This window comes from Pseudomonas sp. Pseusp15, from assembly GCF_059492165.1.
Genome location: NZ_CP168523.1, coordinates 4933960 through 4991630 on the forward strand (window position 1 = coordinate 4933960; position 57671 = coordinate 4991630).

52 protein-coding genes and 1 pseudogene (2 of these 53 only partly in view) are annotated in these 57671 nt (G+C 60.6%); 23 read left to right on the forward strand and 30 right to left on the reverse strand.

Translation table 11 applies throughout. From position 1 onward, the window contains the following. From ACEN8R_RS22215 to ACEN8R_RS22260, 10 genes are all read left to right on the forward strand, one after another. Window positions 1–551 carry the final stretch of a primosomal protein N' gene (locus ACEN8R_RS22215; RefSeq protein WP_018929148.1) on the forward strand. The gene continues 1669 nt to the left of window position 1, outside the view, so the window shows 551 of its 2220 coding nt (coding positions 1670–2220); the start codon falls outside the window, past its left edge; it ends in the stop codon at window positions 549–551. Between the two features lie 166 nt (window positions 552–717). Beyond that, window positions 718–2454, forward strand: a complete 1737-nt coding sequence (gene argS / locus ACEN8R_RS22220) for an arginine--tRNA ligase (protein ID WP_018929149.1) — start codon at window positions 718–720, stop codon at window positions 2452–2454. Window position 2455: 1 nt separating this feature from the next. Next, complete coding sequence (locus tag ACEN8R_RS22225; protein WP_007936813.1) at window positions 2456–3166, forward strand: SPOR domain-containing protein; 711 nt, start codon at window positions 2456–2458, stop codon at window positions 3164–3166. 231 nt (window positions 3167–3397) lie between these two features. After that, window positions 3398–3928 carry an ATP-dependent protease subunit HslV gene (gene hslV, locus ACEN8R_RS22230; RefSeq protein WP_007936812.1) on the forward strand — a complete coding sequence of 177 codons (531 nt, stop codon included), beginning with the start codon at window positions 3398–3400 and terminating at the stop codon, window positions 3926–3928. Window positions 3929–3982: 54 nt separating this feature from the next. Continuing rightward, window positions 3983–5323, forward strand: coding sequence for an ATP-dependent protease ATPase subunit HslU (hslU, locus tag ACEN8R_RS22235; protein ID WP_019581849.1), 1341 nt, complete (start codon window positions 3983–3985; stop codon window positions 5321–5323). 204 nt (window positions 5324–5527) lie between these two features. Continuing rightward, window positions 5528–5908: a gamma-butyrobetaine hydroxylase family protein gene (locus tag ACEN8R_RS22240; RefSeq protein ID WP_018929151.1), complete on the forward strand. Its 381-nt coding sequence runs from the start codon at window positions 5528–5530 to the stop codon at window positions 5906–5908. A 243-nt stretch (window positions 5909–6151) separates the two neighbouring features. Continuing rightward, the gene (gene phaC / locus ACEN8R_RS22245; protein WP_026286647.1) at window positions 6152–7831 is read left to right on the forward strand and encodes a class II poly(R)-hydroxyalkanoic acid synthase; all 1680 of its coding nucleotides are present in this window, start codon (window positions 6152–6154) and stop codon (window positions 7829–7831) included. Between the two features lie 134 nt (window positions 7832–7965). Further along, on the forward strand, window positions 7966–8820 hold the full coding sequence (phaZ, locus tag ACEN8R_RS22250) for a poly(3-hydroxyalkanoate) depolymerase (RefSeq protein ID WP_018929153.1): 855 nt from the start codon (window positions 7966–7968) through the stop codon (window positions 8818–8820). A 129-nt stretch (window positions 8821–8949) separates the two neighbouring features. Then, window positions 8950–10632 (forward strand): class II poly(R)-hydroxyalkanoic acid synthase, encoded by a 1683-nt coding sequence (gene phaC / locus ACEN8R_RS22255; RefSeq protein ID WP_018929154.1) that lies wholly within the window; start codon window positions 8950–8952, stop codon window positions 10630–10632. A 59-nt stretch (window positions 10633–10691) separates the two neighbouring features. Then, entirely contained in the window at window positions 10692–11312 is a 621-nt protein-coding gene (locus ACEN8R_RS22260; protein WP_018929155.1) for a TetR/AcrR family transcriptional regulator, read from the forward strand. 89 nt (window positions 11313–11401) lie between these two features. Here ACEN8R_RS22260 and ACEN8R_RS22265 read toward each other — a convergent pair whose 3' ends face one another. From ACEN8R_RS22265 to ACEN8R_RS22275, 3 genes are all read right to left on the reverse strand, one after another. Further along, a complete protein-coding gene (locus ACEN8R_RS22265) occupies window positions 11402–12235 on the reverse strand; it encodes a phasin family protein (protein ID WP_064615917.1) in 834 nt (277 codons plus the stop codon). 10 nt (window positions 12236–12245) lie between these two features. Next, a complete protein-coding gene (locus ACEN8R_RS22270; RefSeq protein WP_018929157.1) occupies window positions 12246–12668 on the reverse strand; it encodes a phasin family protein in 423 nt (140 codons plus the stop codon). A gap of 227 nt (window positions 12669–12895) precedes the next feature. Next, entirely contained in the window at window positions 12896–13171 is a 276-nt protein-coding gene (locus ACEN8R_RS22275; RefSeq protein WP_018929158.1) for a polyhydroxyalkanoic acid system family protein, read from the reverse strand. A 154-nt stretch (window positions 13172–13325) separates the two neighbouring features. On the opposite strand from ACEN8R_RS22275, the gene ubiE reads away from it, so the two are divergent. The 10 genes from ubiE (at window position 13326) to ACEN8R_RS22325 (ending at window position 21401) form a co-directional block, all read left to right on the forward strand. Next, on the forward strand, window positions 13326–14096 hold the full coding sequence (ubiE, locus tag ACEN8R_RS22280; RefSeq protein WP_007936800.1) for a bifunctional demethylmenaquinone methyltransferase/2-methoxy-6-polyprenyl-1,4-benzoquinol methylase UbiE: 771 nt from the start codon (window positions 13326–13328) through the stop codon (window positions 14094–14096). Beyond that, window positions 14096–14719 carry a ubiquinone biosynthesis accessory factor UbiJ gene (locus tag ACEN8R_RS22285; RefSeq protein ID WP_018929159.1) on the forward strand — a complete coding sequence of 208 codons (624 nt, stop codon included), beginning with the start codon at window positions 14096–14098 and terminating at the stop codon, window positions 14717–14719. The genes ubiE and ACEN8R_RS22285 overlap by 1 nt, the downstream gene beginning before the upstream one ends. Continuing rightward, window positions 14716–16320 carry a ubiquinone biosynthesis regulatory protein kinase UbiB gene (ubiB, locus tag ACEN8R_RS22290; RefSeq protein ID WP_018929160.1) on the forward strand — a complete coding sequence of 535 codons (1605 nt, stop codon included), beginning with the start codon at window positions 14716–14718 and terminating at the stop codon, window positions 16318–16320. The genes ACEN8R_RS22285 and ubiB overlap by 4 nt, the downstream gene beginning before the upstream one ends. A gap of 91 nt (window positions 16321–16411) precedes the next feature. Continuing rightward, a complete protein-coding gene (gene hisI, locus ACEN8R_RS22295; protein WP_018929161.1) occupies window positions 16412–16813 on the forward strand; it encodes a phosphoribosyl-AMP cyclohydrolase in 402 nt (133 codons plus the stop codon). Beyond that, window positions 16806–17138, forward strand: coding sequence for a phosphoribosyl-ATP diphosphatase (locus tag ACEN8R_RS22300; protein ID WP_018929162.1), 333 nt, complete (start codon window positions 16806–16808; stop codon window positions 17136–17138). The genes hisI and ACEN8R_RS22300 overlap by 8 nt, the downstream gene beginning before the upstream one ends. 24 nt (window positions 17139–17162) lie before the next feature. Beyond that, complete coding sequence (locus tag ACEN8R_RS22305; RefSeq protein ID WP_018929163.1) at window positions 17163–17441, forward strand: twin-arginine translocase TatA/TatE family subunit; 279 nt, start codon at window positions 17163–17165, stop codon at window positions 17439–17441. Between the two features lie 10 nt (window positions 17442–17451). Next, complete coding sequence (tatB, locus tag ACEN8R_RS22310) at window positions 17452–17883, forward strand: Sec-independent protein translocase protein TatB (protein ID WP_018929164.1); 432 nt, start codon at window positions 17452–17454, stop codon at window positions 17881–17883. Next, on the forward strand, window positions 17880–18674 hold the full coding sequence (tatC, locus tag ACEN8R_RS22315; protein ID WP_018929165.1) for a twin-arginine translocase subunit TatC: 795 nt from the start codon (window positions 17880–17882) through the stop codon (window positions 18672–18674). The genes tatB and tatC overlap by 4 nt, the downstream gene beginning before the upstream one ends. After that, complete coding sequence (locus ACEN8R_RS22320; RefSeq protein ID WP_018929166.1) at window positions 18671–19378, forward strand: 16S rRNA (uracil(1498)-N(3))-methyltransferase; 708 nt, start codon at window positions 18671–18673, stop codon at window positions 19376–19378. The genes tatC and ACEN8R_RS22320 overlap by 4 nt, the downstream gene beginning before the upstream one ends. Before the next feature lie 106 nt (window positions 19379–19484). Continuing rightward, complete coding sequence (locus ACEN8R_RS22325; protein WP_018929167.1) at window positions 19485–21401, forward strand: methyl-accepting chemotaxis protein; 1917 nt, start codon at window positions 19485–19487, stop codon at window positions 21399–21401. A gap of 110 nt (window positions 21402–21511) precedes the next feature. Here ACEN8R_RS22325 and ACEN8R_RS22330 read toward each other — a convergent pair whose 3' ends face one another. The 20 genes from ACEN8R_RS22330 to hutC form a co-directional block, all read right to left on the reverse strand. Next, a complete protein-coding gene (locus tag ACEN8R_RS22330) occupies window positions 21512–22246 on the reverse strand; it encodes an amino acid ABC transporter ATP-binding protein (protein WP_007936789.1) in 735 nt (244 codons plus the stop codon). Then, window positions 22239–23198 (reverse strand): amino acid ABC transporter permease, encoded by a 960-nt coding sequence (locus tag ACEN8R_RS22335; protein WP_018929168.1) that lies wholly within the window; start codon window positions 23196–23198, stop codon window positions 22239–22241. Before ACEN8R_RS22335 ends, ACEN8R_RS22330 begins: the two co-directional genes overlap by 8 nt. 181 nt (window positions 23199–23379) lie before the next feature. Continuing rightward, window positions 23380–24177 (reverse strand): transporter substrate-binding domain-containing protein, encoded by a 798-nt coding sequence (locus ACEN8R_RS22340; RefSeq protein ID WP_026286648.1) that lies wholly within the window; start codon window positions 24175–24177, stop codon window positions 23380–23382. 229 nt (window positions 24178–24406) lie between these two features. Then, window positions 24407–26977, reverse strand: a complete 2571-nt coding sequence (gene mdoH / locus ACEN8R_RS22345; protein WP_111453930.1) for a glucans biosynthesis glucosyltransferase MdoH — start codon at window positions 26975–26977, stop codon at window positions 24407–24409. Beyond that, a complete protein-coding gene (locus tag ACEN8R_RS22350; protein WP_495624368.1) occupies window positions 26970–28775 on the reverse strand; it encodes a glucan biosynthesis protein G in 1806 nt (601 codons plus the stop codon). Before ACEN8R_RS22350 ends, mdoH begins: the two co-directional genes overlap by 8 nt. 320 nt (window positions 28776–29095) lie before the next feature. Next, entirely contained in the window at window positions 29096–29533 is a 438-nt protein-coding gene (gene dtd / locus ACEN8R_RS22355; protein ID WP_018929172.1) for a D-aminoacyl-tRNA deacylase, read from the reverse strand. After that, window positions 29530–30501 carry a prolyl aminopeptidase gene (gene pip, locus ACEN8R_RS22360; protein ID WP_018929173.1) on the reverse strand — a complete coding sequence of 324 codons (972 nt, stop codon included), beginning with the start codon at window positions 30499–30501 and terminating at the stop codon, window positions 29530–29532. Before pip ends, dtd begins: the two co-directional genes overlap by 4 nt. A 115-nt stretch (window positions 30502–30616) precedes the next feature. Then, a complete protein-coding gene (locus ACEN8R_RS22365) occupies window positions 30617–31537 on the reverse strand; it encodes an alpha/beta hydrolase (RefSeq protein WP_018929174.1) in 921 nt (306 codons plus the stop codon). Then, window positions 31537–32484: a choline ABC transporter substrate-binding protein gene (locus ACEN8R_RS22370; protein WP_019581830.1), complete on the reverse strand. Its 948-nt coding sequence runs from the start codon at window positions 32482–32484 to the stop codon at window positions 31537–31539. Before ACEN8R_RS22370 ends, ACEN8R_RS22365 begins: the two co-directional genes overlap by 1 nt. 327 nt (window positions 32485–32811) lie before the next feature. Continuing rightward, the gene (hutG, locus tag ACEN8R_RS22375; protein ID WP_018929176.1) at window positions 32812–33615 is read right to left on the reverse strand and encodes an N-formylglutamate deformylase; all 804 of its coding nucleotides are present in this window, start codon (window positions 33613–33615) and stop codon (window positions 32812–32814) included. 10 nt (window positions 33616–33625) lie between these two features. After that, a complete protein-coding gene (gene hutI / locus ACEN8R_RS22380) occupies window positions 33626–34831 on the reverse strand; it encodes an imidazolonepropionase (RefSeq protein ID WP_018929177.1) in 1206 nt (401 codons plus the stop codon). 17 nt (window positions 34832–34848) lie between these two features. After that, complete coding sequence (locus tag ACEN8R_RS22385; protein ID WP_018929178.1) at window positions 34849–36258, reverse strand: amino acid permease; 1410 nt, start codon at window positions 36256–36258, stop codon at window positions 34849–34851. Between the two features lie 82 nt (window positions 36259–36340). Beyond that, window positions 36341–37879: a histidine ammonia-lyase gene (gene hutH, locus ACEN8R_RS22390; protein ID WP_018929179.1), complete on the reverse strand. Its 1539-nt coding sequence runs from the start codon at window positions 37877–37879 to the stop codon at window positions 36341–36343. 113 nt (window positions 37880–37992) lie between these two features. After that, window positions 37993–39516, reverse strand: a complete 1524-nt coding sequence (hutH, locus tag ACEN8R_RS22395) for a histidine ammonia-lyase (protein WP_018929180.1) — start codon at window positions 39514–39516, stop codon at window positions 37993–37995. Window positions 39517–39660: 144 nt separating this feature from the next. Continuing rightward, window positions 39661–40491: a quaternary amine ABC transporter ATP-binding protein gene (locus ACEN8R_RS22400; protein WP_018929181.1), complete on the reverse strand. Its 831-nt coding sequence runs from the start codon at window positions 40489–40491 to the stop codon at window positions 39661–39663. Then, window positions 40488–41339: an ABC transporter permease gene (locus ACEN8R_RS22405; RefSeq protein ID WP_018929182.1), complete on the reverse strand. Its 852-nt coding sequence runs from the start codon at window positions 41337–41339 to the stop codon at window positions 40488–40490. The genes ACEN8R_RS22400 and ACEN8R_RS22405 overlap by 4 nt, the downstream gene beginning before the upstream one ends. Before the next feature lie 70 nt (window positions 41340–41409). Next, the gene (locus tag ACEN8R_RS22410; protein ID WP_018929183.1) at window positions 41410–42378 is read right to left on the reverse strand and encodes an ABC transporter substrate-binding protein; all 969 of its coding nucleotides are present in this window, start codon (window positions 42376–42378) and stop codon (window positions 41410–41412) included. A gap of 170 nt (window positions 42379–42548) precedes the next feature. Continuing rightward, the gene (gene hutU / locus ACEN8R_RS22415; RefSeq protein WP_018929184.1) at window positions 42549–44231 is read right to left on the reverse strand and encodes a urocanate hydratase; all 1683 of its coding nucleotides are present in this window, start codon (window positions 44229–44231) and stop codon (window positions 42549–42551) included. A gap of 450 nt (window positions 44232–44681) precedes the next feature. Next, a complete protein-coding gene (locus ACEN8R_RS22420; protein WP_258612977.1) occupies window positions 44682–45251 on the reverse strand; it encodes a HutD/Ves family protein in 570 nt (189 codons plus the stop codon). A gap of 12 nt (window positions 45252–45263) precedes the next feature. Further along, window positions 45264–45974, reverse strand: coding sequence for a histidine utilization transcriptional repressor HutC (hutC, locus tag ACEN8R_RS22425; RefSeq protein ID WP_161793960.1), 711 nt, complete (start codon window positions 45972–45974; stop codon window positions 45264–45266). Window positions 45975–46120: 146 nt separating this feature from the next. Here hutC and ACEN8R_RS22430 point away from each other — a divergent pair, with 146 nt between their 5' ends. Continuing rightward, entirely contained in the window at window positions 46121–47485 is a 1365-nt protein-coding gene (locus ACEN8R_RS22430; protein WP_018929187.1) for a formimidoylglutamate deiminase, read from the forward strand. Window positions 47486–47546: 61 nt separating this feature from the next. On the opposite strand, the gene ACEN8R_RS22435 is transcribed toward ACEN8R_RS22430, so the two are convergent. Both ACEN8R_RS22435 and bamE read right to left on the reverse strand, forming a co-directional pair. Beyond that, entirely contained in the window at window positions 47547–48116 is a 570-nt protein-coding gene (locus ACEN8R_RS22435) for a lipocalin family protein (RefSeq protein WP_018929188.1), read from the reverse strand. A gap of 33 nt (window positions 48117–48149) precedes the next feature. Continuing rightward, window positions 48150–48404, reverse strand: coding sequence for an outer membrane protein assembly factor BamE domain-containing protein (gene bamE / locus ACEN8R_RS22440; RefSeq protein ID WP_018929189.1), 255 nt, complete (start codon window positions 48402–48404; stop codon window positions 48150–48152). A 296-nt stretch (window positions 48405–48700) separates the two neighbouring features. On the opposite strand from bamE, the pseudogene ACEN8R_RS22445 reads away from it, so the two are divergent. Continuing rightward, window positions 48701–49723 (forward strand): annotated as a pseudogene (locus ACEN8R_RS22445) (HAMP domain-containing protein); the annotation flags it as partial. 93 nt (window positions 49724–49816) lie between these two features. Continuing rightward, entirely contained in the window at window positions 49817–50581 is a 765-nt protein-coding gene (locus ACEN8R_RS22450; protein WP_370695245.1) for a methyl-accepting chemotaxis protein, read from the forward strand. Window positions 50582–50643: 62 nt separating this feature from the next. On the opposite strand, the gene ACEN8R_RS22455 is transcribed toward ACEN8R_RS22450, so the two are convergent. The 5 genes from ACEN8R_RS22455 to ACEN8R_RS22475 form a co-directional block, all read right to left on the reverse strand. Then, entirely contained in the window at window positions 50644–51246 is a 603-nt protein-coding gene (locus ACEN8R_RS22455) for a DUF924 family protein (RefSeq protein ID WP_018929191.1), read from the reverse strand. Window positions 51247–51249: 3 nt separating this feature from the next. Then, on the reverse strand, window positions 51250–52260 hold the full coding sequence (locus ACEN8R_RS22460) for a class 1 fructose-bisphosphatase (RefSeq protein WP_007933966.1): 1011 nt from the start codon (window positions 52258–52260) through the stop codon (window positions 51250–51252). Between the two features lie 244 nt (window positions 52261–52504). Next, on the reverse strand, window positions 52505–53872 hold the full coding sequence (locus tag ACEN8R_RS22465; RefSeq protein ID WP_018929192.1) for a DUF3999 domain-containing protein: 1368 nt from the start codon (window positions 53870–53872) through the stop codon (window positions 52505–52507). Beyond that, a complete protein-coding gene (locus tag ACEN8R_RS22470; protein WP_026286652.1) occupies window positions 53869–57456 on the reverse strand; it encodes a DUF2339 domain-containing protein in 3588 nt (1195 codons plus the stop codon). The genes ACEN8R_RS22465 and ACEN8R_RS22470 overlap by 4 nt, the downstream gene beginning before the upstream one ends. A gap of 194 nt (window positions 57457–57650) precedes the next feature. Next, a protein-coding gene (locus tag ACEN8R_RS22475) for a glycogen/starch/alpha-glucan phosphorylase (RefSeq protein ID WP_018929194.1) crosses the window boundary here: on the reverse strand, window positions 57651–57671 show its end. Its footprint extends 2430 nt past the window's final position; only the last 21 of its 2451 coding nucleotides appear in the window; its start codon lies beyond the right edge, outside the window; the stop codon is at window positions 57651–57653.

The window sequence follows — 57671 nt, forward strand, 5'->3', positions numbered from 1 at the left end:
TGGTGTCGATTCTCGATGCCGACGGCGGGTTGTTCTCCGGCGACTTCCGCGCCAGCGAGCGCATGGCGCAGTTGATCGTCCAGGTCGCCGGACGCGCGGGGCGGGCCGAAGAACCGGGCAAAGTGATTATCCAGACGCACCTGGCGGACCACCCGCTGCTGGTGCAACTGACCGAACAGGGCTACTTCGCCTTCGCCGAACAGGCGCTGAGCGAGCGCCGCTCCGCCGGGTTGCCGCCATTTGCGCATCTCGCGCTGCTGCGGGCCGAAGCGCACAAACCGGGGCAGGCCGAAGGGTTCCTCGATGAAGCGTGCAGTGAGGCCGAACGACTGCTGACCGAACAGCATCTGACCGGTATCGAGTTGCTGGGACCGGTTCCGGCACCGATGGAGCGCCGAGCCGGGCGCTATCGCGCACAGTTATTGCTGCAAGCCACGGCCCGGGCGCCACTGCATCGATTGTTGAGCAGTTGGTTGCTGGCTTTGGAGCAGATGCCCAGTGGGCGGGCAGTGCGTTGGTCTTTGGATGTCGACCCTGTGGATTTGTATTGATTGGAAGGTTGCTTTCGCGAGCAAGCCCGCGATAGCGGTCGAATAGTCACCACATATCCATAACCTGCCCGCTATAGTTGGCAAGCCCGTCTTCGCAACGGATAATACCCAGTTTTTCCACTAGCGCACTGAAGCGCCGCCGCGCCTGCGGTCGAAAGAGAAGACCATGAAAGACACCATTCGCCAGCTGATCCAACAAGCCATCACCCAACTCGTCAACGAAGGTGTGTTGCCTGAAGGCCTGTCGCCGGCGATCCAGGTGGAAAACTCCCGTGACAAGACTCACGGCGACTTCGCCAGCAACATCGCGATGATGCTGGCCAAACCGGCCGGCATGAAGCCCCGTGACCTGGCCGAGAAAATCATCGCCGCGCTGCCGGCTGACGAAAACGTCTCCAAAGCCGAAATTGCCGGTCCTGGCTTCCTGAACTTCTTCCAGAACACCCAAGCCCTGGCGACCCGCCTGGACGCGGCCCTGGCCGACGACCACATTGGCGTACGCAAGGCCGGCCCGGTGCAGCGCACCGTGGTTGACCTGTCGGCCCCGAACCTGGCCAAAGAGATGCACGTCGGCCACTTGCGCTCGACCATCATCGGCGACGGCGTGGCCCGGGTGCTGGAGTTCCTCGGCGACACCGTGATCCGTCAGAACCATGTCGGCGACTGGGGCACCCAGTTCGGCATGCTGATGGCTTATCTGCAGGAAAACCCGATCACCAGCGACGAGCTGTCGGACCTGGAAAACTTCTACCGCGCCGCCAAGCAGCGCTTCGACGAATCCGAAGAGTTCGCCGACCGTGCCCGCGGCCTGGTGGTCAAGCTGCAAGCCGGCGACCCGGACTGCCTGGCCCTGTGGACCAAGTTCAAGGACATCTCGCTGTCCCACTGCCAGAAAATCTACGAGCTGCTGAACGTCAAACTGACAATGGCCGACGTGATGGGTGAAAGCGCCTACAACGACGACCTGATCAACGTGGTCAACGACCTCAAGGCCAAAGGCATGCTGGTCGAGAGCAACGGCGCCCAGTGCGTGTTCCTCGACGAGTTCAAGAACGCCGAGGGCGAACCGCTGCCAGTGATCATCGTCAAGGCCGATGGCGGCTACCTCTATGCCACCACCGACCTGGCGGCCGTGCGCTACCGCAGCGGCGTGCTGAAAGCCGATCGCGCGCTGTACTTCGTTGACCAGCGCCAGGCCCTGCACTTCCAGCAGGTGTTCGCCGTCGCCCGCAAGGCCGGCTTCGTGACCCATCCGATGGAAATGGAACACATGGGCTTCGGCACCATGAACGGCGCCGACGGCCGTCCGTTCAAGACCCGTGACGGCGGCACCGTGAAGCTGATCGACCTGCTGACCGAAGCCCAGGAGCGTGCCTACACGCTGGTGAAGGAGAAGAACCCGGAGTTGGCCGAAGACGAGCTGCGCAACATCGCCAAGGTCGTGGGCATTGGCGCGGTGAAGTACGCCGACCTGTCCAAGCACCGCACCAGCGACTACAGCTTCAACTTCGACCTGATGCTGAACTTCGAAGGCAACACCGCACCGTACCTGCTGTACGCCTACACCCGAGTGGCCGGCGTGTTCCGCAAGCTTGGCAAGGATTTCAGCGAAGTCGAAGGGCAAATCGTCCTCGAAGCGCCGCACGAACATGAGCTGGCGGCGAAACTGGCGCAGTTCGGCGAAATCCTGAATAACGTGTCCGACAAAGGCACGCCGCACATTCTCTGCACCTACCTGTACGATGTTGCCGGCCTGTTCTCCAGTTTCTACGAGAACTGCCCGATCCTCGGCGCCGATACCCCGGCGCAAATGCAGAGCCGTTTGCGCCTTGCTGCGTTGACCGGCCGCACTCTCAAGCAAGGCCTGGAACTCTTGGGTCTGGAAACTCTGGAGCGTATGTAAGTTGGCTGCCAAGAAAAAACCTGCACCCAAGCGTGGCGCCAGCCGTTACCAAGCTCCTGCAAAGCAACCGATCCCGGGCTGGCTGTGGATGGCCATCGGCCTGACGGTCGGCGCGTTCATTGTGTTCCTGATGAAGCTGGAGCCGGGCAAGGGCAGTGACAGCGTCAAGCGCGAGAAGGTCGAGCAACAGCAGAAAGCTACCAAGATCGCCGAAGCCAACAAGACCCCGCCGAGCCCGACGCAACCGGTGAAGCCGAAGTACGACTTCTACACCTTGCTGCCGGAATCGGAAGTGATCGTGCCGCCGGATGCGGTACCGGAGAAAACCCTGCCGACGCCACAAGTGCCGGCCGTGCCGACCACGCCGGTGACGCCTGCGGAAGCGGCGAAGATCGACACCGCCCGGGCTCAGGCGGCATTGGCCGGCATCACTCCGCCGCCAGCGCCACCGGTGGCTAAAGCGGCGCCAGTGACCAAGTTCTTCCTGCAGGCCGGTTCGTTCCGCAAGCAAGCCGATGCCGACAAGGTTCGGGCGCAGATCATCCTGCTGGGTCAGGCCGTGGCGGTTGAATCCGGCACGGTGAAGGACGAGACCTGGTACCGGGTGCTGGTCGGCCCGTTCAGCAACCGTGAACAACTGACCACCGCCCAGAAACAATTGGCGGGCAGTGGCTTCAGTAACCTGTTGTTACAACAACGCCAGAGCCGCTAATTTCGTCAAGGACACTGCGTCATCGTTCTTCGCGGGCAAGCCTCGCTCCTACAGGATCACGTAAATCTCTGTAGGAGAGAGGCTTGCCCGCGAAGGCGTCAGAACAGACAACACATTCATCTCTGCCCACCACCGCTCGTCCCCCGCCGCGTCCTACAGTTGAAAAACGCTCCACCACCCCCATATGAGTTGGCATAAGGCATTTTCGCCCCGCCGCGTGGAGACTCTCCCTTGACCACCATCGTTTCAGTTCGCCGCCACGGCAAAGTCGTCATGGGCGGCGACGGCCAGGTTTCGCTCGGCAATACCGTGATGAAAGGCAACGCGAAGAAAGTTCGCCGCCTGTACCACGGTCAGGTTATCGCCGGTTTTGCCGGGGCTACCGCTGACGCCTTCACCCTCTTCGAACGTTTCGAAGGCCAACTCGAAAAACATCAGGGCCACCTGGTTCGCGCCGCTGTCGAACTCGCCAAAGAATGGCGCACCGACCGCTCCCTCAGCCGCCTCGAAGCCATGCTCGCGGTCGCCAACAAGGATGCCTCCCTGATCATCACCGGCAACGGTGACGTGGTTGAGCCTGAAGAAGGCCTGATCGCCATGGGTTCCGGCGGCGGCTACGCCCAGGCTGCGGCCAGCGCGCTGTTGAAAAAGACCGACCTGTCGGCCCGGGAAATCGTCGAAACCGCTTTGGGCATCGCTGGCGACATCTGCGTGTTCACCAACCACAACATCACCATCGAGGAGCAGGATCTCGCTGAGTAAGCCTGTCTTGGCCTAGCGCCACGGCTCACTTTTGCTTGAGGACCGCCAATTACTATGCCCATGACCCCCCGTGAAATCGTCCACGAACTCAATCGCCATATCATCGGCCAGGACGATGCCAAACGCGCCGTCGCCATTGCCTTGCGCAACCGCTGGCGCCGGATGCAGCTGCCCGAAGAGCTGCGCGTCGAAGTCACCCCCAAGAACATTCTGATGATCGGCCCGACCGGCGTCGGTAAAACCGAGATCGCCCGTCGCCTGGCCAAACTCGCCAACGCTCCGTTCATCAAAGTCGAAGCGACCAAATTCACCGAAGTGGGCTATGTCGGCCGCGACGTCGAATCGATCATTCGTGATCTGGCGGACGCGGCGATCAAGCTGCTGCGCGAACAGGAAATGACCAAGGTTCGCCACCGCGCCGAAGACGCCGCCGAAGAGCGCATCCTCGACGCCTTGCTGCCACCGGCACGCATGGGTTTCAGCAACGAAGACGCCGCCCCGGCCCAGGATTCCAACACCCGCCAGCTGTTCCGCAAACGCCTGCGTGAAGGTCAGCTGGACGACAAGGAGATCGAAATCGAAGTCGCCGAAATCACCGGCGTCGATATCTCCGCGCCACCGGGCATGGAAGAAATGACCAACCAGTTGCAGAGCCTGTTCGCCAACATGGGCAAGGGCAAGCGCAAGAGCCGCAAGCTCAAGGTCAAGGAAGCGCTGAAACTGGTTCGCGACGAAGAAGCCGGTCGCCTGGTCAACGAAGAAGAGTTGAAGGCCAAGGCGCTGGAAGCTGTCGAACAGCACGGCATCGTGTTCATCGACGAAATCGACAAGGTCGCCAAGCGCGGCAATACCGGTGGCGTCGATGTATCCCGTGAAGGCGTACAGCGCGACTTGCTGCCGCTGATCGAAGGCTGCACCGTCAACACCAAACTGGGCATGGTCAAGACCGACCACATCCTGTTCATCGCCTCTGGCGCATTCCACCTGAGCAAGCCGAGTGATCTGGTGCCGGAGCTGCAAGGTCGCCTGCCGATTCGGGTCGAACTCAAGGCCCTGAGCCCGGAAGATTTCGAGCGTATCCTCAGCGAACCGCATGCCTCTCTCACCGAGCAGTATTGCGCGCTGCTGAAAACCGAAGGGCTGCTCATCGAGTTCCAGCCGGACGGCATCAAGCGTATTGCCGAGATTGCCTGGCAGGTCAACGAGAAGACCGAGAACATCGGCGCCCGTCGCCTGCACACCTTGCTGGAGCGTCTGCTTGAAGAGGTGTCGTTCAGTGCCGGCGATCTGGCCAGCACCCATGACGAAAAGGCGATCCTGATCGATGCCGATTACGTCAATAGCCACTTGGGCGAATTGGCGCAGAACGAAGACCTGTCCCGTTATATCCTGTAGGTCTCATTCTGTGTGAGCGGCTTCCGTGGCGAGGGAGCTTGCTCCCGCTGGGTCGCGAAGCGGCCCCAAAGTCGGTGAATGCGGTTTATCTACAAGACCTCATTCGCCGGATTTACGACTGCTACGCAGCCGAGCGGGAGCAAGCTCCCTCGCCACAGATCACCCGCCGACACAGGGCCTTCATACAAACGGAAGATCGGCCCCATGACGACCCAACTCCCCACCGACATCAAACTGCACAAAGCCTCGAAAACCCTGACGCTCAAATACGCGTCCGGCGAGGAGTATCACCTGCCCGCAGAATTCCTTCGCGTGCACTCTCCTTCCGCCGAGGTCCAGGGCCACGGCAAACCTATCCTGCAATTTGGCAAGATCGGCGTAGGCCTGAGCAAGGTCGAACCAGCCGGTCAGTACGCACTGAAATTGACCTTCGACGACGGCCACGACAGCGGCCTGTTCACCTGGGAATATCTGTACCAGTTGGCGGTGCGCCAAGAGGATCTGTGGAACGATTATCTTGCCGAACTCAAAGCGGCCGGAAAGACCCGTGATCCGAACGAGTCGGTCGTCAAGCTGATGCTCTAGGTCAGGCCTCGAGGTATTTAGAGGGCATTTTCTAATTCCATCTGTTTGAATGCTTGGCTGCCGGGTCAACGATTGGCCCGCTTGCGAAAAAAATTAAACTCGGGTAACCAATGGAGCTGGCAAGTTCCGTGCATTTGTAGCTATGCGCAATTAACGGTCACCCCGAGCAGTAGTACCTGGCGTTTGCTGTGTGACTACACAGCTGGGCTCAGGTACTCGCCTCAGGACAATGGAGCGTCGTAGATGAGTAACAAGCAAAACGATGACCTGAAATTCCAGGCTTCAGAAAATACCTTGGGACTGAATCCTGTTGTTGGGCTGCGTAGAAAGGATCTACTGGGCTCTGCCCGAATGGTGCTGACCCAGGCCATCAGACAACCCATCCACAGTGCCAGGCACGTCGCCCATTTCGGCATCGAACTCAAGAACGTGCTGTTCGGAAAATCCGAGCTTCAACCGCAAAGCGACGACCGCCGTTTCCTCGACCCGGCCTGGAGCCAGAACCCTCTCTACAAACGTTATTTGCAAACTTATCTGGCGTGGCGCAAGGAGCTCCATACCTGGATCGATAAGAGCAATCTCTCGCCCAAGGACGTCGCTCGCGGGCATTTCGTGATCAACCTCATGACCGAAGCCATGGCCCCGACCAACACGGCAGCCAACCCGGCGGCGGTCAAACGCTTCTTCGAAACCGGCGGCAAAAGCCTGCTCGACGGCCTCTCTCATCTGGCCAAGGATCTGATCCACAACGGCGGGATGCCGAGCCAGGTCAACATGGGCGCGTTCGAAGTCGGCAAGAGCCTGGGTGTGACCGAAGGCGCGGTGGTCTTTCGCAACGACGTGCTGGAGCTGATCCAGTACAAGCCGATCACCGAGCAAGTGCATGAACGCCCACTGCTGGTGGTGCCGCCGCAAATCAACAAGTTCTATGTTTTCGACCTCAGCCCGGACAAGAGCCTGGCGCGCTTCTGCCTGCGCAACAACATGCAGACGTTCATCGTCAGCTGGCGCAACCCGACCAAGGAACAACGCGAGTGGGGTCTGTCGACCTACATCGAAGCGCTCAAGGAAGCGGTCGACGTGGTCACCGCGATCACCGGCAGCAAAGACGTGAACATGCTCGGTGCCTGCTCCGGCGGCATTACCTGCACCGCGCTGCTGGGTCATTACGCAGCGATCGGCGAGAAGAAAGTAAACGCCCTGACTCTGCTGGTCAGCGTGCTCGACACCACCCTCGACAGCGACGTGGCCCTGTTCGTCGACGAGCAGACCCTCGAAGCCGCCAAGCGCCACTCCTACCAGGCCGGTGTGCTGGAAGGTCGCGACATGGCGAAAGTCTTCGCCTGGATGCGTCCCAACGACTTGATCTGGAACTACTGGGTCAACAACTACCTGTTGGGCAACGAGCCACCGGTGTTCGACATTCTGTTCTGGAACAACGACACCACTCGCCTGCCGGCCGCCTTCCACGGCGACCTGATCGAGATGTTCAAAAACAACCCACTGATCCGCCCCAATGCACTGGAAGTGTGCGGCACACCGATCGACCTCAAACAGGTCGATGCCGACATCTTTTCCCTGGCCGGCACCAACGATCACATCACCCCGTGGAAGTCCTGCTACAAGTCGGCACAACTGTTCGGCGGCAAGGTCGAGTTCGTGCTGTCCAGCAGCGGACATATCCAGAGCATTCTGAACCCGCCGGGCAATCCGAAAGCACGCTACATGACCAGCACCGACATGCCGGTCAAGGCCGAGGACTGGATGGAAAACTCCACCAAGCACACCGACTCCTGGTGGTTGCATTGGCAGGCGTGGCAGGCCGAACGCTCGGGCAAACTGAAGAAGTCCCCCGCCAACCTTGGCAACAAGGCCTATCCCGCGGGTGAGGCGTCGCCAGGCACGTATGTGCACGAACGTTGAGCTTCAAACAACTCGCAGTCCGCGGCACTGGGAGGTGCCGCGATTGTCATTAATCAGCCTCGAGGCCAGCCTCGAACATTCTGCGACGGCCCGGGATGGCCCAATCAGCGTTTAAAACTTACAGGGCTTCGTGCATGCCGCAACCGTTCGTATTCCGTACCGTCAACCTGGATGGGCAGACCCTCCGCACCGCGGTACGCCCCGGCAAGCCTCACTTGACGCCCTTGCTGGTTTTCAATGGCATCGGCGCCAACCTGGAGCTGATATTTCCGTTCGTCCAGGCACTGGATCCGGACCTGGAAGTCATCGCCTTCGACGTACCCGGTGTCGGCGGCTCATCGACGCCCAGCCGGCCGTATCGCTTTTCGGGCCTGGCGAAACTGACGGCGCGAATGCTCGATTATCTCGATTACGGGCAGGTCAATGTGATCGGCGTGTCATGGGGTGGCGCCCTGGCGCAGCAATTTGCCTATGACTATCCCGAGCGCTGCAAGAAGCTGGTGCTGGCAGCCACGGCGGCCGGCACAGTGATGGTGCCGGGCAAACCAAAAGTGCTATGGATGATGGCCAGCCCACGACGCTACATCCAGCCGTCCCATGTGATTCGCATCGCGCCGATGATCTATGGCGGCTCGTTCCGTCGCGATCCGACCCTGGCGGCCAGTCACGCCGCGCGGGTTCGCTCGGCAGGCAAACTGGGCTACTACTGGCAGCTATTCGCTGGGTTCGGCTGGACCAGCATTCACTGGCTGCACAAGATCCACCAGCCGACCCTGGTGCTGGCCGGCGACGACGACCCACTGATCCCGCTGATCAATATGCGCATGCTGGCCTGGCGAATTCCCAACGCCCAATTGCACATCATCGACGACGGGCATCTGTTCTTGATTACCCGGGCCGAAGCGGTGGCACCGATCATCATGAAGTTTCTCGAAGAGGAACGTCAGCGCGCAGTGATGCATCCGCATCCGGCGCCATCGGGCAGTTGACCGGCCCCGGATTTGGTTCAGGAAAAGAGCGTCGACAGGACGTCGTACCGCGCAACAATCCGCAACAACGTCTATGGTGATTTGTTCGGTGAGTTTGTTTTTGGCCTGATGACGAAGGAGTGTTGACTCATGCGCGACAAACCAGCGAAGGGCTCCTTGCCCACTCCCGCTGCATTCATCAACGCACAGAGTGCGGTTACCGGTCTGCGCGGCCGGGACTTGCTTTCAACCTTGCGCAGCCTGGCCACCCATGGCCTGCGCAACCCGGTGTACACGGCCCGGCATGCCTTGAAGCTGGGGGGCCAGCTTGGCCGCGTGTTGTTGGGTGAGACCCTGCACCCGATCAATCCGCAAGACAATCGCTTTGCCGACCCGGCGTGGAGCCTCAACCCTTTTTATCGCCGCAGCTTGCAGGCCTACCTGAGTTGGCAGAAGGAGGTCAAAAACTGGATCGACGAGAGCAACCTGAGCCCGGACGATCGCGCCCGCGCCCACTTTGCGTTTGCCTTGATCAACGACGCCGTGGCGCCGTCCAACACCCTGCTCAATCCGCTGGCGGTCAAGGAGATCTTCAACTCTGGCGGTCACAGCCTGGTGCGGGGTATCGGCCATTTGCTTGACGATCTGCTGCACAACGACGGCTTGCCCAGACAGGTCACCAAACAAGCATTCGAGGTAGGCAAGACCGTCGCCACCACCACCGGCTCCGTGGTGTTTCGCAATGAGCTGCTGGAACTGATCCAGTACAAGCCGATGAGCGAAAAACAGTATTCCAAGCCGTTGCTGATCGTGCCGCCACAGATCAACAAGTTCTACATTTTCGACTTGAGCCCCAGTAACAGCTTCGTCCAGTTCGCCCTTAAAAACGGCTTGCAGACCTTCGTGATCAGCTGGCGCAATCCTGATGTGCGTCACCGCGAATGGGGGCTGTCGTCTTACGTCGAAGCCACCGAAGAAGCGATGAATGTGTGCCGGGCGATTACCGGCTCCCGCGACGTCAACCTGATGGGTGCCTGCGCCGGCGGGCTGACCATCGCCGCGCTGCAAGGGCACTTGCAGGCCAAGCGGCAGCTGCGGCGGGTGTCCAGCGCGACCTATCTGGTCAGCCTGCTCGACAGTCAGATAGAAAGCCCGGCCACCCTCTTCGTCGACGAACAAACGCTGGAAGCGGCCAAGCGCCGCTCATATCAGAAGGGCGTTCTGGAAGGTCGCGACATGGCCAGGGTTTTTGCCTGGATGCGCCCCAACGATTTGATCTGGAATTACTTCGTCAATAACTACCTGCTGGGCAAGGAGCCACCGGCGTTCGACATCCTCTACTGGAACAATGACAACACGCGCCTGCCGGCAGCGTTTCATGGCGATCTGCTGGACTTCTTCAAGCACAACCCGCTGAGTCATCCGGGTGGGCTGGAAGTGTGCGGCACACCGATCGACCTGCAGAAAGTCACCGTCGACAGTTTCAGCGTGGCCGGCATGAACGATCACATCACCCCGTGGGATGCGGTGTATCGCTCGACCTTGCTGCTGGGTGGCGAGCGACGCTTCGTGCTGTCGAGCAGCGGTCATGTGCAGAGCATTCTCAACCCGCCGCACAACTCGAAAGCCAACTACGTCGAGAACCCGAAACTGAGCAGCGACCCGCGGGCCTGGTATTACGACGCCAAACGCGTCGACGGCAGTTGGTGGACGCAATGGCTGAGCTGGATTCAGGAACGCTCCGGCGCACTACACGAAACCCAGATGACCCTCGGCAACCAGAACTATCCACCGATGGAGGCGGCACCCGGTACTTACGTGCGCGTGCGCTGACGTTCAATGAACCACGGCCGCCAATGGCCGTGGCCTGACTCGACCATTAAGAAGACTGGATGAAAACCCGCGACCGGATTCTCGAATGTGCCCTGCAGTTGTTCAATCAGAAGGGCGAACCGAACGTGTCCACCATGGAGGTGGCCAACGAAATGGGCATCAGCCCCGGCAACCTCTACTACCACTTCCACGGCAAGGAGCCGCTGATCCTGGGGCTGTTCGAACGCTTCCAGACCGAACTGACGCCCTTGCTCGATCCACCGTCCGATGTGGAATTGGCACCCGAAGATTACTGGCTGTTCCTGCACCTGATCGTCGAACGCCTGGCCCAATACCGGTTTCTGTTCCAGGACTTGTCGAACCTTGCCGGCCGCCTGCCGAAACTGGCCAAGGGGATACGCAACCTGCTCAATGCGTTGAAGCGCACACTGGCTTCATTGCTGGCACAGTTGAAGGCTCAGGGGCAGTTGGTCAGCGACACCCAGGCATTGGGGCAACTGGTGGAGCAAATCACCATGACATTGCTGTTCTCGCTGGACTATCAGCGGATTCTCGACCGTGAAGGTGAAGTACGACTGGTGGTGTACCAGATCATGATGCTGGTGGCGCCGCACTTGTTGCCGCCGGTCAAAGTCGCGACCGAGCGGTTGGCGTTGCAGTACCTCGAAGAGCACAACTGACCCGGTGGGTCTTCGATGGCTTCTGGAATCCATGCACAAACAAAAACGCCCGACCTTTACAGGCCGGGCGTTTTTTTGCGTCCTGGAAATCAGGACTGACTGGTTGGCGCCGATGGAGTCGGTGCGATAGTCGGGGTTACAGCAGGGGTCGGCGCAGCGGCGGAGTTCGCCGGACTGACCGGGGTTGCCGGTTTGGCGGCAGCCACTGCTGGTTTCGGAGCGGCCGCTTTCGGGGCGGCTGGTTTTTTCACTGCTGGCTTCTTCGCCGCAGCGGGTTTGGCCGCTGCGGTTTTAGCTGCAGGTTTGGCCGCTGGTTTAGCGGCTGGTTTTGCGGCAGCTTTTGCAGCGGGTTTAGCAGCGGGTTTAGCGGCCGCTTTGGCTGCAGGTTTCGCAGCAGCAGTTTTGGCGGCCGGCTTGGCGGCAGGTTTCGCTGCGGCCTTGGCCAATGGTTTGGCAGCGCTTTTAGCTGCCGGTTTGGCCGCCGCGGTTTTCGCCGCAACAGGCGCAACCTTGGCACCGGTGAGTTTTTCGATTTGCTTGGTCAGGGTATCGACCTTGCTGTGCAGTGCCTTGACTTCATTGCGGCTCGGTACACCCAGGCGCGAAATGGCGCTGTTCAGGCGCTTGTCGAAAGCCCCTTCCAGCTCATCCCACTTGCCCAGTGCGCGATCTTTCACGCCGCTGATGCGCGACTTGGCCGACGAAGCGGAGTCCTTGGCAGCATCGACAGTCTTGCCGACAGCGCTCTTGGTGAGCTTCTCGGCTTTCTCGCCGTCCTTAACCAATGCATCGAAGAGTTTGCTGCCGTCAGTATCAATCTTCGAGTACACGCCTAAACCAGCCAGCCAGATCTTGCGGGAGTAGTCTTCGACCTTCCCGATCCACGAGCTGCCTTCTTTTTCAGTATTCTTTTTGCCAGCCATCCCGTTCTCCTTAAGATTTACGCGCGACACGTTCGAGCAATGCTGTCAGCTCATCGAGCTTAGCAGAGAGTGTCTCCACGTCATGTTTAGACGGAATGCCGATACGATTCAAGGCACTTGCGATACGCGTATCGAAAGCCTTCTCGACTTTGTCGAGTTGAAGTTCGACTTTGCCTTTGAAAGTACTCACTTCATTCTTGGCTTCATCGATCTCGGCATTAGCCGCTTCAAGTTTCTCAGCAACTACTTTTTTACCTTTCTTTTCAACAGCTTGACCAGCCTTGATCAACTCTTGAACGTACTCGCTACCCTCTTGACCGACCTTGGTGTAAGCACCCAGGCCCGCCAACCAGATCTTGCGGGCATACGATCTGACGTCGTTCAGAGTGTTGGTCTCAACGTCGACTTTTTTCTTCACAATAACTTTGGCCATGGTCCACCTCACGCGCAGAAGGGTTGAGGAACTGCCCGCGAAAGTGTCGGGCTCAGGCACAAAGTAGGGAGAAAAATTAGAAACGGCACCCTAACAACCGCAACAATTGCGTGCCGTGGAATACCTGTAGGAGCGAAGCTTGCTCGCGAAGGGGCCGGTCCATCCGCACCATCTTCGATGGCAGGAACTCTGCCTTCGCGAGCAAGCTTCGCTCCTACGGGTCGTCATCACGCGAGGGCTTTGTCGAGGGCCCTTTCGATTTCCGATTTGATGGTGCCGCTCATGGCGGACATCAACAGCCCCAGTTCGACATCGACCCTGATCGAATCCTCGCCCACATGCACCGCCCCTTTCACACCGGAGCGCTTGAGGTTCAGCGTGTCGCCAGACCACTGTGGCTCCAGGCCATATTGATCGGACAGTTTCTGCGCCAACTTGTCGGCCTTCTCGCGGGCCGCTTCCTTACCCAGGCCATGGGCACGCTCAACACTAATATGGGCCATCGAATGACTCCTGCTTTATGGACACTTCCTGAAGCATCTTGACCGTTACTGCGTCAAAACGTCCCGGTTTCTCTATATCTTACCTTCAGCCTTGCCAAGACAAAGCAGGCCACCGGGATTAGAATGTCCCGCATTCTATTTTGGTGACAGCGATATGACTGATCAGCGCAAAGGCAGCGATGCCGAACCCACCACTCACTTCGGCTTCAAAAACGTTCCGGAAAGCCAGAAAGCGGAAAAAGTCGCTGAGGTTTTCCACTCGGTAGCCGCCAAGTACGACTTGATGAACGACCTCCTGTCGGGCGGCATGCACCGTCTGTGGAAGCGTTTCGCGATCGAACTGTCGGGCGTGCGTGCCGGTAACCGCGTGCTGGACATCGCCGGCGGCACTGGCGACCTGACCAAAAAGTTTTCGCATCTTGTGGGACCGACTGGTCAGGTAGTGTTGGCCGACATCAACGAATCCATGCTCAAGGTCGGTCGTGACCGCCTGCTGGATCTGGGTGTGTCCGGCAACGTCGAATTCGTCCAGGCCGACGCTGAAAAGCTGCCGTTCCCGGACAACCACTTCGACTGCGTGACCATCGCTTTCGGCCTGCGCAACGTAACGCATAAAGAAGACGCCCTGCGCTCGATGCTGCGCGTGCTCAAGCCCGGCGGTCGCCTGCTGGTGCTGGAGTTCTCCAAACCCACCAACGCACTGATGTCCAAAGCCTACGATGCCTATTCGTTCGCCTTCATGCCGTTGATGGGCAAGCTGATCACCAATGATTCGGAAAGCTATCGCTACCTGGCCGAATCGATCCGCATGCACCCGAATCAGGAAACCCTGAAGTCGATGATGGTCGAGGCCGGTTTCGACCGTGTGACCTACCACAACATGACCGCAGGCATCGTCGCCCTGCACCGTGGCATCAAACCCTGATGTTGCTGGCCGGCCTGCTCGCCAGCGTTGAACTCGGTCTGAACCGGGTGCTGCGTCTCGACAGCACGGCGCTGCCGCGGCTGGCGCATTTGAGTGGCAAGGTGATTGCCGTCGACTGCCGCAGCCCGGCGTTGCAATTGTTCATCCTGCCCAGCGATGAAGGCCTGATGCTGGCGTCCCACTGGGAAACCGGTGCCGACTGCACCTTGCGCGCACCGGCCTCAAGCCTGCTGAAACTGGCGACGAGCAAAGACAAGACGTCGGTGCTGCATGCCCCGGAAGTCGAACTCGACGGCGACAGCGGCGTGCTGCTGGAACTGGCGGCGGTCCTTCAGGACCTGGAGCTGGACTGGGAGTATGAACTCTCGCGCTGGCTGGGGCCTGTGGCCACGCAACTGGTCGGAGGTCATCTGCGCAGCCGCGCACGCTGGTATCAGCAAGGGTTCGCCAGCCTCAACCAGAACCTGGGCGAATATCTGGCCGAAGAATCGCGCACCCTGGTCGGTCAGCGCGAAGCCGAAGCCCGTTTCAGTGAACTGGACCAGATCAAACTCGATCTGGAACGTCTCGAGGCGCGTTTCGAGCGCCTTTCCCGATCCCTCGACCCAAGCGATAACGCATGAAGCTGCTTGCCGTCCGCCGTTTGTTGCGCATCCAGCGCGTCGTGATCCGCTACCGCCTCGATGACCTGCTGTTCGCCCTGCCATTGCCCTGGTTTCTGCTGGCGCTGCGCTATGCCTTGCCGTGGCGCTGGTTCCCGCGCAAGCCCCTGGACCTGAGCCGTGGCGCACGATTGCGCCTGGCGTTGCAGGACCTTGGGCCGATTTTCATCAAGTTCGGCCAGATCCTTTCGACACGCCGCGACCTGCTACCCGAAGACATCGCCGATGAGTTGATGATGTTGCAGGACCGCGTGCCGCCGTTCGACTCACAAGTGTCGGTCCGGCTGATCGAAGAGCAGCTCGGCAAAAAGATCAGTGAAGTCTTCTCTCGTTTCGACGTCGAACCGCTGGCCTCGGCCTCGGTGGCGCAGGTGCATGCCGCGCAGCTGAAAACCGGTGAAGAAGTGGTGGTCAAGGTGATCCGCCCGGGCCTCAAACCGGTGATTGCCCAGGACCTGGCATGGCTGTTCATTCTGGCCCGCGCCGCGGAAAAACTCTCGGCCGACGCCCGTCTGCTACACCCGGTGGACGTGGTCAGTGATTACGAAAAAACCATCTACGACGAACTCGACCTCCTGCGCGAAGCCGCCAACGCCAGCCAGTTGAAGCGCAACTTCGACGGTTCGCCCCTACTGTATGTGCCGCAAGTCTATTGGGACTGGTGCCGACCGAAAGTGCTGGTGATGGAGCGCATCTACGGGATTCAGGTCACCGACCTCGCGACCCTGGCCGACCAGCGCACCGACATGAAAATGCTCGCCGAGCGTGGCGTGGAGATCTTCTTCACCCAGGTGTTCCGCGACAGCTTCTTCCACGCCGACATGCACCCCGGCAACATTTTCGTCAGCACCGTGCAGCCCTGGAGCCCGCAGTACATCGCCATCGACTGCGGCATCGTCGGCAGCCTGACCCCGGAAGACCAGGACTATCTGGCGCGCAACCTGTTCGCGTTCTTCAAGCGTGACTACCGGCGTGTCGCGCAATTGCACATCGACTCGGGCTGGGTACCGGCGGAAACCAAGCTCAACGAATTCGAAGCGGCGATCCGCACGGTGTGCGAGCCGATCTTCGAAAAACCGTTAAAAGATATTTCCTTTGGTCAGGTACTGATGCGCCTGTTCCAGACCGCTCGACGCTTCAACATGGAAGTGCAGCCGCAGTTGGTCTTGCTGCAAAAAACCCTGTTGAACATCGAAGGCCTGGGTCGTCAGTTGTACCCGGACCTCGATCTGTGGAACACCGCCCAGCCGTTCCTCGAACGCTGGATGCGCGAGCGCGTCAGCCCCAAAGCCTTGCTGGGCAACGTGCAGAGCCAGTTCGAGCAACTCCCGCACCTGGCCAACATGGCCCGCGACCTGCTTGAGCGCATGTCCCAACCCCACGCCAACGACCCGCCGCCTCCGTGGCACCGGCGCAAGGACGACGTGTTCCTGCGCCTGCTCGGCACCGCTCATCTGGCGGGTGGCACGATACTCGCAGCCGGTGGCCCGTTGCACGAACTGGGGCATTGGCCCGCCGGAATCATGGTGGCGATCGGCTTGTATCTGGTCGTTCGCCGATAGCCAGTTGGATCATCGGCTGGCACACTGTTTGAACGCTGAATTTGAACATTGGCCTCAACTATTGAAGTAGAGCCCGCTGTCGGAGTCGAAGATGAAAAACTGGCTGGACGAGATCAAGTGGGACGCCGATGGCCTGGTGCCCGCGATTGCCCAGGATCACAAGACCGGACGCGTCCTGATGATGGCCTGGATGAACCGCGAAGCACTGCAATTGACCGCCGCCGAGAACCGTGCCATTTACTGGTCACGTTCCCGTGGCAAGCTGTGGCGCAAGGGCGAAGAGTCCGGCCACGTGCAAATCCTGCATGAGATGCGCCTGGACTGTGACGCTGACGTGATCATCCTGATGGTCGAGCAGATCGGCGACATCGCCTGCCATACCGGCCGTCAGAGCTGCTTCTACCGCGTTTTCGAGAACGGCGACTGGAAAACCGTCGACCCGGTTCTCAAAGACCCGCACGCTATCTATTGCGCAGGACATACTCATGACTGACACCCTGACCCGTCTGGCCCAGGTGCTGGAAGAACGCAAAGGCGCCGCCGCCGACAGCTCGTACGTCGCCAGCCTGTACCACAAGGGCTTGAACAAGATTCTGGAAAAGGTCGGCGAAGAGTCGGTCGAAACCATTATCGCCGCCAAGGATGCCGCCATCAGCGGTGACTGCAGCGATGTGATCTACGAGACCGCCGACCTGTGGTTCCACAGCATGGTCATGCTCGCCCAGTTGGGGCAACATCCACAGGCTGTGCTCGATGAACTGGACCGTCGCTTCGGTCTGTCCGGACACGTCGAGAAAGCCTCGCGTCCGTCCGCCTGAATAATTATTAGAGAGGAACGCAACATGGGCATTTTTGACTGGAAACACTGGATCGTCATCCTGGTTGTCGTGGTGCTGGTGTTCGGCACCAAGAAATTGAAAAATCTCGGCACTGACGTGGGCGAGTCGATCAAGGGCTTTCGCAAGGCCATGAACGACGAAGAGAAACCGGCCGACCCGACAGCGACTCCGGCCCAACCGGTTCCGCCGACCCAGCCACAGGCCACAACGTCTGTGAACCCGCCGCACACCATCGACGTGCAGGCGCAAAAAGTCGAAGAGCCGATCCGCAAAGACTCGTGAGCACTGACTAATGTTTGGTATCAGCTTCTCTGAACTGCTGCTCGTCGGCCTCGTCGCCCTGCTGGTGCTGGGCCCCGAGCGCCTGCCGGGTGCTGCGCGCACCGCTGGCCTGTGGGTCGGGCGGCTGAAGCGCAGCTTCAACGCGATCAAACAGGAAGTTGAACGTGAAATCGGTGCCGACGAAATTCGCCGGCAACTGCACAACGAGCACATTCTGTCCCTGGAGCAGGAGGCGCGGAAGATTTTCACGCCGACCCAGCAGGAGCCAACGCCGGTGGAACCTGTGGCGACGCCGACGATTCATGCGCCAACAGCTGAAGTCACGCCGGCGGTTGCAGCTGCTGAACCTGCGCCTGCCAGCCCAGTAGAACCTGTTGCTCCTGCCGCTGCGCCGACAACGCCGGCGCCTCATGACCCAACATTGCCGCCGCGAGCCCCATGAGCGATCTCCCCGAAAACGACCAGCACATGCCACTGGTCTCGCACCTCACCGAGTTGCGCACCCGTCTGCTGCGCTGTGTAGCGGCGATTTTCATTATCTTCGCCGGGTTGTTCGCCTTCACCCAGCAGATCTACACCTTCGTCTCCACGCCGCTGCGCCAGTACCTGCCGGCCGGCGCGACGATGATCGCCACCGACGTGTCGTCGCCGTTCCTGACGCCGCTGAAGCTGACCATGATGGTCTCGCTGTTCCTGGCAATCCCGGTGATCCTGCATCAGATCTGGGGTTTCATCGCGCCAGGCCTGTACAAGCATGAGAAGCGCATCGCCGTGCCGTTGCTGGTCTCCAGCATCCTGCTGTTCTACACCGGCATGGCCTTCGCCTATTTCCTGGTGTTCCCGCTGATCTTCAAGTTCTTCGCCGCTGCCACCCCGGCCGGCGTGGAAATGATGACCGACATCACCAGCTACCTCGATTTCGTCATGACGCTGTTCTTCGCCTTCGGCGTGGCGTTCGAGATCCCGGTGGCCGTGGTGCTGCTGGTGTGGATCGGCGTGGTCAACGTCGCCTACCTGAAGAAAATCCGCCCGTATGTGGTCATCGGCTGCTTCGTGGTCGGCATGATCCTGACGCCGCCGGACATCTTCTCGCAGACGCTGTTGGCCGTACCAATGTGGTTGCTGTTCGAGATCGGCGTCCTGTTCGGCAGCCTGATCAGCAAACGCGGCGAGCACCCGGACGAAAAACCGGCTGACGATCACAACGATCAGCCGCCAGCGACCCAAGCGTGAACCTGCTGCTCCTCGAGGAGGCCGATTTCATTGCGGCCGACCGGGCGATCCTGCGCGATCGCCGCTTGACCCATATGCAGGAAGTCCACCGCTGTGAAGTGGGTGACAGCATGCGCGTCGGGCGTATCGGCGGGCTGATGGGTGCCGCCGAAGTGCTGCGCCTGGACGCTGACGAAGCCGAGTTGCGCGTCACCCTCGACCAGCCGCCGCCAGCCAAGCTGCCACTGACCCTGGTATTGGCCCTGCCACGCCCGAAAATGCTCCGTCGGGTGTTCCAGACCGTGGCCGCCATGGGTGTGCCACGAATCGTGCTGGTGAACAGCTATCGCGTCGAGAAGAGCTTCTGGCAAACCCCGTTCCTCGAACCTGAGGCGATTCGCGAGCAATTGATCCTGGGGCTTGAACAAGCCCGGGACAGCGTGCTGCCGGAAGTCGTCATCGAAAAGCGCTTCAAACCTTTTGTCGAAGATCGCCTGCCAGCAATCACTGAAGGCACTCTCGGCCTGGTCGGTCATCCCGGCAATTACCCGCCCTGCCCCCGTGGCCTGGACGAACCCGTGACCCTGGCCATCGGCCCCGAAGGCGGCTGGATTCCTTACGAAATCGACCTGCTGGCCAAGGCCGGCCTGCAACCGGTGCAGCTCGGCGAGCGCATCCTGCGGGTCGAAACAGCGGTCACTGCACTGCTCTCGCGTTTGTTCTGACCCAGACACTTACCCTTGCCACAGGTGTTTGCTCACCTACAGGTTCCAGCCTGCCTGCCGATACAGTCCCCATAAATCCGAATAATGGTCCGAGGGGAGTTGCAGCATGTACCGTTGGCTAGCCGAGAAACTGGGGAACGTAAGCGTCAATCGCAAACTGGGTGTCGGCTTCGGTCTGGTGCTGCTTCTCACCTTGTTGATCACCTTCACCGGCTGGACCGGCCTGAGCGGCGTGATCAGCCGTGGCGACACGCTCGGGTTTATTTCCAGCCTCAATGAGCTGAGCAAAGACCTGCGCCTCGCCCGTCTGGACTACGACATGCGCCGTGGCGAACAAGGCCCGGGCGCCGTCAACGAGCTGATCGGCAAACTCGATGCTGGCCTGAAAACCGCCCGCACGCTGATCGAACAACCTGACGACGTGGCATTGATCGACCAGCAAGTGGCCGCCATCAGCGAGTACAAACGCGCCTTCGCCGACCTGACCCAGGCCACCGTCGCTCGCGAAGATGCTCGCAGCAAACTGGGCGCCACCGCCGATAACGCCGTGGCCCGCGTCGCTGAAGTCGAAAAATCCATGCTGCAGGGCGACAGCGTCGCTCAATTCAACAGCGTGATCGAACTGAGCAAGCTGATCCAGCAGGCGCGCTTCCAGGTCCGCGGCTACACCTACAGCGGCAAACCCGAGGCCGAGCAGCCAGCGCTGGACGCCATCGACAACGCCCTGAAAAACCTCGAAAGCCTGCCGTCCAAACTACCGGAGCAACACATCGCCAACCTGCAACAGGCGACCGACTCGCTCAAGGCCTATCGCGCGGCTGTCAGCCAGTTCCGCGACTCCCAGGTCGCCAGCGCTGCTGCCTTCAAACGCATGAGCGCCCAGGGCGACATTCTGTTCGACGTCAGCAAAAAGCTCACCACCTCGCAAACCGCAGTGCGTGACGCCGATACGGCGCATGCCAAGAATCTGCTGCTGATGGCCACCGTCCTGGCGTCGGCCTTTGGCCTGTTCGCGGCCTGGGCCATCACCCGGCAGATTGTCATTCCCCTGAGCCAGACCCTGAAAGTGGCCGAGCGTGTCGCCGCGGGCGACCTGAGCCACAACCTGATTTCCGAGCGCCAGGACGAACTGGGCCAGCTACAACGCGCCATGCAGAGTATGACCCTGGGCCTGCGGGAACTGATCGGCGGCATCAGCGACGGCGTGACCCAAATCGCCAGCGCTGCTGAAGAACTGTCTGCCGTTACCGAGCAGACCAGCGCCGGGGTCAACAGTCAGAAGGTCGAAACCGATCAAGTGGCCACCGCCATGCACGAAATGACCGCCACCGTGCAGGAAGTCGCGCGCAATGCCGAGGAAGCGTCCGAAGCCGCCGTCGCCGCCGACCAGCAGGCCCGCGAGGGTGACAGGGTGGTCGGCGAAGCCATCGCCCAGATCGAGCGCCTGGCCCTCGAAGTCGGCAATTCCACTGCCGCCATGGGCGATCTGAAGCGCGAAAGCGACAAGATCGGCAGCGTGCTCGACGTGATCAAATCCGTGGCCCAGCAAACCAACCTGCTGGCGCTCAACGCCGCCATCGAAGCCGCTCGCGCCGGTGAAGCCGGGCGTGGCTTTGCAGTGGTCGCCGACGAGGTCCGCAGCCTGGCCCAGCGTACTCAGAAGTCCACCGAAGAAATCGAAGAGCTGATCGTTGGCCTGCAAACCGGCACTCAGCAAGTCGCGACCATCATGGACAACAGCCGCAGCCTGACCGACAGCAGCGTCGAACTGACCCGCCGTGCCGGTGGCTCACTGGAAAGCATCACCCGTACCGTGTCGGCGATCCAGTCGATGAACCAGCAGATCGCCGCTGCCGCCGAGCAACAGAGCGCGGTGGCCGAAGAGATCAACCGTAGCGTGCTGAATGTGCGTGACGTATCCGAGCAGACCTCGGCCGCCAGTGAAGAGACCGCGGCCTCCAGCGTGGAACTGGCGCGGCTGGGGACGCATCTGCAGATGCTGGTGGGCAGATTCAAGGTTTGAGCGTTCGCTTAAGACCGAGGTGAAACCATTCGCGGGCAAGCCTCGCTCCTACGGGGGAATTCCTGTAGGAGTGAGGCTTGCCCGCGAATGCGATGGATCAGGCGACGAAGTTAGAGAACCTGCCGCAAAAACGCCTGCGCACGCGGATCCTTCGGTGCATCGAAGAACTCGGCCGGCGAAGCGTCTTCCAGCAATTTGCCGTGATCGAAGAACAGCACCCGGTCCGCCACTTCCCGGGCGAAGCCCATTTCATGGGTAACGCAAACCATGGTCATGCCTTCCACGGCCAGGGTCTTCATCACATCCAGCACTTCACCGACCATTTCCGGGTCGAGCGCCGACGTCGGCTCATCGAACAGCATGACTTTCGGCTCCATCGCCAACGCCCGGGCGATGGCCACGCGCTGCTGCTGACCACCGGACAGGCGCGATGGAAACTCGTGGGCCTTCTGAGCGATACCAACCTTTTCCAGCAACACCATGGCCTTGGCCTCGCGCTCCTTCTTGCCGCGCTTGCGCACGACTTTCTGGGCCAGGCAGAGGTTTTCCAGCACGGTCATGTGCGGGAACAGGTTGAAATGCTGAAACACCATGCCGACTTCGCGGCGGTAGGCGTTGACGTCGGTTTTCGGGTCGGCCAGTTGCAGACCGTCGATGCTCACCGAACCGGAGTCGAACGCTTCCAGGCCATTCAGGCAGCGCAGAAAGGTCGACTTGCCGGAACCGGACGGGCCGATCACCACCAATACTTCGCCCTTCGCCACTTGGGTGGTGACGTTGTCCACCGCGCGAACCACCTGGCCGCGGGTGTCGAATACTTTTATCAGATCGCGGACTTCAATCACTTTGCGCGAGCCTCCGCTCAAGCCGACTGGCGATTTTCGACAGCGGCAGGTTGATCAACAGGTACAGCCCAGCCACGCAGAACAGGATTTCGAACGGCGAGAACGAGGTGGTGATGACTTCGCGACCGCTTTTCAACAGTTCGGTAATCGCGATCACCGACACCAGCGAGGTGTCTTTGACCAGACTGATGAACTGCCCGGCCAGCGGCGGCAGCACACGCTTGAACGCTTGTGGCAGCACCACGTGGCGCATCGACTGGCCACCGCTCAAACCGAGGGAGCGCGCCGCTTCGTTCTGGCCGCGTGCAATTGATTGCACGCCAGAGCGGATGATCTCCGCCACGTAGGCACCGGTGAACAGCGACAGCGCGGCGATCCCGGCGAACTCCCGGGAGAGGTTCATCACGGTGCCGATGAAGAAGTAGAAAATGAAAATCTGCACCAGCAGCGGCGTACCGCGCACCAGCTCGACGTAGATCGTCGAGAGGTCGCGCAGGGTCGGGTTGTTCGACAGGCGGCACAGCCCGGTGGCCAGGCCGATCAGCAGGCCAAGCACGCCAGACACCAGGGACAACCACAACGTGGTCCAGAGCCCCCATAGCAGCGGGCCGGCGGCCCAATGCCGGGTCACGCCGATCACATCGCCTTCGGCCACATCATCGCCTTGCGCGACTTGCAGGCTGTTGTCGTCAACCGTCAGGTGCTGCTCATCCCCTGCATCATTGCGCAGGGTGACTTCAGCCTTGCTGCCCTTGCGCACCAGCTCACTGACGGTGGAGATGTCGGCCGCGCGCTGGGACTCTTCGGCGTGGTAGGCGAAGTACTGCGGCACACGGTTCCAGCGCCATTCGTAGGACATCAGCGAGGTGGCGTAGTACAACGCGCCAGCCAGACCGATCAGCACCAGCACGGTTAATACGTGCCAGGGCCATTGGGCTTTTTTCTGTTTCATTTAAAGGCAAATCCATAACGATCAGGGCGCCCGCTCCCTCTGTGGCGAGGGAGCTTGCTCCCGCTGGGTTGCGCAGCAACCCTGAAATCGGCCACCGCGCAACGTCGGGTAAAACGAGTCAATCGATTTACGACTGCTTCGCAGTCGGACGGGAGCAAGCTCCCTCGCCACAAAGGCGGTGTTATTCCATGTCCTTGAGCCAAGCGGTGTCTTTAAACCACTTGTCATGGATGCGATCGTAGGTGCCGTCTTCGTGGATCTGGTGCAGGAAGTTGTTGATGAAGTTGAGGCTGTCGTAGTCGCCCTTCTTCAGGCCGAAAGCCAAAGGCTCATAGGTGAACGGCTTGTCGAGGAACAGCAGTTTGCCGTTGCCGACCTTGTTCACCGCCACGACGTTGTAAGGCGCGTCGTAGATGAAGGCGTCAGCCTTGCCGTTGACCACGTCGAGCACCGCTTCCTGCTCGTTGTCGTAGCCGTGGTACTTGGCTTTGGAAATGAGCTTTTTGGCGACCATCTCGCCGGTGGTGCCGAGCTTGGAGGTGATGCGGTAGTCGGCGGTATTCAGGTCTTTATAGGACTTGATGGTGCCTTCCAGCTCCTTGCGGATCAGCAGTGTCTGGCCGACCACGATGAAGGGCTCGCTGAAGTTCAGGCGCAGGTTGCGTTCCTGGGTCAGGGTCATGCCACTGCCGATCATGTCGAACTTGTCGGTCAGCAGGGCCGGGATGATGCCGTCGTAGCCGGTGGATACCATTTCCAGCTTGACGCCCATGGCCTTGGCCATGGCTTTGAGGATGTCGACTTCGAAGCCGATGATTTCGCCGCGCTTGTTGGTCATTTCGAACGGCATGTAGGTCGGGTCCATGCCGACTTTCAGCGTGCCGCGCTTGACCGCGTCATCGATGGCACCGGCCTGCGCCGCGCTGACTGCAACCAATGCCGTGACGCCGACCAGCAGCATCGACAGATACTTCTTCATCTTCAAGTCCCCAAAACCCATCGCATTGTGAGGCACGCAAACCGCAGGTTTCCTTTGGGAAACCGGCAGATACGAACAGAAAGTTGTCCGGGCGCACCAATTCGGGGACGGATGCTAACGCACTCGGCCGTTTGCACAAGGGGTTGAGGGAGATTTGTTTGATCGTTCCCACGCAGAACACGGGAGCGATCATCAGCACAAAAAAACCCCGCTTTCGCGGGGTTTTTCATTATGCCAACTGAGGCTGCACGCTCAACGGCTTGAGCGGCAACAGCGGCGCATGCGGATCGGCATCCACCGAAGTGCGCCAGGCCTGCAGCCACTCGGCATGGCCTTCGCTCCAGACCTGCTCATGCAAGCGACCCAGTGCCACCGGATCACTCAGCAGGGCCACGCGCTCGTTGTTGGTCAGCCCTTCAGGCCCGACCTTCATCGCATGGCGAACCCGCTCGATACGCAGCCATTCGATCGGCTCGGCCTGACGGTGACGAGATGTCGCCAGCGCACACGCCAACGCGTTCTGCTGCGGATCGACCACCGACCGGACGAAGCCGTCGTGCAGCGCATGCCAGCGGTTTTCGTGGGTGTACTGATCGGTCGCCAGCAATGCCTGCGGCGGATTGTATTCCTCAGGAATCAGGAACAGGCTCTCGTCACGGGATTTCAGGCCCAGGCCGACACGACTGGAGATCACCGACACCGGAATCGACAGCATCAGCGAACCGACGATCGGCACCAGCCACCAGAGGAAGCTCGGGTTCAGCCAGATCACCAGCAGCGCCCAGAAGAAACCCAGCGCTGTTTGCGGACCGTGGCGCTTGACCGCCTCGCTCCAGGGCGTGGAGTCGTCGTCACGTTGCGGCGAGTTCCAGGTCGCGGCCCAGCCGAGGAACGCGGCGAGCACGAAACGGGTGTGGAAAATCATCCGCACCGGCGCCAGCAGCATGGAGAACAACATTTCCAGCAGCATCGACAGCGTCACCTTGAACCTGCCACCGAACTCTTTCGCGCCTTTGGCCCAGATCAGGATGATGCTCAGCAGCTTCGGCAGGAACAGCAGCACGATAGTCGTCGAGAACAGTGCGATCGCCTTGTCCGGGTGCCATTGTGGCCACAGCGGATAGAGCTGGCGCGGCTCCAGGAAGTACTGCGGCTCCATCAGCGTGTTGGTCGCCAGCAGGGCTGTCGACAGCACGAGGAAGAAGAACCACAACGGCGCCGACAAGTAAGACATCACGCCTGTCAGGAACACCGCACGGTGTACCGGGTGCATGCCCTTGACCAGGAACAGCCGGAAGTTCATCAGGTTGCCGTGGCACCAGCGACGGTCACGCTTGAGTTCGTCCAGCAGGTTCGGTGGCAGTTCTTCGTAGCTGCCCGGCAAGTCATAGGCAATCCACACGCCCCAGCCGGCACGGCGCATCAGCGCCGCTTCAACAAAGTCGTGGGACAGAATCGCACCGGCGAACGCGCCTTTACCGGGCAACGGCGCCAGGGCGCAGTGCTCGATGAACGGCTTCATGCGGATGATTGCGTTGTGGCCCCAGTAGTGGGATTCGCCCAACTGCCAGAAGTGCAGGCCAGCGGTGAACAGTGGACCGTACACACGGGTGGCGAACTGCTGCATACGCGCATAAAGGGTGTCCATGCCCGACGCACGCGGCGCGGTCTGGATGATCCCGGCGTCCGGCGTGGCTTCCATCAGGCGCACCAGGCTGCTCAGGCATTCGCCACTCATTACGCTGTCGGCGTCGAGCACGACCATGTATTTGTAGTCACCGCCCCAACGACGGCAGAAGTCGTCGAGGTTGCCGCTTTTACGTTTTACGCGACGACGACGGCGGCGGTAGAAGATCTTGCCGAAGCCCTTGGCTTCACGGCAGACGTCCAGCCAGGCCTGCTGTTCGGCGACGCAGATATCGGCGTCGTTACTGTCGCTGAGCACGAAAAAGTCGAAGCGATCCAGGTTACCCGAGGCTGCAACCGACTCGAAGGTCGCCCGCAAACCGGCGAACACCCGCGGCACGTCTTCGTTGCAGATCGGCATCACCAATGCGGTGCGTGCGTCCTTGGCGATCGGCTCGTTGCCGGCGCTGGCGCCGGAAATGCGGTACTTGTCGCGACCGGTGATCAACTCGAGGAAGCCCATCAGCGCGGTCCAGAAACCGGCCGACACCCAGCAGAACAGAATCCCGAACAGAATCAGGATGCTGGTTTGCAACACGTAAGGCAGCACCTGGGCCGCAGTTTGCAGCAGCGGTTGGTGCAGGACTTCTTCCAGATCGACGAACGACCAGCCCTGGTACGGCATGATGCCTTTCATGTACCAGCCGGCGACGATCGTCTGACCGAGCATCAGCACCAGCAGAATGTAACGACGGATCGAACCGACGGTGCGCCAGCGAGCTGCTGGCAACACGTTCTCGTCTTTCGGCGGCTTCGGCGGGTTGGTGCGACCGGTCAGCCGACGCCAGCCACGCACCAGTATATTGGTGCGCCATGGCTCCGGAACGACTTTGGTCCGACGGATCGGCGGGGCTGCCTTGAGGCAAACCCGACCACTGGCGTCGAGTCCCAACATTTGCGCATCCGCCAGTTCTTCGGCGGTGTTCAGGGTCAGGCGCCGCCCGACCGACGCCTGGGCGGCATCGGTCGGCGCGTCGAACGCCTGGGACGACAGACGTTCGTGCAATTCACTGAAAGACTTGCAGCCCGCGAGTTCCGCGCGCTGCTCGTCGGTCATCGGCAAATGCGCCAGGTACTCGGCAAGCGTTTGTGGCTGTACTTGTGAATTACTCATCGGCAGGCAACTGATAGCTCCAGGTCTCGGTCAGGACTTGTTCAGTCGGTGCCGATTCCGGTGTGGCAGGGGCCGCTTCGGCAGCGACAGGCTGCTTGGCGTCTTTGTTGTCCTTGTCCTTGGTGTCCTTGACTTGCTGGGCTTGCGCTTCAGCTTGCTTGGCCTCCTTGTCCTTCTTCTCCTGCTGCTTGGCGGCGATCTTGTCGGCCTTGGCAACGGAAGAGCTGGACGCTGGCGCCGAGGTCTTGATCGTCTCGGCCGGCGTGATGGTCTTGACCAGTGCTGCACGCATTTCAGTGGACTTGCCCGGATCCTTGATCTTCATCCGCAGGGTCAGGCGCCAGCCCTTGGTTTCAGGGTTGTAACGGACACTGTTCTCGACCAGTTCCGCGTTGTCGCCAACGCTAACCTGGCTGCGTACTTCAGCATCTTCTGGCAAGTCTTGCAGGGACGGACCTTGGAAATCCACCAGGTAGGCCACGCTGCCGTCCGGCTGACGAATCAGGTTCGACTGCTTCACGTCACCCGTGGAACGCAGGGTCTGTTGAACCCAGGCGCTGTCCGCCGAATGCAGGGCGGCTTCGTCGATGGTCCAGTGCATGCGATAGGCGACGTCCAGGGGTTGGCCAGGCTCTGGCAGTTTTTCCGGACTCCAGAAAGCAACGATATTGTCGTTGGTTTCGTCAGCGGTAGGAATCTCCACCAGATCGACGGAGCCCTTGCCCCAATCGCCTTTCGGCTCGATCCAGGCACTTGGGCGCTTGTCGTAGCGGTCATCGAGGTCTTCGTAGTGGCTGAAGTCACGGCCACGTTGCAGCAAGCCGAAACCGCGCGGGTTCTCGATCGAGAAGTTGCTCACGGCCAGGTGTTTCGGGTTGTTCAATGGGCGCCAGATCCATTCGCCGTTGCCGGCATGGATCGACAGACCGCTGGAGTCGTGCAGTTCGCGACGGTAGTTCAGCACTTTCGACGGCTGGTTGGCGCCGAACAGGAACATGCTGGTCAGCGGCGCAACGCCAAGTTTGGTGACCTTGTCACGCAGGAACATCTTGGCCTTGACGTCGACGACCGTGTCGCTGCCCGGACGCAGGGTCAGGCGATAGGCACCAGTGGCGCGCGGCGAATCCAGCAGGGCGAAGATCACCAGGTGCTTGTCACCCGGCTTCGGCTGCTGAATCCAGAACTCGGTGAAACGCGGGAACTCTTCGCCGGACGGCAAGGCGGTATCGATGGCCATGCCGCGAGCGGACAAGCCGTAGGTGTGGCCCTTGCCGACGACGCGGAAGTAACTCGCGCCGAGCATGGTCATGATTTCGTCTTGCTTGTCGGCCTTGTTGATCGGGTAGAGCACACGGAAACCGGCATAACCCAGCTGCTCGGTGGCTTTAGGATCGAACTTCATATCGCCGAAATCGAAACGACTTGGGTCGTATTTGATCTCTTCGACGGTGTTGGCCGTGATTTCGTTGATTTTCACCGGCGTATCGAAGTGCATGCCCTGGTGATAGAACGACAGCTTGAATGGGGTTTTCTGGTTAGCCCACTCGGCTTTTTCGGTGAGGAAGCGGATTTTTTGATAATCCGCGAATTTCATTTCACGAAATTCATTCGGCAGGTTACTGCGCGGGGCTTCGTATTTTTGCCCGGCCAGCTCTTTTGCCTTGACCGATACGTCATCCAGATTGAATGCCCAAAGCTGGCCGGCGCTGAACAGGCAGAGCAGTGCAGAGCCCGCTACCAGAGCATTTCGAAACCGTTTGGCAGACAATTTTGGTGCATTACAGGGACTAACAATCACGAGCAACCCTCGCCGAAAACAGATCAAAAAACCAACGGCCAGTTAAAGTGCCAGCACGGTGTACGGTGGAAAAAACCGACCCTGCGGACCACTCTTGCCAAGTTGGCGAGCATTGTTCCGACTCCCATGGGGCAAAATGATTCCCCAACAGGCCGCGGACAAGTCTCTACCTAAGTCAAAATGGACCAACGAACGCTGATCCCCGTAGCGCGCGATTATCTAGTAGGCCGCGTTACAACGCATCAGGGGGAAGCAAGTATTTATCGGGAAAAGCCTCTGTTTTCAGCCGAAATGCCCTTAAAAACATGTTTCAAGCGCTTTCACGTCTGTAACAGGAAGGTTACCGGGCCATCATTGACCAGGTGCACCTGCATATCCGCGCCGAATCTACCTGATGCCACAGTGCCATGCACCTGTTTCGCTTTGCCCAATAGATAGTCGAACAGCGCCTCGCCCAAGGCCGGGGGGGCTGCAGTCGAAAAACTCGGACGCAACCCGTTTTTGGTATCGGCGGCCAGGGTGAACTGCGAGACCAGCAACAACCCGCCGTCCACGTCAGCCAAGGACAGATTCATCTTGCCCTCGGCGTCACTGAATACTCGATAGTTAAGCAGTTTATGCAGAAGTTTGTCGGCGCTGGCCTGCGTGTCGTCGGGTTCGACCGCCACCAGCACCAGCAACCCCTGATCTATCGCACCAACCACCTCTCCCGCGACCTCGACTCGCGCGCCGCGCACGCGTTGCAGCAGGGCCTTCATGCTTCGTCAGGCGACAGGTCGAGCAAGCGACGGGCCATCTGATCGGCGGCGCGCACCAATGCATCGGTGATCCCCGGTTCGGACGCCGCATGGCCGGCGTCGCGGATCACCTGCAGTTCGCTGTTCGGCCAGGCTTGATGCAGTTCCCAGGCGTTGTCCAGCGGGCAGATCACGTCATAGCGACCATGGACGATGACGCCGGGCAAATGGGCGATCTTGCCCATGTCGCGGATCAGCTGATTCGGCTCAAGGAAAGCGTTGTTGGTGAAGTAGTGGCATTCGATGCGGGCGATGGACAACGCACGCTGGGGTTCGGAGAAACGATCGACCACCAGCGGGTTCGGACGCAAGGTCGCGGTGCGGCCTTCCCAGATGGACCAGGCCTTGGCCGCATGCATCTGGGCGATCTGGTCGTTGCCGACCAGGCGTTTGTGGAATGCCGTGAGCAAGTCGTCGCGCTCGTCCAGCGGAATCGGCGCGATGTAGTCCTGCCAGTAATCGGGGAACAGGCGACTGGCGCCACACTGGTAGAACCACTCGATTTCCTGGGGACGGCAGAGAAAAATCCCGCGCAGAATCAGACCGTGCACGCGCTCCGGGTGGGTTTGCGCGTAAGCCAGGGCCAGGGTCGAACCCCAGGAACCGCCGAACAGCACCCATTTGTCGATGCCCAGGTGCTTGCGAATCCGCTCGAGATCGGCGACCAGATCCCAGGTGGTGTTGTTCTCAAGGCTGGCGTGGGGCGTGGAGCGACCGCAACCGCGCTGGTCGAAGGTGACGATGCGATACAGGTTCGGATCGAAATACCGGCGGCTCTGCGCATCACACCCGGCGCCAGGGCCGCCGTGAATGAACACTACCGGCAAACCTTCCGGTGAACCGCTTTCGTCGACATACAGCGTATGGGTTTTATCGACGGCCAGATCGTGCCGGGCGTGGGGTTTGATCTGCGGGTACAAAGTCTGCATTGCGCGCTCCGTAAGGGGTCGAGGTCATCCCTGTAGGGACTTCTATTATTCTGCCGTCCGGCATCATAAACCCGAATTACTTCAATGAGCATGCCCCTTGCAGCGTCAGCGCTTGTCAGCCCGTCTTGTCAGCCAAATAGCCGAGCAGGGTTTCATAGAGTCGGTCGACCTCGGCAACCTGCCCCCGCGCCCGCAAGCACCCATGAACCAGCCCCTGACCGTAATAAAGCATTGCGCTCACGCCGGCGGCGTTGAGTCGCCCGGCGTAAAGCACGCCGTCATCGCGTAGCGGATCGAACTGCGCCACAGCGATCAGCGCCGGCGGCAGGCCGCTGAAGTCGGCGGCGAGCAAGGGCATCGCATAGGCCGTTGGCTGACGGACACCACCCAGGTACAGCGTGTGATAACAATCCAGATCGCTGCTGCTGAGCAATGGCGCGTCGGCGCATTCGCCGCGTGATGACAACCGGTGATCACCGCCCAGGCCCGGATAGATCAGCACCTGCGCACAAGGCGCCGGTTCGCCGGCATCGCGCAAGGCCAGACACAGCGCAGCGGCAAGGTTGCCGCCAGCGCTGTCGCCGGCCACCAGCGTCCGCGCCGGGTCGAGCTGAAACGGCCCCGTGCGCAACGCACGCCAGACACTCAGGCAGTCATCGAACGCCGCTGGAAACGGATGCTCCGGCGCCAGCCGATAATCGACGGCGATCACCAACACACCGAGCACCGATGCCAGTTCGGCGCAGATGAAGTCGTGGGAGTCCAGATCCCCCACCACCCAACCGCCGCCATGCAGATACACAATGCAGGGCCAACCGTTGGTCGGCGGCGGAACCGGCGGTTGCCAGGCGCGCACCGCCACTCCCGCCAACTCGAGATCGACCACCTCAAGCCCCGCGGGATGTGGCGGGGTAAACGCCCGGCACATCTCGCTGTAGGCCTGACGCATACCGGCGAGGCTGCTGTCGGTGCTGTTGAAGCTGAGGGTTTTCTCGACGAATGCCGACATCTGCGCAGAGATCGGATACGCGGCCATCAGGGTTTCAAACTGGCCTGAACGGTTGCCACGCCATCCTTGCCATCGAAACTGCTGACACCCGCCAGCCAGCGCTGAAGGTCTTCGGGATGATCACGCAGCCACTGTTTGGCGACATCCTGCGGCGTCTTGCGCTCCATGATCGGCACCATCAACTGGCTTTCCTGGGCAGCGGTGAAGGTCAGGTTTTCCAATAGACGGTTCACGTTCGGGCAACGCTCGGCATAGTCCGGCGCGGTCACGGTGGAAACGGTCGCCGCGCCTTCGTTCGGGCCATAGACGTCTTCGCTGCCGGTCAGGTAAGCGATGTTCATGTTGATGTTCATCGGATGCGGGGTCCAGCCGACGAACACCACGAACTCCTTGCGATTGACCGCCCGCTGCACGGCGGCGAGCATCCCGGCCTCACCGGACTCGATCAGCTTGAAGTCCTTCAAACCGAAGCGGTTGGTCTCGATCATGGTTTTGATGGTGGTGTTGGCGCCGCTGCCCGGCTCGATGCCGTAGATCTTGCCACCCAACTGATCCTTGAACCTGGCGATATCGGCGAAGGTTTTCAGGCCGGCGGCAGCGACGTAGTCAGGTACGGCGAGCGTTGCCTGGGCGTCGGCCAGGCTCGGCTTGTCCATGACCTTCACTTGATTGGCAGCGACGAACGGGGCGATGTTCTTGTCCATCGCCGGTTTCCAGTAACCGAGGAAGATATCGAGGCGTTTGTCGCGGATGCCGGCGAAGATGATTTGCTGCACGGCGCTGGTTTGCTTGCTTTCATAGCCAAGGCCATTGAGCAGCACATCGGCCATGCCGCTGGTGGCAATGACGTCGGTCCAGTTGACCACGCCCATGCGCACGGTCTTGCAGGAAGCGGGGTCGTTGGCGAAAACGCTGGTGCTCAGAAGAGCAGTGCCGGTGAGGATTAACAGACAGCGGTTGAACAGTCGTTTCATCGGGAAGGCTCGCTCGGCAGCAGATTATTGTGGGCCCGGTGTCTTTGTGCACCGTGCCCACAACGTTACGCAGCGCCGAGTCGGCAAAAGTGACCTGTGGCGACCGTGTTTTGCACGGTGGCGACTGTCCTGATGCGTTACCAAGGCGAACACTAATCTGTGGCGAGGGAGCTTGCTCCCGCTGGGTTGCGAAGCTGCCCCCAAACCATTCAACCGAGTTTCATCAGATACGCCCGACCAACAGGGTTTACGACGGCTTCGCCGCCGAGCGGGACGGTGCGGCGATCCGACAAGCTCCCTCGCCACAAAGGCCCGTTCGCCACAGGGTTACGCGCTGTAATGCTTTTCGCCCCACGCCAACAACCCTTGCAGCAATTCCCGGAGCACCACTTGCGTCGGCTCGGCCAAATCCGGGCGATAACGGAACGGCTGGAACTCTTCCATATACGTACACTGGCCCAACTCCAGTTGCACGGCATGAATGTTCTCGGCCGGATTGCCATAATGCCGGGTGATGTGACCGCCCTTGAAACGACCGTTCAGCACATGGCTGTAATCGGTGTGCTTCGCGCAGATCGCTTCCAGCTGTGTGGCCAACTGTGGATCGCAGCTGGCGCCATTGAAGGTGCCGAGGTTGAAGTCCGGCAGCTTGCCGTCGAACAGGTGCGGGATCACCGAGCGGATCGAGTGCGCGTCGAACAGCAGCGCGTAGCCGAACTCGGCTTTCAGCCGCGCCAGTTCTTCCTGCAAGGTGCGGTGGTACGGCGTCCAGATCTGCTCCAGATACGTCGCCCGTTCCGCAGCCGACGGCTCCAGCCCTTCGCGGAACAACGGCACGCCATCGAACAGCGTCGCCGGATACAGACCGGTGGTGGCGCCAACATATAAAGGCTTGTCGTCGGACGGCCGGTTCAGGTCGATGACAAACCGCGAGTACTCGGCCGCCAGGGTGCTGGCGCCCAGTTCGGCAGCGAACTCATAAAGCCGTGGAATGTGCCAGTCAGTGTCCGGCAGGCTTTTCGCGTCGGGGATCAACCCCGCTTCCACCGTCGGGGTCAGGCGCAGGCCGGCGTGGGGCATGCTGATCAGCAGTGGCACGCGGCCTTGTTTGAAGTTCAGAACCTTATCCACAACCGCTCTCCTACAGATTTGATTCAACGCCGTGACGCACGACGCGTTTTTCCAGGTCGCCGCCCAGCCAGTACGACAGGTCGGCCGGACGATCGATTTGCCAGGCGACGAAGTCTGCGACCTTGCCGGCTTCCAGCGAACCGTGGGTTTGGCCCATGCCCAAGGCGGTGGCGGCATGAATAGTCGCGCCCGCCAGCGCCTCTTCCGGGGTCATGCGGAAGCAGGTGCAGGCCATGTTCAGCATCAAGCGCAACGACAACGCCGGCGAAGTGCCCGGGTTAAGGTCGCTGGCAATGGCGATTTTCACCCCGTGTTTGCGCAGGGCTTCCATCGGCGGCAATTGGGTTTCCCGCAAGAAGTAAAACGCGCCGGGCAGCAATACCGCGACGGTGCCGGACTTGGCCATGGCGATGGCGTCATCTTCGGTCATGAATTCCAGATGATCGGCGGACAATGCGTGGTAACGCGCCGCCAGGCTCGAACCGTGCAGCGATGACAATTGCTCGGCGTGCAGCTTCACCGGTAAGCCGAGGTTCTGCGCGGCGACGAACACCCGCTCGACCTGCTCTGGCGAAAACGCCAGGTATTCACAGAAAGCGTCTACCGCATCCACCAGCCCTTCGGCCGCCAGGGCCGGGAGCATTTCGCTGCAGATGTGATCGATGTAGGCGTCGGCGCGGTCGGTGTATTCCGGCGGCAAGGCGTGGGCCGCCAGGCACGTGCTGCGCACGCTGACGGGTAGCTCGGCGCCGAGACGGCGGATCACCCGCAGGATCTTGCGTTCGCTGGCCAGGTCCAGGCCGTAGCCGGATTTCATTTCGACGGTGGTCACGCCATCACGCATCAGGCTTTTCAGACGCTTGGCGGCGCTGGCGAACAGTTCGTCTTCACTGGCGGCGCGGGTGGCGCGCACGGTGCTGGCAATGCCGCCGCCGGCAGCGGCGATTTCCGCGTAGCTGACGCCTTGCAGGCGCTGCTCGAATTCGCCGCTGCGGTTGCCGCCGAATACCGTATGGGTGTGGCAGTCGATCAGGCCCGGGGTGACCCAGGCCCCGCTCAAGTCATTGACCGCCGGGTACTCGCCGGCCGGCAGTTCGGCGCGTGGGCCGATCCACTCAATGTGCGCACCGGACGTCACGATGGCCGCATCCTCGATGATCGAGTAGACGCCTTGCGCCATGGTTGCGACGTGGCAGTGTTGCCAGAGCGTTTTCATCCTTGGCCTCCGTTAGGTTATCGATGAGAAAAAATGGGTTCCTGTTCCACCGGTACCGCCTTGCCTGCCGCCGGTTTGACCCACGTCAGGTAGGCCAGCACCAGCAACACAATCCAGACCACGCCGACGATCAACGCCGCCTGGGTATCCGGGAAATAACCCAGCACGCCGAAGATGAACAGCATGAAGGCAATCGCCGCCATCGGCGCATAGGGCCAGAACGGCACCGGGAATTTCAATTGTGCGACCTGCTCGGCACTCATGGAGCGACGCATGGCCACCTGGGTGAACAGAATCATCAGCCAGACCCACACCGTGGCAAAGGTCGCGATGGAGGCGATCAGCAGAAACACGTTTTCCGGGATCAGGTAGTTCAGCAACACACCCAGCAGCAGCGCGCAGCTCATCACCATCACCGTCAGCCACGGCACGCCATTGCGCGACAAGCGAGCGAAGCCTTTCGGTGCGTGCCCTTGCTGAGCCAGGCCATACATCATGCGGCCCGCGCCGAAGATGTCACTGTTGATGGCCGACACCGCCGCCGAGATCACCACGATGTTGAGGATGGTCGCCGCCGAGCTGATCCCCAGGTTGTCGAAAATCTGCACGAACGGACTGCCTTGGCTGCCAATCTGCTGCCACGGGAAGATCGACATCAGCACCAGCATCGTCAGCACGTAGAACAGCAGGATTCGCAACGGTACGGCATTGATCGCGCGCGGCAGCACATGCTGCGGGTCTTTGGCTTCACCGGCGGTAACGCCGATGATTTCAATACCGCCAAAGGCAAACATCACCACCGCAAACGAGGCGATCAAGCCGCCCACGCCATTGGGCATGAAGCCACCCTGGGTCCAGAGGTTGCTGATATCGGTCGCCTGGGCACCGGGCGCATTGCTGATGCCGAACAGCATGATGCCGAAACCGCCAAGGATCATCGCGACGATGGCCGCGACCTTGAGCAGTGACAACCAGAACTCCATTTCGCCGAAGACTTTGACGTTGCACAGGTTCAAGCCGCCTACCACCGAAACGATGCCCAGCACCCAGATCCAGCGGGAGACTTCCGGAAACCAGAACCCCATGTAAATGCCGAATGCGGTCACGTCGGCCATACCGACGATGACCATTTCAAATGCGTAGGTCCAACCGAGGATAAAGCCCGCCATTGGCCCCAGATAGGTGCTGGCGTACTGGCCGAAAGAACCGGCCACCGGGTTATGCACCGCCATTTCGCCAAGGGCGCGCATGACCATGAACACCGCCGCGCCACCGATCAGGTAAGCGAGCAGGACCGCGGGGCCGGCCATTTGAATGGCCGAGGCAGAACCGTAAAACAGCCCGGTGCCGATCGCCGACCCCAGTGCCATGAAGCGAATATGTCGGGCAGAGAGCCCGCGTTTCAAACCTTTTGCTGGCTGTTGCATCTCTCGTCCTTAATTATTCTTATTCGACGCTAAATGATCGTTCCCACGCTCCGCGTGGGAACGATCATCAGGGAAGGAGCTATTACAGGCTAGGCAGCAACTTCGCCGTCACCAGGCCATTCAGGCAACGCGTCGCCAACAACTCACTGGCCGCATTGATGTCCGGCGCAAAGAAGCGGTCCTTCTCGTAGAACGGCACTTCAGCACGCAGGATCGCACGGGCTTTTTCCAGTTTTGGCGAGGTTTTCAGACCGTCGCGCAGATCCAGCCCCTGGGCCGCCGCCAACCATTCCACCGCGAGAATCCCGCGAGTGTTCTCGGCCATTTCCCACAGACGCTTGCCGGCAGCCGGCGCCATGGACACGTGGTCTTCCTGGTTGGCGGAAGTCGGCAGGCTGTCCACCGAATGCGGATGGGACAGCGCCTTGTTCTCGCTGGCCAGTGCCGCAGCCGTTACTTGAGCGATCATGAAGCCGGAGTTCACGCCGCCATTGGCCACCAGGAACGGCGGCAGTTGCGACATGTGCTTGTCCATCATCAGCGAGATGCGGCGTTCACTCAGGGAGCCGATTTCGGCGATGGCCAGGGCCATGTTGTCGGCAGCCATAGCCACCGGCTCGGCATGGAAGTTACCGCCGGAGATCACGTCGCCTTCAGCGGCGAACACCAATGGGTTGTCCGATACGGCGTTGGCTTCGATGGCAAGCACTTCGGCGGCCTGACGGAACTGGGTCAGGCAGGCGCCCATGACTTGCGGCTGGCAGCGCAGGGAGTACGGATCCTGGACCTTTTCGCAGTTCTGGTGCGAGTCGGACACTTCACTGCGCTCACCCAGCAGATCGCGGTAAGCGGCAGCGGCGTCGATCTGGCCTTTCTGGCCGCGAGCGGCATGAATACGTGCGTCGAATGGCGAGCGCGAGCCCAGTACCGCTTCGACCGTCAGGCCGCCAAGGGCCAGTGCGCCGGCGAACAGATCTTCGCCTTCGAACAGGCCACGCAGGGCGTAGGCGGTGGACACCTGAGTGCCGTTGAGCAGCGCCAGGCCTTCTTTCGCTGCCAGGGTCAGCGGTGTCAGACCGGCGACTTTCAGCGCTTCGGTGGCGGGCAGCCATTCGCCTTTGTAGCGCGCCTTGCCTTCACCCAGCAGTACCAGCGACATGTGCGCCAACGGCGCCAAATCGCCGGATGCACCAACCGAACCTTTCAGAGGAATATGCGGGTAAACCTCGGCATTGATCAGCGCGATCAGTGCATCGATCACCTGACGACGAATGCCGGAGAAACCACGGCTCAGGCTGTTGACCTTGAGTACCATGACCAGTCGCACCAGGGCGTCGCTGATCGGTTCGCCGACGCCGGCGGCGTGGGACAGCACCAGCGAGCGCTGGAGGTTTTCCAGGTCTTCGCTGGCGATGCGGGTCGAGGCCAGCAGGCCGAAACCGGTGTTGATGCCATACGCGGTGCGGTTCTCGGCGAGGATCTGTTCCACGCAGGCAACGCTGGCTTCGATTTGCGCCGAAGCGCTTTCGTCGAGAGTGATTTTGACCGGTTGCTGATACACATCACGCAGTTGGGCAAGGCTCAGTTGGCCGGGAATCAAATTAAGCGCAGTCACATTCATTCTCCTTTTGAGAGCATTTTTATTAACTAACCAGACGCTCCGGAGATATCCGTTGTCCGTCGCTTCCCGCCTTTTGGAGGGGCCGCGCCTTGGCACGCTGGTGGTTGTGGAAATCAGTTGAGGTTCGGTACAGCCTTGTGCAGCAAAATCGGGTCTTTCAAAACAGCAGCGGCGCTGGCGATGTCCGGCGCCAGCCAGCGGTCCTGGTCGTAGGCCGGAATACGTTCGCGCAGCAGGCGCCACGCGGCATCGGTGCCGGCGCCGAAGCGTTGTTCTTTCAGGAATTCAAAAGCCTGAGCCGCCAACAGGTACTCGATGGCGAGGATCTGCGTGCAGTTTTCCAACGCGCGATGCAGCTTCAGCGCGGCGTTGGTGCCCATGCTCAGGTGGTCTTCCTGCAAGCCCGAAGTGACGTAGTTATCGAGCACCGCCGGCTGCGCCAACTGGCGGTTTTCCGCACACAGCGACGCGGCGACGTATTGCACGATCATCATCCCGGAGTTCACGCCCGGGTTGGCCACCAGAAAGGCTGGCAAACCGCTGACGTGCGGGTTGACCAAGCGGTCCAGGCGACGCTCGGCAATGGAGCCGATCTCAGCCATCGCGATCGCCAGCAAGTCAGCCGCCAAAGCAACTGATTGGCCGTGCGGATTGGCCTGGGACATGACGCGGAAATTGTCCGGCGTGCCCAGCAGCAACGGGTTGTCGGTCGCGGAGTTGAGCTCGGTTTCGATCTGTTTTCTGGCGTGTTCCAGCTGATCGCGGGCAGCGCCATGCACTTGCGGAATCGAGCGGATGCTCAGTGCATCCTGAGTGCGAATGCCTTTGCTGTTGGCGATCACTTCACTGCCGTCGAGCAACGCCCGCAGATTGATACCCACCTGCTGCATGCCCGGATGCGGTTTGAGCGCAATGATCTCGGCATCGAACGCGGCAATCTGACCACGCTGGGCTTCGAAGCTCATGGCGCCGATCACATCGGCCCACTGCACCAGGTTCGTTGCATCGGCCAGGGCCAGGCAGCTGAGGCCGGTCATGCACGGTGTGCCGTTGACCAGGCACAAACCATCTTTGGCACCCAGTTGAACCGGTTGCAGCCCTTCTTCGGCCAAGGCTTGTTGTGCAGAAACGATCTGCCCGCGATAGCTGACATTGCCGACGCCCAGCAGCGCGATACCGATGTGGGCCATGTGGGTCAGATAACCGACCGACCCCTGGGACGGCACCTGCGGAGTGATGCCGCGATTGAGCAGCGCCAGCAATGCTTCGACCACCCGGCGGTGAATGCCGGATTTGCCATGGCTGTAGTTGTGGATCGCGGCGCAGAGGATCGCGCGAGTCTGCTCGTCGGACAGTGGAGCACCGACGCCGCAGGCATGGCTGAGCAAGGTGTTGCGCGACAGCTGGCTGAGTTGTTCATCCTTGAGCGAGACGTTGCACAAGGCGCCCAGGCCGGTGTTGACGCCATAGGCGCGCTCGCCGCTGGCGACGATGCACTGGACGATCGCCTGGGCATTCTCGATCCGCGCCCAGGTTTGGGCCGACAGCTCAAGCTGCGCACCGTGGCGGGCGACCGCGACCACATCCTGCCAACGCAACGGGGCATCGGCGATAACGATTTTTTCAGCCTGGGACATCTAGAGCCTCATACAAAATTCATGGACGTATGACACCTGTGGCGAGGGAGCTTGCTCCCGTTCGACCGCGCAGCGGTCGCAGATTTTCAGGGCCGCTTCGCAACCCAGCGGGAGCAAGCTCCCTCGCCACAAAAACGATCAACCTCAAACCACTGCAGCCCGCCGCTGTACGAACCGGTCCACATACTCATCCGCCGGCGAATGCAGGATCTCTCGTGGCGTGCCGACCTGAATCAGCCGGCCATCCTTGAGAATCGCGATGCGATTGCCGATGCGCACGGCCTCGTCGAGGTCGTGGGTGATGAAGACGATGGTCTTGTGCAGGGTCTTTTGCAGTTCCAGCAACTGGTCCTGCATTTCGGCGCGGATCAGCGGGTCGAGGGCGCTGAAGGCTTCGTCCATCAGGATGATGTCGGTGTCCGCCGCCAGGGCGCGAGCCAGGCCCACACGCTGGCGCATACCGCCGGAAAGCTGATGCGGGTATTTGTTTTCGTAGCCCTTCAGGCCCACGGTGTTGATCCAGTGCAGCGCGCGCTCGGCGCACATCTGCTTGCTCTCGCCACGCACTTTCAGGCCGTAGGCGACGTTATCCAGCACGCTTTTGTGCGGCAGCAGGCCGAAGCTCTGGAACACCATGCTGATCTTGTGCCGGCGAAATTCGCGCAAGGCTTCCATGTCGTATTGCAGGATGTCCACGCCGTCCACCAGGATCGCGCCGCTGGTCGGGTCGATCAGGCGGTTGAAGTGACGCACCAGGGTCGACTTGCCGGAACCCGACAGGCCCATGATCACGAAGATCTCGCCGGTGCCGATGCTCAGCGACAGGTCATTCACGCCAACCACGCAACCGGTTTCGGCCAGTACCTGGTCTTTGGTTTTGCCCTGGCTAATCATGGCCAGCGCATCCTTGGAACGGTTGCCGAAAATCTTGAAGACGTTTTTGACTTCGATCTTGCTGATGGCTGCGTTGCTCATTTGCTCACCTCATGCCGTGCACGACCGTACGCCTGTGTAATGCGGTCGATCACCACTGCCAGAATCACGATCGCCAGACCGGCCTCAAGACCACGTCCGACGTTGAGGGTCTGAATCCCCACCAATACGTCTTCGCCCAAGCCACGGGCACCGATCATCGAGGCGATCACCACCATCGACAGGGCCATCATGGTGGTCTGGTTGATCCCGGCCATGATGCTCGGCAGGGCCAGCGGCAGTTGCACGCCGAACAGTTGCTGCCAGCGGTTGGCACCGAAGGCGTTGATCGCTTCCATCACTTCACCGTCAACCTGGCGAATACCCAGATCGGTCAGGCGGATCAGCGGCGGCGCAGCGTAAATAACGGTAGCGAAAATCGCCGGGACCTTGCCCAGGCCAAACAGCATCAGCACCGGGATCAGGTACACGAAGCTCGGCATGGTTTGCATGATGTCCAGCAACGGCATCAACACCGAACGCAGGCGATTGCTGCGCGCAGAAAGAATGCCCAACGGAATGCCGATCAGCACCGAGATGACCGTCGCCACCATCATCAGCGCCAGGGTCTGCATAAGCTTGTCCCAGAGACCGACCGCGCCCACCAGGAACAGCAGGCCGACGATGACCGCCGTGGTCACGACTTTGCGGGTCGCGTGCCAGGCCACGCCCGCCACGATCGCCAGCATCAGCCACCAGGGCGCCGCACGCAGCAGCCCTTCAAGATTGACGATGGCCCACAGCAGGGTGTCGGAGATGCTGCGGAACACGTCGCCGTAGTTGGTGACCAGCGTATCGACCCAACCGTTGACCCAGTCGGCGATGGAAAAGGTAAAGCTTTCGGGAAACATAAGAGACTCTCAATCAAGGGGTTGCGATCAAGCATCCGACTGCCGTTGCCGACAGTCAGAGAGGCTCAACCTACAAGGCCGCGTCGATTTTCTTGGCTGCGTCTTCGCTCACCCACGCGTGCCAGACTTCAGGATGTTCCTTCAAGAAGATCTTGGCCAGTTTTGGCGACTCGATCCGCTCTTTGGCCATACGCCCCAGGTTCTGATTCAACAGGTCGATCGGCAGGTTGACCTTTTCCAGCACGGTCACCAGTTCCGGGGCCTGCTCGTGGAAAGTCTTGGAGAGGCCGACCTTGATGGTCACGCGCTTGTCGACACCCGGTTTTTCTTCCAGTTTGACCACGTCGATCTGGCCCATCAGCGGGGTTGGCGACCAGTAGTAGAAAAGGATCGGCTCGCCACGCTTGTAGCTCGACAGCACCGCCGCATCCAGCGCCGGGCCGGTGCCTGGACGGAAGTTGGTGTAGCTGTTTTCCAGGCCGTAGCTTTTCAGCATTTCGCTGTTATCCAGCTCGCAGGTCCAGCCGGCCGGGCAGTTGTAGAAACGCCCTTTGGATGGCTCTTCGGCGTCCTTGAATACCGCGGAATATTTAGCCAGGTCGGCAATGTTTTTCAGGTCCGGCGCCTTGGCTTCCAGTTTGCGCTTGGCGTCGCCTTCGATCACGTAGCGCGGCACGTACCAGCCTTCGACGGCACCCACCACCGGAGCGCCGACACCGACGACTTTGCCGGCCTTCTCGGCCTTGTTCCAGACTTCGCTGCGGCCGACCCACTCTTCGGCGAACACTTGGATGTCGTTGCTGCTCAGGGCGTTTTCCATGGTGATGGAGTTGCCCGGCAGGCTGTCGGTCTTGCAGTCGTAGCCTTTCTCCAACACGACTTGCAGCACGTCGGTCAGCAGCATGGCGCTTTCCCAGTTCAGGCCGGCGAATTTCACCGGTTTACCCGATTCGCACCAGCCAGCCGCCTGGGTAGCACCGGCACTGGCCAGCAGGCCCATGGAAAGCAAAGTGGTCAGCAGGGTCTTGTTCGATTTCATTGTGTGACGCTCCTAATCATGAGTTGGCTTACGGCAGTCAAGAGGCATCCAGCCCTGTCCACGTCCAATCAGGCCTGCGCTACGCGCGACCCGCCCCGCTTATTGTTGGGTCTGCAACATCGTGATCTCTGCAGGAGCAGCCGCGACAGCTCCTGCAGTGGTCTTTTCTCTTATTTGCCGGTGATCATCGGCAGGTTCAGCCCCTGTTCCTTGGCGCAGTCGATCGCGATCTGGTAACCCGCATCGGCGTGACGCATGACACCGGTGGCCGGGTCGTTGTGCAGCACGCGAGCGATACGCTCGGCCGCTTCGTCAGTACCGTCGCAGACAATCACCATGCCCGAGTGCTGGGAGAAGCCCATGCCGACGCCGCCGCCGTGGTGCAGGGAAACCCAGGTCGCGCCGCTCGCGGTGTTCAGCAGAGCGTTGAGCAGTGGCCAGTCGGACACGGCGTCGGAACCGTCCTGCATCGACTCGGTTTCGCGGTTCGGGCTGGATACGGAGCCGGAGTCCAGGTGGTCGCGACCGATCACGATTGGCGCGGACAATTCACCGCTACGGACCATTTCGTTGAACGCCAGACCGAGCTTGGCGCGCAGGCCCAGGCCAACCCAGCAGATACGTGCCGGCAGACCCTGGAAGCTGATGCGCTCGCGAGCCATGTCCAGCCAGTTGTGCAGGTGGGCGTCGTCCGGGATCAGTTCTTTGACTTTAGCGTCGGTCTTGTAGATGTCCTGCGGGTCGCCCGACAGCGCAGCCCAACGGAACGGGCCGATGCCACGGCAGAACAGTGGACGGATGTAAGCCGGTACGAAACCCGGGAAGTCGAATGCGTTTTCCACACCTTCTTCTTGCGCCATCTGACGGATGTTGTTGCCGTAGTCGAACGTCGGCACGCCCATTTTCTGGAAGTCCAACATCGCTTTAACGTGCACGGCCATCGATTGCTTGGCGGCCTTGACCACGGCAGCAGGTTCGGTCTTGGCGCGAGCGCGGTATTCGTCCCAGGTCCAGCCGGCCGGCAGGTAGCCGTTGAGCGGGTCGTGGGCGCTGGTCTGGTCGGTGACCATGTCCGGGCGCACGCCACGACGGACCAGTTCCGGGAGGATTTCCGCAGCGTTGCCCAGCAGGGCGATGGAGATCGCCTTGCCTTCGGCGGTGTATTTGGCGATACGGGCCAGGGCGTCGTCGAGGTCTTTGGCTTGCTCGTCGACGTAACGGCTTTTCAGACGGAAATCGATACTCACTTGTTGGCATTCGATGTTCAGCGAGCAAGCGCCGGCCAGGGTTGCAGCCAGAGGCTGAGCGCCGCCCATGCCGCCGAGGCCTGCGGTCAGGACCCAACGACCTTTCAGATCATCGTTGTAATGCTGGCGACCGGCTTCGACGAAGGTTTCGTAGGTGCCTTGAACGATGCCCTGGCTGCCGATGTAGATCCAGCTGCCGGCGGTCATCTGGCCGTACATGGCCAGGCCTTTGGCGTCGAGTTCGTTGAAGTGCTCCCAGTTCGCCCAGTGTGGTACCAGGTTGGAGTTGGCAATCAGAACGCGTGGTGCGTTGCTGTGGGTCTTGAACACGCCGACCGGCTTGCCGGATTGCACCAGCAGAGTCTCGTCGTCGTTCAGGTTGGTCAGGCTTTCGACGATCTTGTCGTAGCATTCCCAGTTACGTGCCGCACGACCGATACCACCGTAAACCACCAGTTCTTTAGGGTTCTCGGCGACTTCCGGGTCGAGGTTGTTCATCAGCATGCGCAGCGGCGCTTCAGTCAGCCAGCTCTTGGCGGTCAGCTTGTTACCGCGGGCAGCACGGATTTCAACGTCACGAAACTTAGTAGGTTTATTCTCAGTCACGAAAAGAACTCCTCAGCAATCAATCCAAACCAACCCAGGTAGTGGGCGAGCAAGCCGATGGGCATCAGTGCACATCAGCGAATCAGTGGACGATGGTTGAGTCTTCGTGACTCATACACATACGTCTTTACTTGTACATACAAGCATATGCAATCAAGCGGCCAACTTGTTGAATGAGCATCCAAGAAAATTTCTTACAGGGCTGGAAAGCGCCTGGATCAAGGGTTCTGGCGTAAGTGAAATTTTTCGCGGGGATTTATTCGGGGACGTGCCGGTTGTTACTTGAGCATGGTTTTGCGCCACACTGGGGCGTTCGGTAACAAATTGGTGCGCGATGGGGAACGGATTTGCGAGGAAGAAAAGCATCGCGGGCAAGCCTCGCGCCCACAAGATTGTCATCGACCTTGTGGGAGCGAGGCTTGCCCGCGATAGAGGCGACTCGATATTGGATCAGCGTGCAGTCAGTTCAATGACGCAGCACGAACCATTGATGGCGACGTCCTGCAGACCGACGTTACCGTCCAGTTGCAGGCAATCATGGCGACCGAGTTGCGATGCTTTGTTACCGACCTTCACTTCCAGCGCTTCACTGACACTGAACACCAGCAGAGTCCCGGCTTCACTAAAAAACCGCTGCTTGCCTTCCAGCCACTGCAACCGCGCACTGTAACGATCCGGTGCATAAATCAGGTTGAAGTCGCGAATCGGCCCACCGAGCAATGCGCAGGACACGTGACTCTCGCCATTGAAAGCAAACGGGTCGAGCGGTAACAACGCCCGCGTGTCCTGGCCATCGACGCGCAAGGTCATGCCCTCGCCTTGCAGTACGGTGATGACCCGCTCATAACCGGCAAAGGTGGAAAAACCGCCCGACTCGCCGATGTCGGCAATCGACAGGCGCCAACCAAAACCATCAAGACCTATCCCCGTATCACGGGTGATTTCTTCAGTGCTGCCGCCGCCGTTCTTCCACGGCATGCGCGGGTAATCGGCCGCGCGTAATACCTTCAACTGACTCATTTATGGCTCTTTTTATTTGTGGAACCGTCCTTCCAGACGATGACGGGAACCGGGGTGGATCAAGCGGGCGGCGGTCACAGGCTGACGGCCGGACCAGGTGCGGCGACGAATCAGCAGGCACGGTTCGCCCTTTTCAATCTGTAGCAGCTTGCATTCGGATGGCTCGGCAAGAATCGCTTCGACCACATGCTCGCCCTCGGTCAACGGCGCGACCTGATTCAGATAGGCATAAGGCGTTTGCAGGGTGAAGTCTTGCTTGAGGTAGTCCGGCGCCACCAGCGCGTTGACGAAACGGTCTTCGATTTGCACCGGGATATCGTTTTCGAAATGCACGATCAGCGAGTGGAACACCTTCTGGCCTTCGCGCATGTCCAGGGCCAAGGCCCGCTCGGAACCGGCGGCCTCTTCTTCGAGGGTGATCACCTTGCACGTGTGACGATGACCACGGGAGGCGATCTCGTCGGCGATGTTGTGCACTTCAAACAGCGCAGACTGACTTTTCGGCTCGGCGACGAACGTTCCGACGCCTTGCATACGCACCAACAGGCCGTCGGCAGTCATCTCGCGCAGGGCGCGGTTGATGGTCATGCGGCTGAAACCCAGCTGGTTGACCAGTTCGCTTTCCGACGGAACGCGGTAGTGCGGCGGCCAGTTTCCACTGTCGATTTGCTGGGTGATCATCTGTTTTACGCGGGCGTACAAGGGCGCCGGACTGTCGCCCATGTTCGCGGCCAACGGGGAGACTGGAGGCGGAGTCGGCACGGTTAATCCTTGTTCATTTGGTAGAGGTTGCTAGCTTGCCGGAGTTTACCGAGCAGGCAAACGTCTGTATATGTATATACAAATAACACACGATGGGGTGCTGAACCATGTCCGCCTTCTTTGCCGAACGCGCGCTGCTGCCTAGTGGATGGGCCAACAATGTACGTCTTGAAGTCAACGCCGATGGCGTGCTGACCCATATCCAGGCCGATTCCCACGCAGATGGCGCCGAACGGTTGAGCGGTCCGCTGCTGCCGGGAATGCCGAATTTACACTCCCACGCCTTCCAGCGGGCCATGGCCGGCCTGGCGGAAGTGGCGGGTAATCCGAATGACAGTTTCTGGACCTGGCGCGATCTGATGTATCGGCTCGTCGGAAAAATCAGCCCGGACCAACTCGGCGTTATCGCCCGTCAGCTGTACATCGAAATGCTCAAGGCCGGTTACACATCGGTCGCTGAATTTCATTACGTCCATCACGACAATAATGGCCAGCCGTATGCGGACCCGGCCGAACTGGCACTGCGCATCAGCCAGGCGGCCAGCTCTGCCGGTATCGGTTTGACCTTGCTGCCGGTGCTCTACAGCCATTCCGGTTTCGGCGGCCAGACCCCGAACGAAGGCCAACGCCGCTTTATCAACAGCACCGAAAACTACCTGAAGCTTCAGTCACGTTTGCAGCCGATTCTGGCGCAGCAACCGGCGCAGTCGCTCGGCCTGTGTTTCCACTCGTTACGCGCGGTCACACCGCAGCAGATCAGCGAAGTGCTGGCGGCCAGCGACAAGCAGTGCCCGGTGCACATTCACATCGCCGAGCAGCAGAAGGAAGTCGACGACTGCCTTGGCTGGAGCGGTCGCCGCCCACTGCAATGGCTGTACGAAAACACCGAAGTCGATCAACGCTGGTGCCTGGTCCACGCCACCCACGCCAACCCGGAAGAAGTCACGCTCATGGCCAAGAGCCGCGCCATCGCCGGCCTGTGCCTGACCACTGAAGCCAACCTCGGCGACGGGATTTTCCCGGCGGTGGACTTCCTGGCGCAGGGCGGGCGCATGGGTATCGGTTCCGACAGCCATGTGTCGTTGAGCGTGGTGGAAGAATTGCGCTGGCTGGAATACGGCCAGCGTCTGCGCGATCAGCGGCGTAATCGGTTGTATGGCGCGAATCAGCCGATGGTCGGCCGCACGCTGTACGACGCCGCGCTGGATGGCGGCGCCCAGGCGTTGGGGCAGCCAATCGGCGCCCTGGAAGTCGGCAAGCGCGCGGATTGGTTGGTGCTGGACGGCAACGATCCGTACCTGGCGACGGCCAGTGGCGACGGGATTCTCAATCGTTGGCTATTTGCCGGTGGCGATCGCCAGGTGCGGGATGTGCTGGTCAATGGCCAGTGGGTCGTGCGCGATGGGCGGCATGCCGACGAGGAAGAGAGCAACCGGGCATTCACTCAAGTCCTGCGCGATCTCTTGGGCTGACGCAAAAAAAACTGTGGGAGCGAGCCTGCTCACTCCCACAGTTTTTGCTCTTCGGTGACCGTTAGTTCGAGGTCTTGGCCATCTTGGCATCCGACGTACGCCAGATCAGTCGCGTCGTGTCATAGCCCTGCTGACGCGCCCTGCTCAGCAGTTCTTCACGCACTACGCCATTGACCGTCGGGGTCCGTGACAGCAGCCAGAGATGATGGCGGCTCGGGTCGCCGACAATCGCGGTCTTGTAGTCATCGCTGACGTACAACACCCAATATTCTCCCTTCGACACACCAGGTATCAGTCGCGAGAACCAGGTATCGAACTCGACCCACAGCTTGTCGGCCTTGCCGGGTACCTGTGGATAAGCCCTGCCCTTGGCCTCTTCCCATTGCCATTGCGAAGTCAGGCAGCGGTTCAGCACCGCCATCTCACCGTCAGGCTTGAGGCTGTAATGGGCTTCGGATTGCGCACAGTTACGCTGGAAATACACCGGCAGACGCGCCAATTCGTACCAGGTTCCCTGGTAGCGCTTGAGGTTGACACTATTGACGGTCTTGGGCGCCAACGGATCTACGCCAGAAGAGGCGCAGCCGGCCAATACCAGGCCGGCAAAAAGAACGATCAGGAACCGCTTCATTATTTTTTTCTCCCGTGGGCGAAAAGCCCCGGTTTACTTCAGGCCTTGGCCCGAAAACATCAGCACTTTGTCACCGGCATACTGCACGCTGATAAAGCTGTTTTTGTCGCCCCAGGTGCAGCTGGACATGCCGAGTGCGCCCGAGCAATCGGTGGGTTTGCCCAGCAAGGTTTCAACCTGGGCCTTGGGCATGCCGGTCGACAGCTTCGAATAATTTTCCTGATTGATCTTGCTGCACGCGGCCAACAGCACGCAGAACGAGAGCAAGGCGATAGAACGCAGCGACATGGTGTAACTCCTGGAGCGGAAGAGAGGTGGCATGTTGCCAACCAGAAGCTTAGAAGAGAAAACCCTAATCTGGTTCCCCGACCGTCCGCCTATTTATTAGGCCACTCGTCAGCCTTTTACCGATAAATCAGCCCCTTTCTCAGGTTATTGGGTATTTCGTCGGTTTTCGTCAATACCCGCCTAATCTTTGGCGCTGGCCAGTCGACATAAAAGCAGCGCCAAGCCCTCGACTGTGGCAAATTGACGCCCCTTTGCTGACCAGCCACTGTGCGGTAGATCATTTAATGACCAGAAACATGAAATTCAGCCACAAGATCTTGTTGGCAGCCGCTCTCGTGGTGGCCGTTGCATTCGCCTGTTTCATCCTGTTCAACGATTACCGCCAGCGTCAAACCCTGCGCAGCAGTACCGAGTCCTCGATGCAGGAACTCGGCAGCCTGACCACCAGCAACATCCAGACCTGGCTGGAAAGCCGCATCCAATTGCTGCAATCGCTGTCCCAGCAGATCGCCGTGGACGGCAGCGCCCCGGCCAATCTCAAACGCGCCATCGACCTGCCGGCCTATACCAGCAACTTCCAGCTGAGCTACTTCGGCGGCACCGATGGCGTGATGTTCTCGATCCCGGCCGGCAACCGCGCCGCGGACTACGACCCCCGCGCCCGTGGCTGGTACAAGGCAGCCAACAACGCGCAACAGACCATCGTCACCGAACCCTACATCGCGGCGTCGTCGGGCAAACTGGTGATCACCGTGGCCACGCCGGTGAAGTACCAGAGCCAGATGATTGGCGTCGCCGGCGCGGATATCGACCTGTCCAGCGTCAGCGCGATCATCAACTCGCTGAACTTCGGCGGTCATGGCCATGCGTTCATTGTCAGCGCCGACGGCAAGATTCTGATCCACCCGGACAGCAAACTGGTGCTCAAGAACCTGGCCGACGCCTACCCCAACGGCGCGCCGAAAGTCAGCCCGGGCCTGAAAGAAGTCGAACTGGATGGTAAAACCCAGTTCATCTCCTTCACCCACGTTAACGGTGTGCCGTCGGCGGACTGGTACGTGGCGCTGGTTCTGGATCAGGAAACCGCGTTCTCGATGCTCAGCGAATTCCGCACCTCGGCGATCATCGCCATGGTCATCGCCGTGGTGATCATCATCGCGCTGCTGAGCATGTTGATCCGCGTGCTGATGCAGCCGCTGCTGATCATGGGCCGCGCCATGCATGACATCGCCGAGGGCGAAGGCGACCTGACCAAACGCCTGACCATTCATGGCCAGGACGAATTCGGTGCTCTGGGCACCTCGTTCAACCGTTTCGTCGAGCGTATCCATACCTCGATCCGCGAAGTATCTTCGGCCACCGGCCAGGTCAACGAAGTTGCCCTGCGCGTAGTGGCGGCCTCGAACTCGTCAATGTTCAACTCCGATCAACAGGCCTCGCGCACCAGCAGCGTCGCGGCAGCGATCAACCAGCTCGGTGCCGCCGCCCAGGAAATCGCCCAGAACGCCGCCCTCGCCTCGCAACATTCGAGCGACGCGCGCAGCCTGGCCGAAGAGGGTCAGCAGGTAGTGGATAAAACCATCGCCGCGATGCACCAGCTTTCGGCAAAAATCAGCGATTCATGCGGCAACATCGAAACCCTGAACAGCAACACGGTGAACATCGGACAGATTCTGGAAGTGATCACCAGCATCTCGCAACAGACCAACCTGCTGGCCCTCAACGCGGCCATCGAAGCTGCCCGTGCCGGTGAAGCCGGCCGTGGTTTTGCCGTGGTGGCCGACGAAGTACGCAACCTCGCCCACCGCACTCAGGATTCGGCGCAGCAAGTGCAGAAGATGATCGAGGAGCTGCAAGTTGGCGCCCGGGAAGCGGTCAGCACCATGACCGACAGCCAGCGCCAGAGCGAAAGCAGCGTCGGCATCGCCAACCAGGCTGGCGAACGCCTGGGCAGCGTGACGCAGCGCATCGGTGAAATCGACGGGATGAACCAGTCGGTGGCTACCGCGACTGAAGAACAGACCGCCGTGGTGGAATCGATCAACGTCGACATCACCGAGATCAACACGCTGAACCAGGAAGGCGTGGAGAACTTGCAGTCGACTTTGCGTGCGTGTGCCGATCTTGAGCAGCAAGCGGCGCGGTTGAAGCAGTTGGTCGGTAGTTTCCGGATCTAAGGCGCTCTCACCGGCCTCATAGCGGGCTTGCCCGCGATGCCGGCATCAGCAACAACGAAAAGCTAGAAGCGCGATCCTGGCCCCGAAAGAAACTCCAGCTCCTCAGCCGTAGACTCACGCCCCAACACCGCATTGCGATGGGGAAACCGCCCAAATCGCGCAATGATCTTCTGATGCCGTTCGGCGTAATCCAGGTTGCTGGCAAACACCGCCCGATCCGCCTCGGGTTGCTGTTCAACCAGATCGAGAAACCGCGAAACCGCTTCGTTCTGCACCGCCAGGTTTTCGCAGTGTTCGAACACCAGATAGATAAAAACCCGCTGGATCGGTCGCAGTTGCCGATCGAAATCCGCGGCAATGCCTTGCGCCACCAGTGCCTGGGCCCTGACGTCGCCGGAAAAGGATTTGGGTGTGTCGCGAAAGATCATTCGCGGCAATTGATCGAGCAACAGCACCAGGGCCAGCCAACCTTCGGGGCGTTGCGCCCATTCGGTCAATCCGCCGGCCAGAGCCTGCTCGACCAGATCCCCGAAACGCATCCGCGCTTCGAGGTCCTGACTGTCACGCTTGCCGAACCATAACTTGCCCTTGTCAGCCGCTATTTCGTTGGGTGATTCGAAAGATCCAAACCACCATTCGAGTAACGGCTGCCAGGGCGCGGTCATGTTTTATTCCTTGTGGTAAGCCGTGACGCGGGCAACTTCTTCTTTCGAACCGAGGAACACCGCAACACGCTGGTGCAGGCCTTCCGGCTGGATGTCGAGGATGCGCTGGTGGCCGTCAGTGGATGCGCCACCCGCTTGCTCCACCAGGAACGACATCGGGTTGGCTTCGTACATCAGGCGCAGTTTGCCCGGCTTCGACGGCTCGCGGCTGTCGCGTGGGTACATGAACAGACCGCCGCGGGTCAGGATTCGGTGCACGTCGGCCACCATCGCGGCGACCCAACGCATGTTGTAGTTCTTCTTCAGCGGGCCTTCATCGCCAGCCAGCAATTCGTCGACGTAACGTTGTACCGGCGCTTCCCAGTGACGCTTGTTGGACGCGTTGATCGCGAATTCCTGCGTGGACTCCGGAATCGTGATGTCTTCATGGGTCAGTACGAAGCTGCCCATTTCACGATCCAGGGTGAAGCCTTTGACGCCATTGCCCAGGGTCAGCACCAGCATGGTCTGTGGACCGTAAATCGCGTAACCGGCGGCAACCTGCTGAGTGCCTGGCTGCAGGAAGGCCTTTTCGTTCAAAGGCTCGTTCTGGGTCAGGTATTCGTTCGGGCAACGCAGCACCGAGAAGATCGTACCGACCGGCGCGTTGATGTCGATGTTCGACGAACCGTCCAGCGGGTCGAACACCAGCAGGTACGCGCCTTTCGGGTATTTGCCCGGGATCTGGTAGGCATTGTCCATTTCTTCGGACGCCATGCCGGCCAGATGACCGCCCCATTCGTTGGCTTCGAGCAGGATGTCGTTGGACATCACATCAAGCTTCTTCTGCACTTCACCTTGGACGTTTTCAGTGCCCATGCTGCCCAGGACACCACCCAGGGCGCCTTTGGAAACGGCGTGGCTGATTTCCTTACAGGCACGCGCCACCACTTCGATCAGGAAACGCAGATCGGCAGGAGTGTTGTTGCTGCGGGTCTGCTCAATCAAATAGCGACTCAGGGTAACGCGGGACATGGACGGCTCCGGAGGAATGGGGGGCTAAAAACCCGCGCAGTTTAACGCGAGTCGGGGCGCATTTCCTCCTATCAGACGTGATACACCCAATAGAGTTCATGCGCGGGGTTGAGCGTAGTTCGAAATGGGCCGCGATTGGGCGCCAGTTTCGATATTTTTGGTGGCAGGAAGGACGTCTTCGCGGGCAAGCCTCGCCCCTGCAGGAGCGGCTTGCCCGCGATCTGGCGCGCAGCGCCAGCCATCCTCAGGATTTAGCAGCAGGCTTGCGCAGCAAACTGAACGCCATCCCCCCCAGAAACAGCACACTGAGCAGCAACACCGCCCACAACCCGATCTTTTTCCAATTCGTGCCCAGCACCGTTGGTGCTGTCGCCGCCGGGGTCACCACGGCCCCGCCGTCCACCGTCGCCTTGCCCAGCGTCGCCAGCTTCGCCGCGCTGTAATCGGGAATCAGCGTCGACAATGGCAAGCTTGCAGCCTTCACCGTCGCACTTCCCAGCGCCAGCGTATAAGGCCCGGCACCGCGCGCCAGGAACACCAATTGCGTGGAGCGCACGGCATACCGCACGGTGGGTGCTTCGGCACCCAGGCCACCGCCGCGTTCATCCACCGTCAGTTTCAATTGCTGCACGGTCTGGCCCGACAACTGCAATTCGTTCTGCACCACATCCTGGCCATTCTGGGTCAGGCGATAGAGCAAACCGTTGGTCAGCGGTTGCCACGGCAGGCTGGTCTCCCGGCGCCCCGACAACGTTACCGGTGCCAGGCTGTTGGGCTGATTCAGCTCGACCTGCAAGCGCTGGACGTTCAACCCCATCGGCAATTGCCAGATGTACTCACCGGCCTTCACGCTGCTGCCGGCCAAGGGTTGCGACCAGACCAACGGCAGCGGCAAGGTGCGAGGGTTGGTGCTTTCCAGCTGCGCCGAGGTCAGCACTGGCGCCGACTGAGGCGAATTCCAAAGCAAACGCAGATAGCGCGCCGATTGCCCCGGCAGGCCGACTTCATGTTGCTCGACCCGTTCGTCGGCAAACGTCAGACGCGCCACCTGCCCTTCACCCCACGACTGCCAATGCTGCAAATCGTTGCTGGCTTCGATGCTGAAACGCTGGAAGCCGTCGCGTTCACTGGTCCAGTCGAGGATTAATTGCTGCAACGGCGCCTTGATGCCGCTGGCATCGAGTAACCAGCCGCGCAGCTCTTCTTCGCCCGCCTCCAACTGGCTGGACGGCTGCACTTCGATCAACGTGCCGTTGGTGTTCGATTGCACCCGTACGCTCGGCGTGCGTTCGCTGGCATCCGCCGAGTTGTACAACGGGAACCACTTTACGTCGGTCAGCGTGCGGTTTTCGTGGGTCTGAGCAGGCTCTCGGGCCAAAGCGTACGCCTGAGGCTCACCGGCGGCGTTGAACACGCGCACATCGCTGAGATCGGTTTGCCGCGCGTTCAGTTGCACGCCCAAGGGCAATTCCAGGCGATACCACGGGCCCTCGCCGCTCACAGACAATGGCACCTGCGTGGCGAAGTCCGCAGGTTTTTCCTGCGCGCCAGCCGACAGTGTCACCCCCAGCACAACAGCAGCCCACCAGCCCAGGTTCAGCTTCTGACTCAAGATGACACTCCTTCGGTTTCAGGGGCCGGTTTTTCAGCACCCGGCACGGCTTCGGCACGCTTGGGTGGCAGCGGGGCGAAATAGCCCACCACCAACAGCAACACGCCAACGCCGATAAACGACACGATCCGCGCCAACCCGCCGCGGTTACTCAATTCAACGAAGAACAGCTTGGCGACCACCAACGCGATCAGCCCTGCGCCGATCAGCCAGACTTCACGGCGGTGACGCAGATGCCCACCGATCATCAGACTCAGGGCCATCAGCGTCCAAACGATGGACAGGCCGGCCTGCACCAGCATCGATTCAAGCAGCAGATCCAGCGCGAACGGCACGCCACCCCAGTGGTGGGCCGCGCGCATCACCAGCGCGGTAAAGAAGGCGAACAGTGAAACACCGGCAATCACCTGCGTGGCGTTATCGGTGTAATCCTTGCGGATCGCCAGTTGCGTGACTGCGTTGCGGGACCAGACATAAACGCCGAACAGGGCGAACAACAGGCCCAGCTCCAGCGGGTTGATCAGTGGCACATAGGGCAACGGCTCGGCGGTGCCGTCGCTGGCCATGTTCGCCAGCCAGAACCAGCCGAGCATCAACAACGCCAACGGCGCGGCGGCATAGACCCGGTACTCGCGGGGATAAGCCGACACTGGCCATGGCCACGCGCGCGGTGCGGCCATCAGCACCAGATACAGGCTCGGCAGAATCGCCCAGCCCAACCAGCGCCAGGCGTTGTACTGCTCCGACAACAGCAGCAAGCCATAACGCAGCTCCAGGGCCAACACGCCGATCAATAGCCAGCAACCGAGTACATGGGCGGTGCTCTGGGCTTTTTCGGGCAGCATCGACGCCAGACGCTGCAACGAGATGAAATGCACGACGAACACCGCGGCCCAAACCAGCCAGCCGAAGTTGGCGGCCGGGTGATAACGCGAATGCCAGGCCGCGAGCAACACCAGACCGGCGGCGGGAATCAGCAAGGTGCAGAGCAAACCCAGCGACGACCACTTCAGGCGCAGCGCCAGCACCGCCCACAGCGCCACACTCACCGCCGCGACCGCCAGCAACAACGTCGCTTGCAGGTTCACAGGCGCAAAACGCAGCACTTCGCTGATCCACGCCAGTGCCCACCAACCCGTGCCCCACACCAGCAACACTTCGGACAAGCGCTGCAGGCTCAACACATCGAAAGCCGAAGCATGGTTGCCTAGCTGCAAACGCCAGGCCCCGACAAATGCCGCCAGTCCCAGCACCAGCGGTGTCCAGAACCCGCTATGCGCCAACGGTCGCAACCCTTCGCTGAGCAGCGGCCCGAGCAGGTCTGGCCCGGCGAACAGGAACGCTACGCCGCCGATCACCTGCAACAGCAGACCAAAGACAAAACTCACACGCTGCTTCAGGTACAGACTCAGCCAGATGATGAACAAACCACTGGCCGCCCACACCGCACTCGCGGTTTGCCACGGCAACACGAACAGCACAGCCAGGTTGATCAGCACCAGACCGGCCAATAGCACCACCGACAAGCCACGCAACAAACGCACGTCACTGCGCACCATTTCGTCCCGGGCCGCCAACAACATGCCGGCGATCAGTGCCAGCCCGATCAAGGATGCGCTGAGCAAACCGCTCCAGCCGGCGCTGAATACCGCAGCCGAGTCTCCGCTCGCCCCTCGCAGCCGCACCAGGAACAACGCACCGCCAAGCAGTTGCACGGCGAACGCACTGAACAGGAACGCCCGCGATTGCAGGCGCAGGCCGACGAACAGCGTCGCCAACCCGGCCAGCGCCCAACTGATCGCCGTGCCGTGAGTGAAGAAAAACAGCGGCGCCAGCAGATAGAGGAACGTCAGGCCCAGGCAGGCCAGCACCGGCAACCCCTGGCGTTCCCACGGCAACGCCTGTTCAGGCAACGCTTTGCGTAATTGGTAGAAGCTGAACAGCAGCGCCACGCCGAGCATCAGCGCCCCCAGCGGCGCACCGTCGAGCAGGCTGCTCTCGCCGCTGCGCAATTCGCTGATAAAAGCCAACGCCGAGCCCAATTGCAGCAGCAAGGCAAAGGCCCGCGCCAGCGGCCGTCGTTGACGCAGGCCGAGCCAGAAAATCCCCGCCCCTTCCACCGCCCAGGCTGCGGCAGTCCAACGCGCATCAAGCCCCAGAGGAATCGCCAGACTGGCGAAGATCACCCCCAGCGCCAGACAGGTTTCGGCCAACAACAGTGCCCGGCCCCCCATCAGCAACCGGGCCAGCCCCATGTAAATCATGCCCAGGGCCAAGGCGCTGAAGGCCGCGGCAAATTCAAAGTGCTCCACCAGCGCGAACTGCAGACCGAAGCCCACCAACGGTGGCGCGAACAGCATCATGCCGTCGACGTAATCGCCCTTGTGCGCCGACCAGCGCAGCAGCGCTTCACGGCTGTCGTCCTCGGGCGCGTCGCGCATTTCCAGCAACTTGCGCCGGGTGAACAACAAACCGATGGCCAGGTACATCAGGAAGAACAGAATCAGGAACGGCTCGGTACTCCACAGCAGCTCCGGTCTATAGGAGCGCAGGCCCCAGGCAAAGCCGATGCCGAAGGTGCCGACAAACCCGATCAGGTTGAGCAGCCGCCAGGCCTTGAACCACGCGATGGCGAGGATGCCAGCGTTGAGCAGGGCGAAATAGCTGAACAGCGCGACGTGATTGCCGGCGCCGGTGGAGGTCAGGATCGGCGCGGCGAAACCGCCCAACGCGGCAGCGGCGGCCAGGCCCAAAGCATTTTGGGTAATGGCGAGAATCGCCGAGAACACCGTCACCACCACCAACAGGCCCAATGCTGCCTTGGGATCAAGCAACGGATGCAGACGCATCGCGGCAAATACCGTCAGGTACAACACCGCGATCCCGGTGCCTTGCAGCATCAGCGCGTAGTTGCTGTTGCGCAGTCTCAGCCACCAGCCCAGGGCGAGCAGGCCCAAGGCCGCCGCCGCGACACCGGCGTAGCGCAACTCGATCGGCACCACCATGCCTTCGGTGGCATAACGCAACAGGAAAGCCAGGCCGAGGAACAATAGCACCACGCCGACCCGCAATACGGTATTGCCGCCGAACAGCCAATTGCGTGCGCCGCTGATGGCGCGCTCGATGAAGTTCGGGCCGCGCGGCTCGGCCGGTTGCTGCGGTTCGCGGGCGACCGGCTCGGGCTGCCAGACATCGGCGGGCAACGGACGACTGGTTTCGGCAGCGGCTACGGTGATGGGTTCGAATTCGGGGGGTAGCTCCCAGACCAGCTCCGTGGGTGCGACAGGGGCTTGCTCAAGAATGATTTCAGGCGACTCAGCGGGTTCGCTGACAACCGGTTCGCCTGGTTCAGGTGCCTTGGCACCCGACACTTCCAGCAACGCCAGTCGCTGCTCGACCGCATTCAGCGCAACCTGAGCCTGATCGAGTAAACGTCGCTGCTCGGCCGTTTGAGTGCTCAAGCGGCCGATACGCATGGCCTGGCCGAGACCCAGCCCGAGCAAAGCGCCCAACAGCGCCTCGCTGAACGACTCGTCAAGAATCCAGCCCAGCAGCAGCCCAATCAGCATTAACATCCATTGCATGGTCGATATCCCTAAGCGGCCCCGTGGCGGGGCTGATCCGTGCGATACAGCCTCTGGCTCAGTCTAGTGAGCAGACACCCGGAGTCCAGTGTGGGAGCGGCGGTGCGCCGCCCCCACACTGGGGTCAAGTTGGCGCTTAGTATATCGATCAGGCCCAACGGACGTTGGGCCTTGCGCACATTTGTTGCTAAAAATTACTCCAAAGCCTTCCAGAT

Coding starts and splice junctions, on each gene's coding strand:
- pip (WP_018929173.1), bottom strand. CDS start 30,501: ATGCAGACTTTGTACCCGCAGATCAAACCCCACGCCCGGCACGATCTG.
- hutC (WP_161793960.1), bottom strand. CDS start 45,974: ATGGGCGACAGTCCGGCGCCCTTGTACGCCCGCGTAAAACAGATGATC.
- ACEN8R_RS22260 (WP_018929155.1), top strand. CDS start 10,692: ATGAAAACCCGCGACCGGATTCTCGAATGTGCCCTGCAGTTGTTCAAT.
- ACEN8R_RS22275 (WP_018929158.1), bottom strand. CDS start 13,171: ATGGCCCATATTAGTGTTGAGCGTGCCCATGGCCTGGGTAAGGAAGCG.
- ubiE (WP_007936800.1), top strand. CDS start 13,326: ATGACTGATCAGCGCAAAGGCAGCGATGCCGAACCCACCACTCACTTC.
- ACEN8R_RS22325 (WP_018929167.1), top strand. CDS start 19,485: ATGTACCGTTGGCTAGCCGAGAAACTGGGGAACGTAAGCGTCAATCGC.
- ACEN8R_RS22400 (WP_018929181.1), bottom strand. CDS start 40,491: ATGAGCAACGCAGCCATCAGCAAGATCGAAGTCAAAAACGTCTTCAAG.
- ACEN8R_RS22455 (WP_018929191.1), bottom strand. CDS start 51,246: ATGACCGCGCCCTGGCAGCCGTTACTCGAATGGTGGTTTGGATCTTTC.
- hutI (WP_018929177.1), bottom strand. CDS start 34,831: ATGAAAACGCTCTGGCAACACTGCCACGTCGCAACCATGGCGCAAGGC.
- hutH (WP_018929180.1), bottom strand. CDS start 39,516: ATGTCCCAGGCTGAAAAAATCGTTATCGCCGATGCCCCGTTGCGTTGG.
- ACEN8R_RS22435 (WP_018929188.1), bottom strand. CDS start 48,116: ATGAAGCGGTTCCTGATCGTTCTTTTTGCCGGCCTGGTATTGGCCGGC.
- ACEN8R_RS22430 (WP_018929187.1), top strand. CDS start 46,121: ATGTCCGCCTTCTTTGCCGAACGCGCGCTGCTGCCTAGTGGATGGGCC.
- mdoH (WP_111453930.1), bottom strand. CDS start 26,977: ATGAGTAATTCACAAGTACAGCCACAAACGCTTGCCGAGTACCTGGCG.
- hslU (WP_019581849.1), top strand. CDS start 3,983: ATGCCCATGACCCCCCGTGAAATCGTCCACGAACTCAATCGCCATATC.
- bamE (WP_018929189.1), bottom strand. CDS start 48,404: ATGTCGCTGCGTTCTATCGCCTTGCTCTCGTTCTGCGTGCTGTTGGCC.
- ACEN8R_RS22270 (WP_018929157.1), bottom strand. CDS start 12,668: ATGGCCAAAGTTATTGTGAAGAAAAAAGTCGACGTTGAGACCAACACT.
- ACEN8R_RS22450 (WP_370695245.1), top strand. CDS start 49,817: ATGTTCAACTCCGATCAACAGGCCTCGCGCACCAGCAGCGTCGCGGCA.
- ACEN8R_RS22385 (WP_018929178.1), bottom strand. CDS start 36,258: ATGCAACAGCCAGCAAAAGGTTTGAAACGCGGGCTCTCTGCCCGACAT.
- ACEN8R_RS22335 (WP_018929168.1), bottom strand. CDS start 23,198: ATGAAACAGAAAAAAGCCCAATGGCCCTGGCACGTATTAACCGTGCTG.
- tatB (WP_018929164.1), top strand. CDS start 17,452: ATGTTTGGTATCAGCTTCTCTGAACTGCTGCTCGTCGGCCTCGTCGCC.
- phaZ (WP_018929153.1), top strand. CDS start 7,966: ATGCCGCAACCGTTCGTATTCCGTACCGTCAACCTGGATGGGCAGACC.
- ACEN8R_RS22470 (WP_026286652.1), bottom strand. CDS start 57,456: ATGCAATGGATGTTAATGCTGATTGGGCTGCTGCTGGGCTGGATTCTT.
- ACEN8R_RS22410 (WP_018929183.1), bottom strand. CDS start 42,378: ATGAAATCGAACAAGACCCTGCTGACCACTTTGCTTTCCATGGGCCTG.
- tatC (WP_018929165.1), top strand. CDS start 17,880: ATGAGCGATCTCCCCGAAAACGACCAGCACATGCCACTGGTCTCGCAC.
- ACEN8R_RS22300 (WP_018929162.1), top strand. CDS start 16,806: ATGACTGACACCCTGACCCGTCTGGCCCAGGTGCTGGAAGAACGCAAA.
- dtd (WP_018929172.1), bottom strand. CDS start 29,533: ATGAAGGCCCTGCTGCAACGCGTGCGCGGCGCGCGAGTCGAGGTCGCG.
- ubiB (WP_018929160.1), top strand. CDS start 14,716: ATGAAGCTGCTTGCCGTCCGCCGTTTGTTGCGCATCCAGCGCGTCGTG.
- hutH (WP_018929179.1), bottom strand. CDS start 37,879: ATGAATGTGACTGCGCTTAATTTGATTCCCGGCCAACTGAGCCTTGCC.
- ACEN8R_RS22405 (WP_018929182.1), bottom strand. CDS start 41,339: ATGTTTCCCGAAAGCTTTACCTTTTCCATCGCCGACTGGGTCAACGGT.
- ACEN8R_RS22370 (WP_019581830.1), bottom strand. CDS start 32,484: ATGAAACGACTGTTCAACCGCTGTCTGTTAATCCTCACCGGCACTGCT.
- hisI (WP_018929161.1), top strand. CDS start 16,412: ATGAAAAACTGGCTGGACGAGATCAAGTGGGACGCCGATGGCCTGGTG.
- ACEN8R_RS22340 (WP_026286648.1), bottom strand. CDS start 24,177: ATGAAGAAGTATCTGTCGATGCTGCTGGTCGGCGTCACGGCATTGGTT.
- ACEN8R_RS22265 (WP_064615917.1), bottom strand. CDS start 12,235: ATGGCTGGCAAAAAGAATACTGAAAAAGAAGGCAGCTCGTGGATCGGG.
- argS (WP_018929149.1), top strand. CDS start 718: ATGAAAGACACCATTCGCCAGCTGATCCAACAAGCCATCACCCAACTC.
- ACEN8R_RS22365 (WP_018929174.1), bottom strand. CDS start 31,537: ATGGCCGCGTATCCGATCTCTGCGCAGATGTCGGCATTCGTCGAGAAA.
- ACEN8R_RS22305 (WP_018929163.1), top strand. CDS start 17,163: ATGGGCATTTTTGACTGGAAACACTGGATCGTCATCCTGGTTGTCGTG.
- ACEN8R_RS22285 (WP_018929159.1), top strand. CDS start 14,096: ATGTTGCTGGCCGGCCTGCTCGCCAGCGTTGAACTCGGTCTGAACCGG.
- ACEN8R_RS22460 (WP_007933966.1), bottom strand. CDS start 52,260: ATGTCCCGCGTTACCCTGAGTCGCTATTTGATTGAGCAGACCCGCAGC.
- phaC (WP_026286647.1), top strand. CDS start 6,152: ATGAGTAACAAGCAAAACGATGACCTGAAATTCCAGGCTTCAGAAAAT.
- phaC (WP_018929154.1), top strand. CDS start 8,950: ATGCGCGACAAACCAGCGAAGGGCTCCTTGCCCACTCCCGCTGCATTC.
- ACEN8R_RS22420 (WP_258612977.1), bottom strand. CDS start 45,251: ATGAGTCAGTTGAAGGTATTACGCGCGGCCGATTACCCGCGCATGCCG.
- ACEN8R_RS22240 (WP_018929151.1), top strand. CDS start 5,528: ATGACGACCCAACTCCCCACCGACATCAAACTGCACAAAGCCTCGAAA.